The sequence below is a fragment of the Peptoclostridium sp. AF21-18 genome, assembly GCF_003478825.1.
GTDB lineage: Bacteria > Bacillota > Clostridia > Peptostreptococcales > Peptostreptococcaceae > Peptacetobacter.
On sequence record NZ_QUGE01000012.1, the window covers coordinates 11254 to 62453 of the forward strand.

At 30.3% G+C, this 51200-nt stretch carries 48 protein-coding genes and 1 pseudogene; 10 read left to right on the top strand and 39 right to left on the bottom strand.

The genetic code is table 11. From position 1 onward, the window contains the following. On the top strand, positions 1-883 hold an 883-nt coding region (locus DWX74_RS06550; RefSeq protein ID WP_286164249.1), incomplete at its 5' end, for an IS3 family transposase. 225 nt (positions 884-1108) lie between these two features. Here DWX74_RS06550 and DWX74_RS06555 read toward each other — a convergent pair. From DWX74_RS06555 to DWX74_RS06600, 10 genes are all read right to left on the bottom strand, one after another. Then, positions 1109-4357, bottom strand: a complete 3249-nt coding sequence (locus tag DWX74_RS06555) for an ABC transporter ATP-binding protein/permease (RefSeq protein WP_118549254.1) — start codon at positions 4355-4357, stop codon at positions 1109-1111. A 187-nt stretch (positions 4358-4544) separates the two neighbouring features. Continuing rightward, positions 4545-6071 (bottom strand): ribosomal protection-like ABC-F family protein, encoded by a 1527-nt coding sequence (gene abc-f, locus DWX74_RS06560; protein ID WP_118549255.1) that lies wholly within the window; start codon positions 6069-6071, stop codon positions 4545-4547. Between the two features lie 59 nt (positions 6072-6130). After that, positions 6131-6919 (bottom strand): alpha/beta fold hydrolase, encoded by a 789-nt coding sequence (locus tag DWX74_RS06565; RefSeq protein ID WP_118549256.1) that lies wholly within the window; start codon positions 6917-6919, stop codon positions 6131-6133. 265 nt (positions 6920-7184) lie between these two features. After that, positions 7185-8372: a metallophosphoesterase gene (locus DWX74_RS06570; RefSeq protein WP_118549257.1), complete on the bottom strand. Its 1188-nt coding sequence runs from the start codon at positions 8370-8372 to the stop codon at positions 7185-7187. A 291-nt stretch (positions 8373-8663) separates the two neighbouring features. Then, entirely contained in the window at positions 8664-9431 is a 768-nt protein-coding gene (locus DWX74_RS06575; RefSeq protein WP_118549258.1) for a hypothetical protein, read from the bottom strand. A 185-nt stretch (positions 9432-9616) separates the two neighbouring features. Then, positions 9617-10354, bottom strand: a complete 738-nt coding sequence (locus DWX74_RS06580) for an HD domain-containing protein (protein WP_118549259.1) — start codon at positions 10352-10354, stop codon at positions 9617-9619. Positions 10355-10627: 273 nt separating this feature from the next. Further along, positions 10628-11602, bottom strand: coding sequence for a choloylglycine hydrolase (gene bsh, locus DWX74_RS06585; protein ID WP_118549260.1), 975 nt, complete (start codon positions 11600-11602; stop codon positions 10628-10630). Between the two features lie 162 nt (positions 11603-11764). Then, positions 11765-12328 carry a tyrosine-type recombinase/integrase gene (locus tag DWX74_RS06590; RefSeq protein ID WP_006439502.1) on the bottom strand — a complete coding sequence of 188 codons (564 nt, stop codon included), beginning with the start codon at positions 12326-12328 and terminating at the stop codon, positions 11765-11767. Between the two features lie 622 nt (positions 12329-12950). Then, positions 12951-14717, bottom strand: a complete 1767-nt coding sequence (locus tag DWX74_RS06595; RefSeq protein ID WP_118549262.1) for an ABC transporter ATP-binding protein — start codon at positions 14715-14717, stop codon at positions 12951-12953. Next, a complete protein-coding gene (locus DWX74_RS06600) occupies positions 14701-16437 on the bottom strand; it encodes an ABC transporter ATP-binding protein (RefSeq protein WP_118549263.1) in 1737 nt (578 codons plus the stop codon). Before DWX74_RS06600 ends, DWX74_RS06595 begins: the two co-directional genes overlap by 17 nt. Before the next feature lie 291 nt (positions 16438-16728). On the opposite strand from DWX74_RS06600, the gene DWX74_RS06605 reads away from it, so the two are divergent. Continuing rightward, positions 16729-17568, top strand: coding sequence for a MerR family transcriptional regulator (locus tag DWX74_RS06605; RefSeq protein WP_118549264.1), 840 nt, complete (start codon positions 16729-16731; stop codon positions 17566-17568). 39 nt (positions 17569-17607) lie between these two features. Here the strand turns inward: DWX74_RS06605 and DWX74_RS06610 are convergent, their stop codons facing one another. The 6 genes from DWX74_RS06610 to DWX74_RS06635 all read right to left on the bottom strand — a co-directional run bounded on the left by DWX74_RS06610 (position 17608) and on the right by DWX74_RS06635 (position 22891). Continuing rightward, complete coding sequence (locus DWX74_RS06610; protein ID WP_118549265.1) at positions 17608-18825, bottom strand: hypothetical protein; 1218 nt, start codon at positions 18823-18825, stop codon at positions 17608-17610. Between the two features lie 12 nt (positions 18826-18837). Then, positions 18838-19617 carry a hypothetical protein gene (locus DWX74_RS06615; protein ID WP_118549266.1) on the bottom strand — a complete coding sequence of 260 codons (780 nt, stop codon included), beginning with the start codon at positions 19615-19617 and terminating at the stop codon, positions 18838-18840. After that, a complete protein-coding gene (locus tag DWX74_RS06620) occupies positions 19610-20899 on the bottom strand; it encodes a hypothetical protein (protein WP_118549267.1) in 1290 nt (429 codons plus the stop codon). The genes DWX74_RS06615 and DWX74_RS06620 overlap by 8 nt, the downstream gene beginning before the upstream one ends. A gap of 12 nt (positions 20900-20911) precedes the next feature. Then, positions 20912-21745, bottom strand: a complete 834-nt coding sequence (locus tag DWX74_RS06625) for a hypothetical protein (protein ID WP_118549268.1) — start codon at positions 21743-21745, stop codon at positions 20912-20914. Continuing rightward, positions 21738-22454 (bottom strand): ABC transporter ATP-binding protein, encoded by a 717-nt coding sequence (locus DWX74_RS06630; protein ID WP_199647592.1) that lies wholly within the window; start codon positions 22452-22454, stop codon positions 21738-21740. The genes DWX74_RS06625 and DWX74_RS06630 overlap by 8 nt, the downstream gene beginning before the upstream one ends. A gap of 77 nt (positions 22455-22531) precedes the next feature. Beyond that, the gene (locus DWX74_RS06635; RefSeq protein ID WP_006439511.1) at positions 22532-22891 is read right to left on the bottom strand and encodes a GntR family transcriptional regulator; all 360 of its coding nucleotides are present in this window, start codon (positions 22889-22891) and stop codon (positions 22532-22534) included. Positions 22892-23288: 397 nt separating this feature from the next. On the opposite strand from DWX74_RS06635, the gene DWX74_RS11260 reads away from it, so the two are divergent. Continuing rightward, positions 23289-23420, top strand: a complete 132-nt coding sequence (locus DWX74_RS11260; RefSeq protein ID WP_286164250.1) for a hypothetical protein — start codon at positions 23289-23291, stop codon at positions 23418-23420. A 523-nt stretch (positions 23421-23943) separates the two neighbouring features. Here DWX74_RS11260 and DWX74_RS06640 read toward each other — a convergent pair. The 7 genes from DWX74_RS06640 to DWX74_RS06670 all read right to left on the bottom strand — a co-directional run bounded on the left by DWX74_RS06640 (position 23944) and on the right by DWX74_RS06670 (position 28825). After that, positions 23944-24450 carry a hypothetical protein gene (locus DWX74_RS06640; protein ID WP_118549270.1) on the bottom strand — a complete coding sequence of 169 codons (507 nt, stop codon included), beginning with the start codon at positions 24448-24450 and terminating at the stop codon, positions 23944-23946. A gap of 179 nt (positions 24451-24629) precedes the next feature. Next, the gene (locus DWX74_RS06645) at positions 24630-25076 is read right to left on the bottom strand and encodes a Fur family transcriptional regulator (protein WP_158573243.1); all 447 of its coding nucleotides are present in this window, start codon (positions 25074-25076) and stop codon (positions 24630-24632) included. A 219-nt stretch (positions 25077-25295) separates the two neighbouring features. Further along, positions 25296-26372: an endonuclease/exonuclease/phosphatase family protein gene (locus DWX74_RS06650; RefSeq protein ID WP_118549272.1), complete on the bottom strand. Its 1077-nt coding sequence runs from the start codon at positions 26370-26372 to the stop codon at positions 25296-25298. A gap of 17 nt (positions 26373-26389) precedes the next feature. Continuing rightward, positions 26390-26698, bottom strand: a complete 309-nt coding sequence (locus tag DWX74_RS06655) for a PTS sugar transporter subunit IIB (protein ID WP_118549273.1) — start codon at positions 26696-26698, stop codon at positions 26390-26392. 222 nt (positions 26699-26920) lie between these two features. After that, the gene (locus DWX74_RS06660) at positions 26921-27280 is read right to left on the bottom strand and encodes a GIY-YIG nuclease family protein (protein WP_286164251.1); all 360 of its coding nucleotides are present in this window, start codon (positions 27278-27280) and stop codon (positions 26921-26923) included. A 12-nt stretch (positions 27281-27292) separates the two neighbouring features. Then, the gene (locus DWX74_RS06665; RefSeq protein ID WP_118549274.1) at positions 27293-27901 is read right to left on the bottom strand and encodes an NUDIX hydrolase; all 609 of its coding nucleotides are present in this window, start codon (positions 27899-27901) and stop codon (positions 27293-27295) included. 162 nt (positions 27902-28063) lie between these two features. After that, positions 28064-28825 carry an acyl-CoA dehydratase activase gene (locus DWX74_RS06670; RefSeq protein ID WP_118549275.1) on the bottom strand — a complete coding sequence of 254 codons (762 nt, stop codon included), beginning with the start codon at positions 28823-28825 and terminating at the stop codon, positions 28064-28066. A gap of 363 nt (positions 28826-29188) precedes the next feature. On the opposite strand from DWX74_RS06670, the gene DWX74_RS06675 reads away from it, so the two are divergent. The 4 genes from DWX74_RS06675 (at position 29189) to DWX74_RS06690 (ending at position 34616) form a co-directional block, all read left to right on the top strand. Continuing rightward, the gene (locus tag DWX74_RS06675; RefSeq protein WP_118549276.1) at positions 29189-30976 is read left to right on the top strand and encodes an aminopeptidase P family protein; all 1788 of its coding nucleotides are present in this window, start codon (positions 29189-29191) and stop codon (positions 30974-30976) included. A gap of 484 nt (positions 30977-31460) precedes the next feature. Next, a complete protein-coding gene (locus DWX74_RS06680) occupies positions 31461-32333 on the top strand; it encodes a YitT family protein (RefSeq protein ID WP_118549277.1) in 873 nt (290 codons plus the stop codon). A gap of 274 nt (positions 32334-32607) precedes the next feature. After that, the gene (locus tag DWX74_RS06685) at positions 32608-34041 is read left to right on the top strand and encodes an MATE family efflux transporter (RefSeq protein ID WP_118549278.1); all 1434 of its coding nucleotides are present in this window, start codon (positions 32608-32610) and stop codon (positions 34039-34041) included. Between the two features lie 62 nt (positions 34042-34103). Beyond that, positions 34104-34616, top strand: a complete 513-nt coding sequence (locus DWX74_RS06690) for a GNAT family N-acetyltransferase (protein WP_118549279.1) — start codon at positions 34104-34106, stop codon at positions 34614-34616. A gap of 194 nt (positions 34617-34810) precedes the next feature. Here DWX74_RS06690 and DWX74_RS06695 read toward each other — a convergent pair whose 3' ends face one another. The 5 genes from DWX74_RS06695 to DWX74_RS06715 all read right to left on the bottom strand — a co-directional run bounded on the left by DWX74_RS06695 (position 34811) and on the right by DWX74_RS06715 (position 39053). After that, entirely contained in the window at positions 34811-35587 is a 777-nt protein-coding gene (locus tag DWX74_RS06695; RefSeq protein WP_118549280.1) for an ABC transporter permease, read from the bottom strand. A gap of 1 nt (position 35588) precedes the next feature. Then, entirely contained in the window at positions 35589-36389 is an 801-nt protein-coding gene (locus tag DWX74_RS06700; protein WP_286164252.1) for an ABC transporter permease, read from the bottom strand. After that, entirely contained in the window at positions 36373-37296 is a 924-nt protein-coding gene (locus tag DWX74_RS06705) for an ABC transporter ATP-binding protein (RefSeq protein ID WP_118549282.1), read from the bottom strand. Before DWX74_RS06705 ends, DWX74_RS06700 begins: the two co-directional genes overlap by 17 nt. A gap of 78 nt (positions 37297-37374) precedes the next feature. Next, on the bottom strand, positions 37375-38346 hold the full coding sequence (locus DWX74_RS06710) for a sensor histidine kinase (protein ID WP_118549283.1): 972 nt from the start codon (positions 38344-38346) through the stop codon (positions 37375-37377). Between the two features lie 2 nt (positions 38347-38348). Further along, positions 38349-39053, bottom strand: coding sequence for a response regulator transcription factor (locus tag DWX74_RS06715; protein ID WP_118549284.1), 705 nt, complete (start codon positions 39051-39053; stop codon positions 38349-38351). A 323-nt stretch (positions 39054-39376) separates the two neighbouring features. Between DWX74_RS06715 and DWX74_RS11430 the strand changes: the two are divergent. Continuing rightward, a pseudogene (locus DWX74_RS11430) lies at positions 39377-39778 on the top strand (M23 family metallopeptidase); the annotation flags it as partial. Between the two features lie 66 nt (positions 39779-39844). Here DWX74_RS11430 and DWX74_RS06725 read toward each other — a convergent pair. The 10 genes from DWX74_RS06725 to DWX74_RS06770 form a co-directional block, all read right to left on the bottom strand. Further along, a complete protein-coding gene (locus DWX74_RS06725; protein ID WP_040410260.1) occupies positions 39845-40267 on the bottom strand; it encodes a YjdF family protein in 423 nt (140 codons plus the stop codon). Positions 40268-40490: 223 nt separating this feature from the next. Then, positions 40491-41000, bottom strand: a complete 510-nt coding sequence (locus tag DWX74_RS06730) for a VanZ family protein (protein WP_286164253.1) — start codon at positions 40998-41000, stop codon at positions 40491-40493. A 161-nt stretch (positions 41001-41161) separates the two neighbouring features. Continuing rightward, positions 41162-41800: a VanZ family protein gene (locus tag DWX74_RS06735; RefSeq protein WP_118549285.1), complete on the bottom strand. Its 639-nt coding sequence runs from the start codon at positions 41798-41800 to the stop codon at positions 41162-41164. Continuing rightward, complete coding sequence (locus DWX74_RS06740; protein WP_118549286.1) at positions 41801-42592, bottom strand: hypothetical protein; 792 nt, start codon at positions 42590-42592, stop codon at positions 41801-41803. Beyond that, positions 42579-43160 (bottom strand): RNA polymerase sigma factor, encoded by a 582-nt coding sequence (locus tag DWX74_RS06745; RefSeq protein WP_286164254.1) that lies wholly within the window; start codon positions 43158-43160, stop codon positions 42579-42581. The genes DWX74_RS06740 and DWX74_RS06745 overlap by 14 nt, the downstream gene beginning before the upstream one ends. Positions 43161-43390: 230 nt before the next feature. After that, positions 43391-45043, bottom strand: coding sequence for a SulP family inorganic anion transporter (locus DWX74_RS06750; RefSeq protein ID WP_118549288.1), 1653 nt, complete (start codon positions 45041-45043; stop codon positions 43391-43393). A gap of 365 nt (positions 45044-45408) precedes the next feature. Then, a complete protein-coding gene (locus DWX74_RS06755; RefSeq protein ID WP_118549289.1) occupies positions 45409-46242 on the bottom strand; it encodes an aldo/keto reductase in 834 nt (277 codons plus the stop codon). A gap of 31 nt (positions 46243-46273) precedes the next feature. Then, positions 46274-46501 (bottom strand): DUF4318 domain-containing protein, encoded by a 228-nt coding sequence (locus DWX74_RS06760; RefSeq protein WP_118549290.1) that lies wholly within the window; start codon positions 46499-46501, stop codon positions 46274-46276. Between the two features lie 207 nt (positions 46502-46708). Further along, on the bottom strand, positions 46709-47173 hold the full coding sequence (locus DWX74_RS06765) for a hypothetical protein (RefSeq protein ID WP_118549291.1): 465 nt from the start codon (positions 47171-47173) through the stop codon (positions 46709-46711). 221 nt (positions 47174-47394) lie between these two features. Beyond that, positions 47395-47688, bottom strand: a complete 294-nt coding sequence (locus tag DWX74_RS06770; protein WP_118549292.1) for a DUF2325 domain-containing protein — start codon at positions 47686-47688, stop codon at positions 47395-47397. 467 nt (positions 47689-48155) lie between these two features. On the opposite strand from DWX74_RS06770, the gene DWX74_RS06775 reads away from it, so the two are divergent. Both DWX74_RS06775 and DWX74_RS06780 read left to right on the top strand, forming a co-directional pair. Further along, positions 48156-49523 (top strand): Na+/H+ antiporter NhaC family protein, encoded by a 1368-nt coding sequence (locus DWX74_RS06775; protein WP_118549293.1) that lies wholly within the window; start codon positions 48156-48158, stop codon positions 49521-49523. 146 nt (positions 49524-49669) lie between these two features. Then, on the top strand, positions 49670-50641 hold the full coding sequence (locus tag DWX74_RS06780) for an Abi family protein (RefSeq protein ID WP_118549294.1): 972 nt from the start codon (positions 49670-49672) through the stop codon (positions 50639-50641). A gap of 206 nt (positions 50642-50847) precedes the next feature. Here the strand turns inward: DWX74_RS06780 and DWX74_RS06785 are convergent, their stop codons facing one another. Then, positions 50848-51027 carry a hypothetical protein gene (locus DWX74_RS06785; protein WP_199647593.1) on the bottom strand — a complete coding sequence of 60 codons (180 nt, stop codon included), beginning with the start codon at positions 51025-51027 and terminating at the stop codon, positions 50848-50850. Positions 51028-51200: the final 173 nt, after the last annotated feature.

Sequence of the window (51200 nt, forward strand, 5' to 3'; positions counted from 1 at the left end):
TTATATATACACAGCTATAAAAGAAGTGCATGAAAAACATCATTATCCAATAAATTCTCTATGCAAAATAAGCAATGTAAGTAAAAGTGGTTACTTTAAATGGTTGAAACATCAAAAAACTTTTAACGATATAAAAAACGAAAAAATTGCTAATATTGTAGAAAAAATACATGATGACTATCCTGATAAAGGCTATCGCCGCATTAGAGATGATTTATACAGATATTATAGTATAAATGTAAATGATAAGAGAATATTACGTATTTGTCGTGTACTTCAAATTAAATCAACTATAAAATATAAAAATAATGGATGTACAATTCAAAATCAACATCCTACATATACAACAGAAAACATTCTTAATAGAAATTTTAAAGCTGATGCACCTGATGAAAAATGGCTAACAGATGTATCAGAATTTCACTACTATGTAAATGGAAAAAAACATAAACTTTATCTAAGTGCGATTCTAGATCTTTATGATAGAAGAATTGTTGCTTATACAATCGGAGATTCAAATAATACAGAACTAGTATATAGCATGTTTGATTTTGCCGTAAAAAATAACCCAAAAGCACACCCAATTTTTCATTCAGATAGAGGGTATCAATATACTAATAGAACATTTCATTCTAAATTGGTAGCCGCAGGCATGACACAAAGTATGTTTAGAATAGCTAGATGTATTGATAATGGTCCGATGGAAGGTTTTTGGGGGATTATAAAAAGAGAGAGATATTATGGAAAAAAATTTAATAGCAGAAAAGAATTGGTTGATATGATAGAAAATTATATGGATTATTATAACAATTCAAGATTACAAAGAAAGTTAGGTGTATTAACACCTTTTGAAAAGCATGAAGAATTTTTAAAAGTAGCATAAAAATATCCAGCAAGGAAAATACCTTGCTGGATGATAAATTTAACTTTTATTTATTTTGACAGTCCACTCTACGGGTAGCAGTTCACGCAGCTTATTTGCGTATGCTTGAAAAGCTACGCTTAAATAGGGCGAAGTTCGAAGCCTGGAGAGATTAATTATATACTTACTTAGAAAATCTAAAAGGAGATGCCGAAGAAAAAATTTTCGACATCTCCCATTATATATTTATTCATTTCTTAATGCTTTAACTGGATCCTCTTTTGCTGCCTTTCTCGATGGAATTATTCCACCTAAAAGTGTAAGCACAATACTTATCATTATAAGTACTATCCCTGCCCAAAGAGGAAGAGCCGCATTCATATTAGTCTTTCCAGTAACATTGTGTATCACCTGATTTATCGGCACAATCAAAATCAAGCTCACAACAATACCTATAATTCCCGCAAGTGCCCCAATGATAAACGTTTCAGCATTGAACACCTGAGAGATATTTCTCTTAGAAGCACCTATCGCTCTAAGTACACCAATCTCTTTTTTACGCTCAAGCACACTTATATAAGTGATAACGCCTATCATAATTGACGAAACAACAAGCGAAATTGCTACGAACGCAACTAAAATATAACTTATAGAATTTATAATACTTGTAACAGAAGACATCAAACTTCCCACCATATCAGTGTAAGAAATCACCTTGTCCTCATCTACTTTTTCCATATCCTCGTTGTATTTATCTAAAATATCTATAACTTTTTCCTTTTCTTCAAAGTCCTTAGGATATATAGAAATCATAGAAGGATCGTCCATTTCAGCATAACCTAATTTCTTAATATTATTGTCAAAAGTATCCTGTTCTTGATACATACTAGCAGTCATAACTTCCATCATTTCTTCCTCAGACATATCGACATTCATCGCATCTGCAAACACACTCGCATCAAAACTAAACGCATTTGCCATACTCTGGCTAAGTTTTCTCATAGATGCGGTGATTTCTCTTTCAATAGTTGCTGAGATAGAACCTGTTGCAGAGCCCATGTATTTCTGAAGAACTGCATATATCTGCTGCTCAAGATTATTTTCCTTTGAAATAGCATCTAAATGACTTCCTGTAATATTCTTACAATCGGCTGTATTCAAATACTCAAGGAAATATCTTCCTATTTTCATAACATCTGCTACATTATTGTCAGTTATAAATTTCTTATATTTTTCAATAGCAGCCTGTAAAATCTTGTTCATCTGTTCCTGAGTTAGCTTGATTTCTCCGTTTGTTTTGATAGCTTCTTCAACCATCTCAGTTACCATTTTTTCAAGCTCAGGATCTTTAAAATAAGATTCTATAATTCCCTGATACTTAGTAAAGTCCATATCCTTGTTTTCCTTTAGATAAATCAAATATCCATTTCCAACATCTTTTATTAGACTATTTATCTGCTCAGGAGTTATTTTTATATTAATCTGATTTATAATATCAGAAGGTTTTATACTAGGCATAGAAATCTGGCTAAATAAGTTATTTAAATTGCTAAAATCTGCATTAATCCGATTTGGATTTATGCTAAAAGCAGATGCAAATTTTGAAGTATCTACATTAAACATAGACTTCATATCAAAAGCAGATTTTGAAGTATCTTCAAATCCCTTGCCAGTAAATACGTTTGTATCCTTGTCAGCTAGCTGTTTTTTAACAATCTGACTTTCAGAAGCTTGTTTTATAACGTGGTCTTCAAGTTCTGGAGTGTAGTATATCGCTGGCATAAGCATTCCCATGCCAGATGAACCTTTCTTAGGCTGAACAATTCCAGTTATTTTAAGAGTTTCCCCTTCTTTAACTAGTTTTTTCATATACGCATCGTTGTTTCTCTTGTCTTTCCAAACATTGTAGTTTGAATCGTATTCGTAGTAATCTGTTGCATTCACTAATTTAAACTCTTTTCCAAGAACATCTTTGTAAGAGTATCCGCTCTCACCTTCAGGAACGATTACTTCCTCTTCTTTAGCAAATTTATCAACCATTTCATCGAGTTCTTTAGGATCTCTCAGATTAAGTGCATATAAATAATAGTCGCTAATTCCACCATCTGCAGTAAGTACTAGCACACATTCGTTGTATTTTGTAGGCCATTTTCCAGCTTTTACTTCATACTGGTTTCTGTAAAGACTCTTGTTTCTAGGCATTTGATAGAATATGTCAGTACTCATCATACTAGAAACTATACTGTTTGAAGATGCTTCAGATCCAAGCCCCATAGAATTAAATGACTTATCTGGATGCACCTGTCTAACTTTTTCTGTGTTAGTGCTGTAAATCTGAGGCACGACATCATAAGAATACTCTACAGCATTTGTATGCTTTGCTATTTTTGATTTATCTGAGTCCAAGAATTTCTTTAGAGATTTTAAATCATTTGAGCCTACAGTAGAGAACATTCCACTTACCATATTTTCAACCTTCATATCTTTTTTATCATCGCTGCCTTTAGACTCAGAAGAAGCCCCAGACATTCCAGTGAGCATCGACGTGAAATCATACCCCGCCTTTTGAATTTGCAGTGGGTATTCTGATAAAGTCTTTTCCTCGATATCTGCAATGTAGTTGTTTACACCGTTTGATAGTGATAAAATCAGTGCAATCCCAATTATACCAATGGATCCAGCAAATGCAGTTAAGAATGTTCTTCCTTTTTTAGTTTTTAAGTTGTTAAAACTAAGTGAAAGAGAAGTAAGTAATGACATAGAAGTTTTTCCCATATTTTCGTGTACTGCTTCATCTAAATTTCCATTATCTTCTATTATAAATGGATTTGTATCTCCACATATTTTTCCGTCTTTTAATGTGACGATTCTTGTAGAATATTCGTAGGCAAGCTCTGGATTGTGCGTTACCATTACGACCAATCTGTCTTTGGCAACTTCTTTAAGTAAATCCATAACCTGAACACTTGTGTCTGAATCAAGTGCCCCAGTTGGTTCATCCGCAAGAAGTATATCAGGGTCATTTACAAGTGCTCTAGCAATTGCAACCCTCTGCATCTGACCACCTGAAAGCTGATTTGGCTTTTTATGAATATGGTCTATAAGTCCAACTTTTTCCAAAGCCCGTATAGATTTTTCACGTCTTTCAGATTTTGTTATCCCAGATATTGTAAGTGCTAATTCGACATTAGATAAAATTGTCTGATGCGGAATTAGATTGTAACTCTGGAATACAAATCCTATCGTGTGGTTTCTGTAGGAATCCCAATCTCTGTCCTTGTACTTCCTCGTCGAAATTCCGTTTATAATTAAATCTCCATCGTCGTATCTATCCAAACCACCAATAATATTTAGAAGTGTTGTTTTTCCAGATCCGCTTGGTCCTAAAATAGAAACAAACTCGTTATCTCTAAGATTTAGGCTGACATCATCAAGTGCCTTCTGAACTAGAGGCCCTGTTCTGTATTCTTTGTGTATGTTTTTAACTTGCAGCAAGGTTAATCACTCTCTTTTCTGTAAATTAATGTGAATTAAAATATTGTATATTTAATCGTTTTAAAAATAATATTCATTTTAATATAACACGATTATTTATAATATTATTATATATCCTAAACTAAAAAAAATATATAAAAAAAGCACTTAATTAACAAAATTAAATGCTTTTTTATTACCAATCTATTTATAAATTTACAAATTTTGTCGCAATCTTCTCAGCAAATGTAGAATCGTGTTCGACAAATATTATCGTCGGCTCGTATCTAAGTAGCAGCTCCTCAATCTGAATTCTAGAATATATGTCTATATAATTTAGTGGCTCATCCCAAACATATAGATGTGCTCTCTCAGATAAGCTCTTTGCTATTAGTACTTTCTTTTTCTGCCCTTCACTAAAACTAGACATATCATTTTCAAATAACTCCCTAGAAAAATCTAATTTTCTTAGTAGTGATTTAAACAGCGACTCATCTAATCCATTCTCTCTAGCAAATTCAGATAAGCTTCCTTTTAAGAATGATGTATCCTGAGATACATAAGAAATCTTAAGTCCACTTCCTATAGATAAAAATCCTTCTATGCTATATCCTTCTTTTTTATCAGAACTTTCAATTCCTATTTTATAATCTATTTCTCCGATTAAGATTTTTAAAAGAGTAGATTTTCCACATCCATTTTTTCCAAACACACAAACTCTATCTCCCTTTCTTATATCGAATGTCAAATTCTCAAACACATTTTTATCTGAGTTAGGGTATTTAAAAGATAGCTTATCTGCAGTTAACAGAACATTTGTTCTATATCCGTCAAATATGAGCTTAATGTCGTCATACTTTTCTATATTGTGTAGCAGCTTATTTTTTTCTTCAATTGCTTTAAGCTGTCTATTTTCAATGCTTTTAGACCTTTTCATCATCTTTTCAGCCTTGTGTCCAACATATCCTCTATCTGGTTTTGAGTCCATATCGGCAGTCATTTTCTTACCTTTCTCTGCTCTAGATGACCAAACATTTGTTCTATATGCGGATTTTTCGAGCCTTTTTATCTCAGATTTTAGCTTTTCGTTCTGTGCTAACTCGAAATTATCCTGCATAATTTTATTATTCCACCAAGAAGTGAAGTTCCCTGCTTGAATTTCTATGTTCGTTTTGTTTATAGAAATGATATGATCACAGCAATTATCCAAAAGTTCTCTATCGTGTGACACCAAAATAAAGCCTTTTTTAGATTTTAAATACTCTGAAATAATCTTCCTAGCACCTACATCTAAGTGGTTTGTAGGCTCATCCAATAATAGGAACTTATTTTCAGAGATAAACATTGCTGCTAATAGAACTTTTGTTCGCTCGCCGTTCGATAAACTTTCAAAAGGTCTGTACAGAACATAATCATCTATCCTAAGCAGAGAAAATTCTCTGTAAATATCCCAGATTTCATCTGTTTTGCATATTTCTTCTACTATTTCTATCGTATCTTTTGAAATATCTTCTACTTGATATGGAAAATATCCAAACTCCATATCGCATGAAATACTTCCTTTATACTCTAATTTGTTTAATAAGATATTCAAAAATGTAGTCTTTCCTCTACCATTTCTTCCAACAAATCCCAATTTCCAATCGGAATCTATTGTAAAACTTACATCCTCAAATATATTTTGATAACTTCCTGGATATGAGAAAGTTAAATTATTTACTTTTATCATTGTCATAAAATCGCCTCCTTTATTTTGTTGAGGCAATATTGGATTTATATAATTTTTTTGATTTATTATATGATTTTTTTAATGAAGTTATTTATTATTTCATTAAAATAACTATAATTATCGTAGTTGGAATTATGTCCTGCATTTGGAATTATTTCAATAGGATAGTTTTTACTTTTATTCCATAATTCATTATATTTTTTAACATATCCTACTTTATCACAATCACCATAAACTAAAAGAACTGGACATTTTAATTCAACATTATCATGAGTAGCAAAAGAATTGTATATTTTATCTGATGTAACAAGCATATTTTTCTTACCAAGTTTTATCAAGGAATTATACATATTTTTTCTGCCGTTATCAGTAATAGATGCTTGCTTTGAAGATATTTTACAATAATAGTTATAAGGATAAAAACTTGCAAAAGAGCTAAAATGCTTAACCCAAAATAGATCTAAACTTTTATAATTATCCTTTCCAAGTGGAGATGTATCAACACCTATAAAACAAGCAGCTTTTGAGTCTATATTAGCTAGTTGTTGTGCAAAATATCCTCCAGCAGATTGACCTACTACTGCATATCTTGAAATATCTTCATTTTCAATTAATTTTGCTAAATCACTAGCTGCATTATCTATTGAAAAATCATTATATCCAATTGATTTACCATGAAGTGGTAAATCTATAGTTATTACTTTATAATCTTTAGAAAAAAATTCAACTTGCATATTAAAAAGGGTATGGTCAACTGTAAGACCATGTAAAAATACAATTGCATTAGAAGAATTATTTTCGTTAATCCAATAATATATATTGCCTCTATCTGTTTTTATACTTTTTTCAATCATCTTACATCTTGAACCTCCTTGTTATATAAAAAAATAACGTATTTCACAACACTATTTGATAATAACATAAAAAAACAAACTTGTCTACTTAGAGAAATTTTTGTAGGCCAACACAAATTAATTTGCATCGACAATTCTGCAAGCGACACGCAACTTATAAATGTGTTACATAAAAGTGCGTGTCGCTGAAGCCTGGAGAGCAAATAATTGTGTTGAATGCAAAATTTGTTGTTGAAAAGAATTGCGACACTCCTCTTCTTTCTTATTATAATCTATATCCTTTTTTGTATACCTCGCTCATAGGAGTTTTTTCATAGTCCACCTTACTTCCATCAAATATATCCAATTCTTTAACCTTACTCTTTGCAGAAACAACAGTCCACTTTCCATTTTTCTTTTTAAGATTTAAATCTATATCAGAAATTCCTCCACCTCTAGCAGAAGGCTGAGTAACTAGAACTTTTTTACCAGTTTTTTCGTTCTTAAACTCATGCTGCTGAATAGTTATATGTGTATGTCCAGCAACTATTGCATCAATTCCTTCAACAGTTCTCGCAATTTCCTTCACTTTATTTCCAGGATGTCTAGGCTTTTTAGGCTCCTCCCCAGAATGGACTGTAAGTATTACGACGTCTGGATTCTCATTTTCTTTTATGTATTTTGTCCATTTATTTGCTTCCTTCACTAAATCATCAAGTCTATACTGGTTATTGTACTGCTCTAAAGAAGCTAAACTATAATCACCTGTGTAAGTTGGTCTTTCTTTACCTTCTTCCCATTTATATGGCTCGGCAACCTCAGGAAGTGTAAGTCCAAGAACAGCTGCTTTTATAGTATTTGGACCTTCTTTAATTTCCTTAACTATATAAGGTTTTACAACGTTTTTATTTGTTTTATTATTGTATAGATTTGCTGAAAGTACTGAAATATTAGCCTTATTAAGTTCATTTACTAAATAATCAAATTCTTCTTGGCTATTTTCTACAAATTCGTGATTACCTAAAGTAACTGAGTCAAATTTCATTTTTTCTAAATCCCTTATTAAAGGAGCTTGACCTTGACGAGGCTCTCCAATCTTTTCAACTATCATATCTGGTATATCATCACCGTTTATATCGCTGTCTGTTTCATTGAATCCATCCCCATCTAGATCCTTTCCATAGAATCTTACTCGTCCATTTTCATCAAATGTAGGTCTAGTTCCATCAAACCATTCCTGCATTTCATAAGTTTCTGATCCCCAAAAATCTCCAGAGTCGACAACTAAATCAGCTCCACCATTTTTTCTTTTATCCTCTACGTATTTTATCATTGCCCTTGAAGTTGCACCATGTATGTCTGTAGTCCCAAGTACATTTATAGATGCCTCATGTGTTTTTTTATAGTATGCAGCACCACCAGCACTAGCCAGAAGAACTGCAACCAATCCTATTGCTACGTATTTTTTGTTCATTATATACCTCTTTCTAATTATATTCTTGATTTTAATTTACTTTTTTAATTATATACTAGTTATATTTATATTAGAAGTAATTCAAATCTTTCTTTAAGTAATCTTTAGATTAATTAAAATTTCTTTATATTTATTTTATCAGTTTAGAATTAAAATTTGTTGATTATTGTATGAACGGTAGTTTTTTATGTATATAATGCAAAAAAACTCATATAATTTTAGATAATAATTTCTAAAATTATATGAGTTTTACCAAAATATCAGATTTTATATTATAATAATTTTTATTTTTTATAAACTAGATAATGTTAAAATGAACTGAGTTATCGCAATTATAAAAGCAAAGATTGTCAACTGATATCTAAATTTAGACATTTTATAAGTTTTATCTTCTATATCTTCTTCTGCTTTTACAGTTTTGATATATTGTAGTAATTCATCTATATCTTTTTTACTTTCTATATCTTCATTAGCTTTTAAAAAAGCAGTAAAACATACTATTTCATCGTCTTTTAAATTTCCTATATTTTCCATAAGTTCTACTTTTGCTGATGAAACACTACTGTAGTAAAGAAGAAGTATGACTATATAATTTGAAATGTTTTTAAACATATCATATCCCATAGAATAATCTATGCTTTCTATTGAAGATAATTTATCATATAGGAATAATAATATTAATAAAGTAAGTATTTTTATTAAATTTTTTATACTTTCTCTAGAACTTTTTAAATCTAAAAAAGAATTTACAATATCTCCATAACAGTCATCTTCTATATCCATTTTTTTATATATACGATTTTTAAAAATATTTAAGCCCTCTTTAATTATTATTATGCAAGCTAAAAGTAATATTAACAGATTTAAAATTTTATCTGCAATTAGTATAGTCTTTTGGCCTGTTCCATCAACAATTATGCTGAATTCTGCTAGTCCAGTTAATATACCTTTTTGTGTGAAACCGTATTTTATCCCAAGAATCACAAAAAATATAGCGACAATTCCAAAAGCTAGATAGGTGATTTTATATTTTTTAAAATTATTTTTTATCCTCTGCAAAATAAATCCCCCTTTTTGTAAGTTCTTATATTAATACAAATAGGATAACATATTTTGATAAATTTGTAAATAAACACTTTTAACAAATTAATTTTATAAAATAGTAAAATAAAAAAAGAGCAAAGAAATTATTAATTATTATAATAACCTTGCTCTTTTTTACGTTTCTATGTTATTTTAAATTTTTATTTTTTTAACTTCTCAATCTCTGATTTTAATTCTTCAATTTCATTTTTCAATACACTTATCTGATACTCAGATTTTTCAAGCATTATACGCATACTTCTATTCAAAGAGAATATATTGCTCTTCAATAAGTTGATTGCATTTGTGTATTCTGGATAATAATCATTACCATAATCTGCAATAGGTATGATAAATCTATCTGTTTCATCAATATATTTAACTAATTTTTCATAAGGGAATGAGTATAATGTTGAGCTATTATGAAGTCTATCGCTCAATTTTATTAAAAGAGCTTTTCCATTGTTCTTTATTCCATCAAAATATACCTGGAGTTCGTCATCTGATATTCCAGATTCTTTGGTAAGTATTGTGATTATTTCTAAAACCTCACGAGATAATCCGTACTCAGTTACAAATTCCTCTCCGTTATCTTTTAGCTTATCCTGGCAATCTTCTAAAACATCGTGAAGAAGTGCAGCTGCTAAAATAGTATCGTCTTCTATTCCACAAGAAATCAAAGTATTACATACTTTCAAAGGATGCGTTATGTATGGATCTCCACCTCGTCTGTATTGTCCCTCATGCAATCTTTTTGCCAAAGATAGAGCAATTATAGTCTGCTGAAAATTCTTTGCAACAGCGTATCCTTTTATAAATAAATATGTTTTTATGTATTTGCTTTCTTCATTTATTTCAAAGTCGCTTTTTGTATTTTCGATATTTTTTATTTCTGACATAGTTAACTCCCTTTCCTCAATATAAATACTGGGTTGGAAATAAAAATACCCAAATTGAATTAATTTTAAACATATTTGTAAAATTTATAATTTTATAGTTAACATAATAATATTATGTCGCTTAATTTTAAAATAATAAAAAAACACCTCAAAAAACGACCTTTTAAAATCGTTTTTAAGGTGCTTGTAAAATCTTTCTCTTGTGTTTGATTGTCGAAAAAATAAATTCTTTTAAAATCTAAAATAAGAGCTTATATTAGGGGTAAGCTATTTTTAGTTCACAAGATTGATATTTTGCTCGTTTATTAGAGGATATGCGCATAAATTTGAGCTATCAAGATTTTCTTTATTCATATCAACTGCATTTATTTGACTATTGTTGTATGTTTTATAGTAATAGATACCTTCATCTATATTGCAGCATGATGAATATATTGTTTTTTCGTATTTTCCATTGCCTAAATCACAAAGACCGTTCTGCTGCTCAACAGATCCTAAAATATGGAAAAATTGGGAAACACTTTCATCTTCAGAATGCCCTGCTACAGAATTTAGTTTTGTAAATGCAGCTTTTACAAAACGTGACATAGATGATAAGTCACCAGGCATTCCAATACCTCCCATCCCACGACTATAGATATCCATATCAACTTTTTCTGAAAATAGATTTTTTGGATCTTTTGTTGATATGTTATGATAATTGTTTAAGTTGAACATTTGATAGTCAAAAGTAGGGCTATTTGTCATAACTCCTATTGGATTGTCGTATATTTTTAATCCATCTTTTACGCTTTCAACTACTATACATTCATTTTTGTCTGATATCATCCAGTGAAGTGGAGATAGTGGGAGCTGATTGTTGAAGTTTATATTCACAAGATTTAGATTTTCTAGTGATTCTCTAGCTTCCTTTATTGTAGCAAAACTACCTAAAATCCATGGAATAAGTTCAAATGGAGATATGTTTATTTTTCCCTCTATAAAATCTCCATAAAAAGCATTTTGAGGGAAGTTCAACCCTGCTATACTAAGCCCTTTTTCATTAGTTGCATCGTAATATAGAGGATAATCGTCTATTACCGCAGCTACTCCTATAAAGGCATAGTGAGTTTTAAGAATACCTTCTTTTCTAAATTTAAACTGGAAATTTCTAGGTGTTACCACCACTTTTTCCCCATAAGATATATCATAATCGAAATTTCTACCAAAATAATGTGCTTTTGTTTTATAAGTTATTGCTGTACACATATTGACCCCCTTGAAATAATAGAGTTTAGTCTATATTATTTTTCATCTCGCAAAATCATTACCTTTAATTACAGTTTCAAATATATCACTGTTGTGTAACGAATCTATGAATTCAAAGAGTGTTATATATGTATTTAATCTTAGTATGTGTAATTAATGTGTTTATTTAAGTAAGAATTCTCTACTTGCTTTGTCTATTTCTTGCTGACTAACTCTTATGTACTTCTGAGTAGTTGCAATACTTGTATGGTTCAACAGCTCTTTTATAAGCTCAATATTTCCATTGCTTTTCTCGTATTGAAGTGTAGCATACAACTTTCTGAAACTGTGTGTACTGATATTTTCTAGTCCAAGATAATTTGTAATAATCTTTAACTGCTGCTGAACATTTCTTATCCCAATATCAAGTAAATTATCATTTAACCTAAGTCCATTCTCTATAGCGTAATCCTTTACAATATCAACAATCTCAGGATTAATCTCTCTGTACTGAAGCTTACCGGTTTTCTTCTCTGTAATCTCAAGCCTACTTCCTTTGAAGTTTTTTATCTTCAATCTCTTTATATCAGAAATTCTAAGCCCTAAATTTGTTTCTAAAAAAAGAGCCATCTTCACCTTTGGATTTGGCCTAAAAGTCCTCTTCCTATTCTCATGATCCCTATACTGAAAACCACTATCCAACAAATCCATAATCTGACTATACTCATAAATCTCTAACGGTCTCATACTATCCTCCTTATACATATAGTTAACATAATATTGTTATGTTAACTATATGTTTGTATCCTTAATAATCTAGTATAAATTTATTTCATTTTTATAAACTACTAAAAAATATGCTTTGAATTTAGTAACTTCTCAAATGGTGGTTTGAATCAAATTTTCTAATCAATACAATCAACTTATAGTATTGAATCTTATAGACAAAACGCACTCGACAATCTGCAGACGTGGGTTTTAATTGCAACAAGATAATTTACATACACGCACGTCGAAGCCTGGAGAGAAGTTTGTCTATAAGTTCAATACGCAAATGAGTATAAAAATTAGAAAATTTGATTCAACCACCATTAACTATATAGTAACATAAAATGCGCTTTTTATCAAAATAAACTGCGTGTTATTTTTACGTTCAAAAATCTTCATTCCTGAAACCCAGTGTTTCCAACGGTTACAATATAAACTGCGCATTTTATAGATTATACGCAGTTTTTATACTTTCTCAAATTTCGATTTTAAGGACACAAAAACAATTAAAGGATAGTTTATATTAACACATAAAAATAACCTCTTAGAATCGAATCTAAGAGGTCATAATTTTTCTGCTATTTTTTACATTTTATAGTCACTAATTATTAAATTGTGAGTTGTATAAGTTTGCGTAGAATCCATTTTCTTTCATAAGTTCGTTATGGTTTCCACATTCTATTATATTTCCGTCTTTTAACACAAGAATTTTATCTGCATTTTTAATTGTAGATAATCTATGTGCGATTATAAAGCTTGTTCTTCCTTCCATTAGGTAGTCCATAGCATCCTGTATATTTTTTTCAGTTTTTGTATCTATTGAGCTAGTAGCTTCGTCAAGTATAAGAACTTTTGGACCTTTTAAGATTGCTCTAGCAATTGTTAGAAGCTGCTTTTCACCCTGAGATATATTGTCGGCTTCTTCATCTATCACAGTATCGTATCCATTTGGAAGTGTAGAGATGAATTCATCTGCATTTGCGTATTTACAAGCCTGTTCAATTTCTTCATCAGTTGCATCAGGTTTTGAAAATCTGATATTTTCTCTTATACTTCCTGTGAATAACCAAGTATCCTGAAGTACCATTCCTATATTATCTCTTAAAGTACGTCTATTGATGTTTATTGAATCAATTCCGTCTATTACAATACTTCCGCTGTTAGGATCGTAGAATCTCATAAGTAGGTTGACTATTGTAGTCTTACCAGAACCTGTAGGCCCGACAATCGCAACAGTCTCACCTTTTTTAGCATATAGAGAAACTCCATGAAGTACTTCTTTTTTACCATATCCAAATCTTATATCTTTGAATTCAACATTTCCATCAAATATCATTTCTTTTACTTCGACATCTGTTTCTTCTTCATATTCTATAAATTCATGAATTCTGTCCATTGCAGATAATGCCGACTGAATCTGAGATGATAACTGAGACACCTGTGTTAGCGGTTCATTTACCTGCCAGATAAATCTAACAAATGCTTGAAGCTGACCAACAGTTATCACACCACCTATTGCGTATATTGTTCCTATTACAGAAACAACACCTATTGCAAGATAAGTAAGTAAAGATAAAAGAGGCGACATTAAATATGATAAGAACTGTGCTTTATAAGCAGTTTCTCTTATATTTTCGTTGATTTTCTCAAATTTCTTTACTGATTCTTCCTGTTTACCAAAAAGAATTATTTCATTATATCCAGAAAAACTTTCTGTTACATTTGCACTAAGATCACCAAGTGCACGCTGATGAACATCGAAACTTTCCTGAGAAACTTTTGCTATCTTTTTGATGATAATATAAGAAATTGGAATTATAACTAGTACGCACAATGTCATAACTAAATTTACTCTAAACATCATAAATATAGCAAAACAAACCATAAGTACACCACTTATTACATTCATAAATGTCTGCTGCATTGCATTTGAAATCGCATCTATATCGTTTGTTATTCTACTCAGTATATCTCCCTTTGGATGAGAGTCAAGAGTTTTAACAGGAAGTGCGTTGATTTTTTCTATACATGCATTTCTTAAATCTCTCATTGTGTCCTGGATAGAATTTGTTATACAAATCATACTTATCATCTGAGCAGCTGTTTTAACAGCATATATAAATAGAAGTAAAATGATAATTTTTACGACATTTTCCATGTGGAAACGAGCTCCTGGAACGCCTTTAGCTATATCCGTTACATCTTTTAATATACTGTTTGTAATCATCCCTTCAACGTTTGGAGAAGTTACCATTGCAGCACAAGTTACAACAAGCATAACTATCGAAATTATAAACCCACGTCTGTAAGGTTTTAAATATTTCAATAGAGTATTTATAGACTCGAATCTTTTAAACTTCTTCGCCATAATCTATCGCCTCCTCTCCAATCTGTGACTCAGCAATATTTTTATAAAGAGGGCAGTTTTTCATAAGATCCTCGTGAGTCCCTACTGCTTCTAATTTACCATGATTTAAAACTAAAATCTTATCTGCATCCATTATAGTAGAAATTCTCTGAGCTACTATAAACATAATTGCATTTTTAGTTACAGGTTTTAATGCCTTTCTTAAAGCTGCATCTGTTTTGAAGTCTAGTGCTGAGAATGCATCATCGAAAATGTATATATCTGGTTTTCTTATAACCGCTCTAGCTATAGAAAGTCTCTGTTTCTGACCTCCAGATAAATTAGCAGCATTTTCTTCTATTACAGAGTCAATACCATCTTCTTTACTTGCTACGAATTCTGTAGCCTGAGCTAAATCAAGAGCTTCCATTATTTCGTCGTCTGTGGCATCAGCTTTACCAAAACATACATTGCTTCTTATAGTTCCCTTGAATAAGAACGCCTTCTGAGCGACAAAACCAATTTTTTCTCTCCATCTTTCAACATCGAAGTCTTTTATATTTGTGTTGTTGTACATAATTTCTCCACTAGTACAATCAAAAAGACGTGGAATTAGTTTAGAAAGAGTACTCTTACCAGAACCTGTGCTTCCTACAATTGCTATTGTCTGACCTGTTTTTGCATCAAAAGATATGTTATCTAATATCTTTTTACCTTCTTTTTCATATCCTATATTATTGAAAGAAATAGTATTTATATCTTTGTCAACTATTTCAGCTTTAGAATCGTTTACTAAAGAAAGCTCTTTATTAAGAACAGAATTAATTCTCTTTGCACTTACATTTGCTCTTGGGTACATCATAAATACTGTACAGAAGAACATCATAGACATCATAGCGTGGAATAAATAGTCTAGGAAAGCGACCATTCTACCTACTTCTAGTGCGTTCTGACTTACAAGATTTGCTCCAAAGTAGAATATCCGGCATACAGCAATATTCATAACTAAGAAGAATATTGGCTGAGTAAGCTGCATTATCATAAATAGGCTCTTAGAGTTTTTAGTGAAGAATTCATTAGTTTCTAAGAATTTTTCCTGTTCAGTGTGTTGTCTATTGAAAGCTCTGACAACTCTAACACCAGTAAGACTTTCTCTAGATATTCTGTTCATGTCGTCAAGTCCTGCCTGCTGTCTTTCAGATATAGGTCCTGTAACCTTTGCAACAAAGATAACACCGATAATTATTAGAGGTATAGTCGCAAATATTACAGAAAATAGCTGAACACTAGATCTGTAAGTAAGGAAAAGACTTGTAACTAGCATAACAGGGGTCATAAGTGCTGTTCTTAAAAGCACGTTTACGAATAACTGAATTTGGAATGCATCGTTGTTTACTCTAGTTATAAGGCTCGCTATCTTAAATTTGTTGTATTCTTCATGTGAAAAGTGTTGTATCTTTTCATACATATCCTTTCTAATATCGTGTGTGATACTAGTTGAAATTTTGGAACAACAATAACCTAAAAGGATTGTTCCAGATACTCCAAGTATTGAAATTCCAGCCATTTTTAAACCTTCACCGTATAGATATGCTTTGTTTCCTGTAGATACACCAAAGTCTATCATATCAGCTAATATTGTTGGAATTCCAAGCTCTGTAAGGACAAACCCGAATACAGAAATTATATTGATGCAAACTAGAAGTTTGTATTTTTTCATATAATGTAAAATAAGTCTCATAGCATCATTCCTTTCTTAAAATATTAAATTGTCTAATTATTATGTTATAGTATAAGGTTACTTTATAGTCAATAGTAAATTGTGTCAATTAATAATATATTGTAAATAGATATGTGTGAATTGAAATTTCAACATTTGTAAAAATAAATTTTAAATATTGATTATAATTTTAATATGTTGTAGTATAAAAATAACGATAAAAAAAATAAATTTTCCGTATTATTTTTGATAAATTTTAGAAAATATTTTAAAGTGATTATATTAATTCTATAAATAAAAGGAGTTGATTTTGTGAGTAAGGAAAAATTTCTAACTACAGGAGAGTTTGCAGCTCTATGTGATGTTCCTAAACACGTGTTATTCTACTATGATGAGATAGATCTTTTTAAACCTACATTTTGTGATGAAAAGGGATATAGATACTACTCTTATTTCCAATATGATACATTTATGATGATAAACACACTTAAAACTCTTAAAATGAGTTTAGATGATATAAAGATTTATATGGAAAAGAGAAATCCCGATATTTTTATGGATTTATTGGATGAAAAGGAAAAAGAGATAAACAAAACTATAAAGCATTTAAAGAAATTAAAAAAACATATAGAAGTTCAAAAATTTGTAGCAGAAGCTGGAATGGAGTATTCTAGATTGGAATATAAAGAAGGAAATATTTTTATTGAGGAATTAGATGAGGTAAATCTTCTTTTGAGCGGAAATTCAAATGATGCTATTAATACCAGTTTCAGCGAATTTGTTATCGAGTATGCAAATTTTTTAAAGAGCAATAACTTATCTGCTCATCAAAAAATTGGAACAATGTTTCAAATTGATTTGCTAAAATTAATCAATACAGATACAAATTCGGAATTTACTTATTTATATACTTATACTAATAAGAAGAAAGGAAAAAATATCTATACAAGAAAAAAAGGAAAATACTTATCAGGAATACATATTGGTCCATACGAAAAATTAGATGAAACTTATAAATCTATTTTGGATTATGTAGATGAGAATAATATAAAATTAGGTAAATTTGTATATGAAGAATATCTAATTACAGATTTATCAGTTTCAGACCCAGAGCAATACGTTACTAAGATAATATTTGAAATCAAAGAATAGACTAAAAAAGCTGCTGCAAAACTTGCAACAGCTTTTTTCCTATTTATTTCCTTTTATAAATACTGGTGACTCTATATCTAATGAATCAAAATCTGCTTCATATACTACTTTATTTTTTTCTATATCAAATATTTTAAGTGTAGATGTATTCATTCCAGCTATGTTCATTTCGTCACTTCCCATTGAATCTGCATTTCTAAGAAGATTAGTCTTAACTGCTGAAATATAGTATATCTTACCATCTAAAAGCATCATTCTTGAATCATCAGCAGTACTACCTACAAATCTATTGTTGTATCTTCTTTGAGCCATGATACTATCAATTTCTAAATTAAGCTTTTCTTTATTTTCTAGCTTCAAAGTTTCTAAATCATAAGTGATTTTGTACAGATGTTTATCTTTTGCGTTTCCAGTGTATATGATAAACTTATCATTAGTATTTTCATAAAGGAACATAGTATCTATATCTTCAAATCCGTCATTAATTTCTATTCCTCTTAATGGAAGAGGTTTTAAGAATTTATTAGATTTAAAATCATATCTAAGTAGAGAGTTTGATACTATATCTCCTTCTTGCGCACTTATGTTTCTCATCAATATGTATATATATTTATCGTTTGAATTCCAGCTTTGTACAAATAGATTTGGAGATAAATCTGCAGTTTCTTTAAATGTATTTAATATTTTGTAATTTTCTTTATCAAAATCAAGAGAAAGTACAGATACAAACTCCTCACTTGATGAAACTAATGCGTAGAATTTACCATCTTTTTCTATAAAATTAGTTAAGTGTGATATATTCTGAGTATCTTTTTCCTTTATAGGAATTTTTTTGTCTACGGTAGATCCAGACTTTTTATCGTATATTTTAGCAACTAGAGAAGATTTTTCATCCTCTATTCTCTGTGATAAGAAGTAGATTTTATCTCCTACTGCTAAATCATATGTATCAAATATATTTTTCTTAGTTAAATCTATGTACTCTTTTAGCCTCATATCTGAGCTTAAAAAGTTTCTAGTTAAGAAATGTTTACCATATTCTATATTCTTGCCATCTTTGCCAAATGTAGCAAATCTTGTTCTTCCTGTTATATTTTTCTGAGATACTAGCGAAATATCTCCCATCTCTTTAATATCCCCTGTCTGAGATATAGGCTTCATAACCTGGCTCGAGCTAATCTCAAACCCAGCAGTTATTGCAACCATTGCTACGAGAACAGAAGATAGTATCATTTTCCGTCGTTTTGTAATTTTCATCGTTCTGCCCTCCTAAAACTCTAATCTTTTTAGAATATATTTAGATCCAAAATATCCTACTACTATCGAAATAACAGCCATATATATGACCTCTGTTTCATATACTAATATGAAAGACATAAACAGCATAAATACGAATATACCCACACTTACAACAACAGACATGAATTTTGCAAATCCGCTTTTATACATACAAAATCTATTTATTAAAAATGCAAGTGCTATTAAAGATGTATTTGCTGCAACAATTAGCACATCTGTAACTAAAAAGTTTCTAAATGTCATAGGCATATAGATTGCTGTTGCTAGACTTGAGTACATCATAGCAGTGAATGGGTTCATATATACTCCACCCTTCATAACAAATGGAGCTACTATACAAACTAATATTGTAATTGCTATGAATAGAATTAAGTTCATATAAAACATAGTAACTGCATTTAAGAATTTTACTATGAATATATGATGTCTTTCCTGAGGAAGCATCATTATTGTGTATATGCTCTTATGTCCTGATGTGTACTCTCTCATCCAGATAAAAGCTGCATAAATAACACCTACAGCAAGTATCGTAATTCCAAATCTTTGCATATCTAATATTGTAACCGCAGTTGTACTAGTTCCTAAGTCTAATCCTGCTGATGATGCATCAACATATAAATTATTGTATTTTACAATCGCTACTATATATGATGCTATCCAAATCAAGCTTTGTATAACAGCTACAATCATATAATCATGTTTGCTTTTTCTAAGCTCATTACCGAAAAGATACAGTATATTATTACTCATTATATCCATCTCCTTTCAGTTGAATTTCTATATTATCAGTGTAGCTTGAACCTGTATTAGTTATTCTACCTTCAAATTTTATTTTGCCAGAATTTCTATCTAATATTCTAAATAGCGATGGTGATGATACTCCTGATACAGTCATTTCATTAGGATTTGTTGTATAAATTTCCGAAATAACATAAACTAAATTATCGCCATCTACGTATATGTCTTTTACTGGATAGTCGTAATCTGTAATTTTGCTATTTGTCTTATATTCGCTGTAGCTTTTTACAGTCATACTTTCTACATCAATATCAAAAGAATTTATCATGTACTGATCTAATCTTTTCCCATCTTTGCTTGATAAGACATTCCGTAGACTAAGTACTCCGTCATTTACTGAATATCCAAAGCTATCACCTAATTTAAAATCTGTTCTTTTAATTGAAGAGTAGCTTTTCTTAGCTAAATCGTATTTAAAGAATACCACTTTTTCCTGGTTTACATTTTTTAGATTGTAATCCTCTGCAAGATATACAACCTTTCCATTATCCATAAATGTGTCGTATATTGATATTCCACTTGCTCCAAGTCCTTTATAATTGAACTTGCTTTCTGTAGTTATATCTAATGTTTCAGGATTTAGCTTTAATACTTCAAGCTGCGTACTTGAATCATCCATTGTATAGCTTATAAATAGAAGTATATTTCCATCTTTTCTACAAGCATAGTTTAAACTAGGATTGAATCCTTCTCCTACTTCTACAGAATCTTTTACTTTCCCAGATTTAGTACTTCTATTTAATTTGATCATAACCTTTTCGTATTTTGTAGAATCTATATCTGCAACAGATGTCTGATTTTCACTCTCTGCTACATCCATATCCTTTTCAGGTATATATTTTTCGTTTTTAGCTTTTAGTATTACTATTTTATTTGTAGAATTGTCTGGTGTACTCGAAACTTCTGGAAAATCTTGATAAAGTCCTACATACGCTATCATATCATGAGGATCTTTACCTACCTTTGTTATTAAGGCATCCTGCGTATCAGAAGATTGTTTTAGTAATTTAACTTTTGAAACGACCCCTTCTTTTCCGATAGAGTATTTAACTTTTGAATATTTCCCATCTGCTTTATCTAACTCAGCATATATTCCATTCATATCTTTTAAACTACCCTTTATTGCCGAAATATTTATAGTATTGTGTCCATCTTTTGCAAATATAATCATAAAAGCTGCGATAGATGCAATTATTCCGACGGGTATTATTTTTGATTTTAATTTTAATTTCATAATAGCCCTCCTTTACACGCTCATTTTCCTATTAGAAAGAAAATATGAAATCGCTGTGCATATTATCGAAACAATAACAGCTACTATAATATTTGCAACAATTATATTATCAGTTATACCCATATTCAATAACACCTGATAAATTTTAGAACTTGCACTTCCTGTATTTATTCCTAAAATAGCTGCAATAAATACAAATATTCCTAAAGCTACAAATCCTGCAGTTTTGTTTTTCATGCTCATAATTATTATCATAAGTGTAGATATTACTGTTATTCCTACAAATACAAAAAGTATATTTTCTATTAGGAAGTCTACTCTGTTTGAGCATACAAACAATGTATCAGATGCAAATGAAAGATCTGAGTTAAATGATGAATCTATGATATTGCACTTTGATGCAAATACTGCATTAAATATTAGCTTTGATATAAATAATGCTATTGTTTCACAAACCATAACCATATATACGAAAAATAATGAATTCATCATTTTTGCTACATATATTTTCATCTTGTTTCCAGGAATCATCATATAAGTGTATATATTTTTATGGCTTCCATTCCAATCTTTTAACCATATTGCAGCTGTGTATAAAATAGCTCCCATTACGCCTAAAGATAATAAAAGATGAATAATCATATTGCCTTCAAGAATCATAGCCCCATAAAATACTCCGCCGATTTGATTTCTATACATTTCTGTTAATTCGTATGTAGTAGCTGACATATATATGTAGTATCCGTTAACAGCTATGATAGATACCAATATTGTGGCACAGTATATAGCATAGAACTTTAAATTCTTTCTTAGCTCTATATTTGAAAGTGCCAGTGTTTTACTCATTTTGGTATACCTCCCTCATCTTTTCAAGAATTGATAGGTTTTCTCTTTCTCTAAGTTCTTCTGCATTTATGTTCATTACTAATTTTCCTTCATCTATGAAGATTACATCATCTACTATGTTTTCTATGTCTGATATTTCGTGAGTAGTGATTACAATAGCCTGATCTTCATTCATGTATTCCGGTATTAAACTTATAAACTCTTCTCTTTTGAAGAAATCTATTCCTGAGAATGGTTCATCTAGCAGTAGGTACTCTGGCTTCTGAGCAAATCCTATTATTAGTTTTACTCTAGCTATGTTCCCTTTTGATAGGTTGTCTATTATATCTTCTTCATTTAATCCGAATATTTTTAGCATTTCCTCTGCCATTTCAGAGTCCCAGTTTTTGTAGAATACTTCCATAAACTCGAACATTTCTGATATTTTTGTGTTTGCGAAGTGTATGTTTATATCTGGAACAAATGCAACCTTGTTGTAGCTATTCTGGTTGAATTTTTCTCCGTCGACAAGCACTTCTCCTGAGTCTGGTTTGATAAGTCCAGCCATTATTTTCATAACTGTTGTTTTACCAACACCATTTATTCCAAGTAAGGCTGTTACCTTACCTTTTTCTATATTGAAACTTACATCATCTAGAGCTTTGAATTTTTTGTATTTTATTCCACTCAGCTTTCTAAATGATCTGCTGACATTTTTTACTTCTAACATTTTGTCCTCCTCTTCTGCCATAATCAATAGCCTTTAAAAATAGATTGGCAAAATTTTTATACGAATTTTAGTTATTTTTAGTCGTAAAATCTTTCTATTAGTTTTATTATTTCTTCTTTTTCAACCTTTATTGATTTCATATCCTTGATAAATTTTTCAAGAGATTCGTTAACCATCTCAGCCTTTAGAGATGCTATTATCTCTGGGTTTGATGTTATTCTGCTCTGATGGTTTCCAAATGTTGTTATTAATTCCATATCGCCCATCTCCTTATATGCTTTCTGTACTGTGTTAAGATTTACTTTTAAACTTGATGCCATTTCCCTTCTTGATGGAATCTCATCTCCTGGCATTAATTCCCCTATTATTATTCTTCTTTTTATATTTTTTATTATCTGTAAATATATAGGAGAGCTTGAGTCTATTTCGAAATACATAAATTCTCCTTTCCGAGGTGTACTATTTATGTGGTACACTTCTTATAAAAAATTTTTTCCTCATTTGGCTAGCGTATTATCTGTGTAGTACACACTAGGTAAAAATAATTGATAGAAGTACGGCAGCTCCTATCACGATTGTGTGGTGAGATTTTAATTATTTTTATCTCGATGTACTACACAGACAGTACACTTTTTTGAAAATACTTTTGCTATTAACTGTATTATAATGGTAGTACACCTAATCTGTAAAGTAACAATTTTGTTACTTTTATTGAAAAGCTTAAAATATCATCCATTTTGTTAAAAATATATGTTATAATCACTTTTGGAATCACGTAAAGAAAAGGGTGGTTGATAGTTTAAACCTACTTTCTGATGAAAGGAGGTGATAACTATGAAAGATTTTATTATTATCTTGTTAGAGATTGCGATAATACCCGTATTAGACGGCTTATTAATAAATCTAATTTATGATAAAATAAAAAACCGCCCTTCTACTGGCAATAGAAGAGACGGTAAAAAATAAAGTTTTTTATTAAATTACCTTTTCTATATCGACCACTCTTTTGCGTGGTTCTTTTTCTATATTTATTATAACATATCTTTTTAAATTTTGGCATAAAAAAATATATCTTAATCTATGCTCTAATAAAAAAGAGCACCTGAATTAAATTAGATGCTCAGTTGATAAATCTAAAAGCAAAACTCTCTACCATTCAGTTTTTGCCAGAAAAAATCCAGCCATCGCCGTACAATTTCGTTGTTTACAATGATTGATTTACTGTTCTTTTAATTATTCGTAACTCGTAATATGTAAATTAATGAAAATTGTAAAATCGAAATTCGTTTTTCTATATAATAAGCTTTTTTCGTCTTTATACGGCTACTATATTTCAAATAACAATTAATTTATAGCAAAGTTATAAACTTTCAACCAATCACCAACTAGAAGTAATTTTATAAACTGGGATATGAGAAATAACTACTCTAAAGCGACAATGCAGCTTGACTGCCTGGAGCAAAGAGTAGTTATTATCATATCCTTTATATTACTCTTCTAGATCTACTTCTATTTCCACCTCAGTGTTTAGTTTTTCTATTAGTTGAGATAGTTCATTTAGTTTATTTTCTAAATCAAGTGACTCGATTTCTTCTTCAAACATTTCAATGTTTGGGTTTCCGTATTCTATCACACCTAAGTTTGGCTCTAGGCTGATTCTTGAATCATGAATCATTACCTCTAATAGACTTAAATACTGTCTACCCATTTTTGCTTCTATTAATAACTCATTTAATGTCTTACCTTCATAAACAACCTTATTGTTTCCAGCATGTATAGCTTTTTTAAGATTTACAATATCTTTTAATAATATTTTATATTCCTTAAATCTATCTATATTTTTCTCTACCAATTCCTGACTTACAACAGATTCACCATCTTTTTTTAGTGGTATATCTCTACAAGAGCCGTAAAACTGCTGTTTTAATTTGGCTTCCTTCTTTTGTAAGTTTGATAGCATAAATATAGCTTGTTGCATAGTTATCTTCTTTATCATATACAACACCTCCGTTTGAAAGAAATTATATCATAACAGAAAAGCTTTTACAATAAATGCTTCATAATGGATTATATTTAAACAATAAAAAACTCCTATACTTTTAGGAGTTGGCATACAATTATAGTATAAGAGTCTTAGTTTATATTTGAAATTTTAATTATTAACCTTCTAAAAAATTATTTTTTCGTTCTAGTTGTGTTAATACTGTCTATTTTTAAATCATTATTATATCCTTTATTAATTAAGATATTTTTTACAGCTGAGTATAGCTCGCAGCAGTTTATACTTACAACCTCTCCATTTTGAAGAGTTACGCTACAATCACCACACTCTACATTGTCGTCGGCATTAGCAAAAGTAAATTTTTCATTTTCATCTATTATTCCAGCTTCTTGAAGGATTTTTATAAATCTATAAACAGTTGCTAAACCGATAGATCTATCCTTTTTTCTTACGTTATAATATACCTCTTTTATCATAAGAGTTTCATTGCTTAAAATAGTATCCAGGATTAATCTTCTTTGAAAAGTTATTCTATGTCCCTTAGACTTTAGTTCCTCTACAATTTGATTTTTTAGCTCTGTTTTATTATTAAAATCTATTTTTACATTATTTTTAAGCAATTTATTCACTCCCTTTATTAATAATTTATATTTATTGAAATTTAATTGTTGTATATATTGATATTCGTTATCATATATAAATTATAATCACTTTTCTCATATTAGTCAATACTAGCTTAAAAATATTTTAAATAGTTAGATAAATATTTCTTCTGATAGAAATTTCTTCACAAAAAAAGGAGATGATTTAATATTATTCATCTCCTAATTATTTCTAATTTAATTTAATTTAAATTCTATTGTTGTTGGATTGTGGTCTGAGTATTTAAACTGTAAATCGCTTCCTTTTTTGGCTACAACGTCTATATTATCAGATACTATAAATCCGTCTATAATAGCTGTGAAATTTACATCTTCATCATAAGGAATTCCAGCAGTTCTGTTTGTAGATACGTTTTCATCTACCTCAAATCTATATCCCTTTGGACTGAAGTTTTCTGGAATATAATCATACCAATCTGGTCTTTCCTCAGTTTTTGCAAATTTATTTATGTCAGTGGTTGGAATAACGTGGTTCCAATCCCCACCAGCTATTACATAATTCCCTTTTTTGTACTCATCTTCAAGTATTTCTTCTAACATATTAAGCTGCTTTTGTCTATATTCTCCACCTTTGTCGTATGCAGACATGTGTAGATTTATAAGAACAAGCTCTTTATTGTTAGATGTTTTTATTCTATTTACTATCATACATCTATCTAGACCAAATAATCTAGCAAGCCAACTCTGGTCTGTAGGAAGAGAAATCCTCTCAGCAGTTTCGAATTTATACTTGCTGTATGTACCCTGTCCTGCAGATACTTTACCATGCATATCATCAAATGGATATATAATATATGGTACTTTGTAGTTAAATGCAAAGCAGTTTGTATATTCGTCATCTAATCCATGTGCGACAAGTGCTCTTTGGTCGGTCTTTCTACTTCTCGAGCTGTTGATATCTATCTCCTGAACAAATGCAAAGTCAGGATCTATTTTGTTTAATTCATCTACAGCTCCATTGATATTTTTCATGACAGTTTCTCTATCTTTAGCCTTAGATTCTGTTCCACCGTCCATGAAGAAATCAAAGTCTTGGCTATATGCTCCGAAGCCAATGTTATATGTTGTTATAGAGTATTTTTCATCTAGCTCAACGTTTTCCTTATCAGTCATATGCGCTATTACTAGGTTTTCTTTGTATAGTGGCTGGTAGTCAGACACCGTAAGCCAACCTAAATAAGCGCATAAAAGTATAACTACTGTACAAAATACAGCAGCTATAACCTTAACTATTTTCTTAAAGCTTTTTCTCAATTTTTACCTCTATTATATTATTCGTTTATTAAATCCATAGCAAAATTAAGTGTAGCATGCCCATCGCAAGCACCAAATTTTACCATGTCTAACATTTCTACTTTTGTTTCGCCTGGAGCAAAGGCTTTTATACGATCAAATTCTCCCATAAGCTGTGGGCTTAAAAGAAGTAAATCTATATCATTATTTGAAAGAACTTCCTCTATTTTGTTTCTGTGAATAGCTTCTATATTGCAAGCTATATCTCTGCTTTCTGCTTCTTTTTTCATTCTGTCTACTAGTATATCTGTAGACATTCCACCAGTACATGCAACTACTATTTTCATAAGTTTATTTGTATCCTTCCGTTTTTAATTCTAGTTTAGAAAAATTTAACGTCATAATTCTAATAATAATTTGAATTTATCTAGTATTTTCATAAAAATACACGAACTATTATCAGATTTAATTGTCTTATAATATATATTATAACCCCAATAAACAATCTGTCAATATTATAATCGTTCGTGTAATTCTAAATAATAATTCTTATTTATTATAGATTGTTTCTAATCTATACCTTTTTTTAATTCATATACTTCATTATTAATAATATCTACACTCATACTACCAACTCTTATCCGCTCTCCCTTGTCATTCAAAAACATTTCCACTAAAGTGTTCGGATTTTCAATTATTTTTAATTTTTTAGCCCTTGTCAACCTCTTTATGTAACACTCTAGTTTCATTGCAGTGCTTCTACTGCTGCTTTCAAAGTATGCCTCAAGCTTTTTAAATCCGTAGTTTTTAGTGTATTTGCAGTTTGTTCCGTCTGTATGTTCAATCATTCTTCTTTTTATGTCAGTTGTATATCCAGTGTATAATGTGTTATTTTTACATCCTATTATATATGTATAAAAAATCTTCAATTATTTTATCTCCTAGTTTTCGTTGTCCTTTCCAACAGCTATAAATATCTGTAATGCTAAAAATGCCTTTACGTCCATATTTGCTTTGCTTTTTAATATTTCAACAGCCTGCTGTCTGTCTACTAATAAAGTCTGGATTTCTTCTGTTGGCTCAAGATATTCATTTGATGGCTCACCTTTACAAGTGCAGTAAAGTAGTGAGAATGATTCATCTGTCATACCTGGAGATGGGTACAGACCAAATCCACTGTCCATTTTATTTATTTCAATAAGATCAAGTCCTGTTTCTTCTTTTAATTCTCTTTTTGCACATACTTCAATATCTTCACCTGGATCTATAAGTCCTGCAGGAAGTGAATATACGTAATCGTCTAAGGGAACACGATATTCTCTTATTATCACTAACTTGTCCTCATCTATATGATATGGAACCATTACAACAGCATCATCTCTGTCATTTCCATCGCCGAAATACATATCGTTAAGCTCTTCTTCTGATTTTCTTGTAGCTAACATCCAAGTTTTTTCAGATTTGTCTTTAGATTCGTATTTCATTTCGTACATACTTAAATATTTAGACTTCCGTATAGGAGTTAATTTTTTTACTTTTTTCTGTTTCATGTTAAATCCCCTTCTCATTTGTAATTTTTATTTGAAAAGATAATTATTTTATATTAATTATATAATTCGATTATATCACATATTTGAACTACAATATTGAAAATTTTTGCATATAAAAAGAGATACCCTTTTGGATATCTCTAAAAAATTTCTTTATTAAAATTATCTTCTACCAAATCCTATAACAGCAGCACCTAATGCACCTATTATCTGAGTGTCTTCAGCTAAGAATATATCTTTTCCTATTATTTCAGATACCATTCTAACAAGCTCGCTACTTTTTGCAAGACCACCTGTGAATGCTACCTTGTCTACTATTTCTCCTCTTGATAACATAGAAGTAGATTTATTAGCTATTGATTTTAATATACCAGCAGCAACTTCTCCTGTTGGAACGTTCTGTGCTAATAAACTTACTATTTCTGACTCAGCAAAAACAGTACACATACTAGATATGTTTACTGGGTTGTTTCCTCTTGCAAGTTCATCTATTTTAGTTATATCGCTTCCTAATATATTAGAAGTAACTTCTAAGAATCTTCCTGTACCTGCAGCACATTTGTCGTTCATTAGGAAGTTTACTACGTTTCCATCTTCATCAAGGTTTATAACTTTACTGTCCTGTCCGCCTATATCAAGTATAGTTCTTACATCATTATTTATAAAGTGAATTCCTTTACTATGGCAAGTTATTTCAGTAACCTTTTTATCAGCAAAGTCCATAACTCCTCTACCATATCCAGTACCTACAACTTTTTTGATTTCTTCTTCTGGTATACCTTCTTTTAATTTTTCATAAACTTCATTAGCAGTAGTCATTGGGCTCCATCCTGTTGGAACTATTATTTTTTTTACTATTTTTTCTCCATCAAATAAAACCCCTTTTGTTGCTACTGATCCTGAATCAACGCCTATACTGTACATTAACTTTACTCCTCCCTCTTTTTGTATATATATAATTTGTTTGATTATTATTTTACATTATTAGTCTACTTATCTATTTTATCATAGTTTTATCTAATAGTATAATAGAGATTTACTATAACATTATAAATTTAATATTTGAAATTGGCAGTTTTAAATTTCATATAAAAAAATTATTGATTTTTGATTATTTATATTTTTTTACTATAAATTCTAAATATGTTGAAATTCCAATATTTTTAAAATTTATCATATTTTCAGAACAGTTGTATAAATGATGATAAAGTGTTATCCTAAAATTGTGTTTGAGAAAACGTATTTCAAATAACACAGAGAATAGATATTTTTACGGAGGGTAAAAAAATGGATATAAGAGAAAGATTATCTAAATTAAGAGAAATCATGGCATCAAAAAATATAGATGCTTACATGGTACCATCAGCTGACTTCCATCAGAGTGAATATGTTGGAGAATACTTCAAATCAAGAGAATTCATAAGTGGATTCAATGGTTCAGCTGGTACTGTTATAGTAACTAAAGATTTCGCAGGACTTTGGACTGACGGAAGATACTTCATACAGGCTGAAAAACAGTTAGAAGGAACTGGAATAGAATTAATGAAAATGGGTGTAGAAGGATTCCCTACTACAACTGAATTCTTAGTTGCTAACCTTCCAGAAGGATCTGTTCTAGGATTTGATGGTAGAGTTATATCTGCTAACGAAGGAAATGAACTTACTGCTGTTTTAGCTGAAAAAAATGTAAAAATAGAATATCAGTATGATTTAATAGATGAAATATGGGCAGAAAGACCAGCTTTATCTGATGCTAAAGCTTTTGCATTAGATGTTAAATTCACTGGTGAAAGTATAGCATCTAAATTAACTAGAATAAGAGAAAAAATGGCAGAAAAAGGTGCTTCTCACCACGTAATAACTACTCTTGATGATATCGCTTGGATATTCAACATGAGAGGTGGAGACGTAGCTCACAGTCCAGTTGTTTTAGCTTACACTGTTATAACTGCTGACAAAGTTTGCTTATTCTTAGACGAAACTAAATTACCAGAAGATTTAAAAGCTATATTCGCAGCTGAAAAAATAGAAATATTACCATACAACGATGTTTACGAATTCGTTAAAGGTATACCAGCTGGAGAAAAAGTTCTTGTTGACGGAACTAAATTAAACTACGCTATATTCAACAATATAGTTGCTGAAAAAATAGTTGATTACAACCCATCTTTATTCTTCAAAGCTTGTAAAAATGAAACAGAACTTGCTTGCACAAGAAACGCTCATATAAAAGACGGTGTTGCTATAACTAAATTCATGTACTGGTTAAAAAATAACGTTGCTAAAGGTGGTATAACAGAACTTACTGCTCAGGCTAAAATAGAAGAATTAAGAGCTGAACAGAAAGACTTCTTCGATACTTCATTCGGAAGTATATCAGCTTACAAAGAACATGCTGCTATGATGCACTACTCTTCTACTCCAGAAACTGATGTAGAATTAAAACCAGAACACTTATACTTACTAGATTCAGGTGGACAGTACTTAGATGGTACAACTGATATAACTAGAACATTTGTATTAGGTGAATTAAATGATGAATTAAAACTTCACTTCACTTCTGTTGTTAGAGGTATGATAAACTTATCATTAGCTAAATTCTTATACGGATGCCACGGATACAACCTTGACATACTTTGTAGAGGGGTTATGTGGAAAATGGGAATAGATTATCAGTGCGGTACTGGACATGGTATAGGTCATGTTCTTAACGTTCACGAAGCTCCAAATGGATTCAGATGGAGATTAGTTCCTGAAAGATTTGACTCTGCTGTTCTTGAAGAAGGTATGATAACTACTAATGAACCAGGTGTTTATATAGAAGGATCTCATGGTATAAGAATAGAAAACGAAATAGTTTGTAAAAAAGCTGAAAAGAACTTATACGGACAGTTTATGAACTTCGAAGTTATAACATTTGCTCCAATAGATTTAGATGGTATAGATCCAGAGCTTATGACTAAAGAAGAAAGAGATTATCTAAACTGGTACCATGGACAGGTATTCGAAAAAATAGGACCACACTTAACTGAAGAAGAAAGAGAATGGTTAAAAGGATACACTAGAGCTATATAATTAAATAAAAATATATTGGGATGTCGCAGTATGCTGTGGCATCCCTTCTTTATTTCTTACTTTAAATGTAAATAATATGGGGAAAAGACTAGTTAAATTTTGCTCCAGGCTTCAGCGCCTCGCTCTGATTATGTAACACATTTCAGAGTTGCGAGGCGCTTGCAGAATTGTCGCTTTAATTTAAACTAGTCTTTTCCTTTGCACATTATTAAAATGATTAAAGATAAGGATCTAAAGAAGGGATTGCTACAGTAATTATCTGTGACATTCAAAATATTTTTATTCAAATTATATAGTTCATAGTGTATTTGAAGATGATATGGTTGGAAAAGTTTGTTTAATTGTCTTAGTATTTATTATTTGTGTTGAATTAAGTTGATTTTAATTATATAATTAGTAATAGTGAGCTTTTATGCTTATGTTTTAAAATTATATTGAAATATATTTTATTTTCAGAAAATACAATTTAATAAGGGGGTTTAGTATGAAAGAGAATTTTTCATGGAAGACTATTTTTAATATAGTAGCAATTCTTATAGGGAATGCTATTTACGCTTTAGCAGTTGTTCTGTTTATAGTGCCAAATAATCTTATTACAGGAGGAACTACAGGGCTTTCATTGTTATTATACAATCAGTTTGGTATACCAATGTCAGGATTTATTTTTATTTTTAATGGAGTTATGTTCCTTATAGGTTTATTTGTTTTAGGTAAGAAGTTCGCACTTTCTACTTTAATAAGTACATTCTTCTACCCTACTGCATTTGCTTTCTTTGAAAAGACAATCGGTTATGGTGGTATGACAAGTGATAATCTACTTGCTGTTTTATGCGCTGGTATTATGATAGGTGTTGCTATAGGTATAGTTATTAAATGCGGTGCATCTACTGGTGGTATGGATATACCTCCACTAGTTATAAACAAAAAGGTTGGTATTCCAGTATCTGTTAGTATGTACTTCTTCGACTTTTTAATACTTCTTTCTCAGATGTTATTTACAAACAAAGAAATGGTATTATACGGAATACTTCTAGTTATGACTTATACTTTAGTACTAGATAATGTGCTTGTTATGGGTAAATCTCAGACTCAGGTTAAGATAGTTTCTAAAGAATACGAAAAAATAAATACTATGATATCAACTGAAATAGATAGAGGTACTACTCTACTTCAGGCAGAAACAGGATATATGAAAAATGAATATCCAGTTGTTCTTACTGTTATTTCTAACAGAGAATTACCTGCTTTAAATAGCAAAGTTCTTGAAATAGATCCAAACGCATTTATGATAGTGAGCAAAGTAAATGAAGTTCATGGTAAAGGTTTTACATTCAAGAAAGAATATATAGAAAACTAAACAATTCAGGTATATAATAGATTTCATATAATGAATTTTTAATGGCATTTTATCCAATGGGTTTAATGCCATTTTTTTATTTTTGATAGAATAATATTAATTATAAATAGATGATATGCTTATTTATAAATTATTCACATCTTTCTATATAATTATTTTATAATATAATCTTTTTATATTATAATTTTTTTGAATTTATAGAAAATAGTATAATCAAGTGATATAATTTATAATATAAAGATAAAAAACTAAATATTAAGAGGGAGGGATAAAATTGAAACCTCAACAAAAATTAGCATTGGATTTATTGGAGCCTGGAGAAACCACGCAAACCTATTTAAATTCAAGTAAAACAATTCCTTCTGGCATTACATCTAAGATGCTTTACAAAGATATCGTAACAATAGCATGGCCTTCTCTTTTAGAACTTATGCTAACTCAGTTGGCATCTATGGTCGATATGATAATGGTCGGTCGTCTTGGAGCCTCAGCGCTTACCGCTGTTGGACTTACTACTCAACCTAAGTTTCTAATAATATCAATTATAACTTCCATAAATGTCGGTACAACTGCTTTAGTTGCTCGCAGCAAAGGTCAAGGAGATCAAGGAAAAGCCAATCTTGTTTTAAGACAGGCTATTTTAATAAATATCTTTATATCTGTATTAATTTCATTAATAATGTATTCCACAGCAGAGCCTATCATAAAATTTATGGGTGCTACTGATGCCCTTTCACTAAAAGAAGGAACAGAATATTTAAAAATACAAATGCTTGGAATTCTTCCACTAGCCCTTACAGGTACAATTACAGCAGCACTTAGAGGAGCTGGAAATTCTAAAACAGCTATGATTTATAATTTAATAGGAAACTTAGCAAATGTAATTTTAAACTACGCATTAATCTACGGAAACTTTGGATGCCCAAGATTAGAGGTTGCTGGTGCTTCACTTGCTACAATTTTAGGGCAGTTTGTGGCTTTTATGATGGCTTGTGTTGCAGTTACTGGACATAGAAATTATGTAATATTTAGAGTTAAAGATGGTTTAAAACCTAATTTTAAAATGATGGCTGCGATTTCAGATATAGGTGTTCCAGCACTTATTGAACAGTTAGTTATGCGTGTAGGATTTATCGCATTTGCAAAAACAGTAGCATCACTTGGAACATTAGCATTTGCAGTTCATAATGTATGTATGAATATACGGGCACTTTCATTTATGAATGGTCAGGCATTTGCAGTTTCTGCAACTTCTCTAGTTGGTCAAAGCTTAGGTAAAAAAAGAGCCGATATGGCAAATTTATACGCAACACGCTCAAGAAGAATGGGAACTGTAGTTTCTATAATACTTATGTTTTTATTCTTCGTGTTCCCAAGACAGATAATTTCACTTTATAACCCTGATCCTGAGATAGTAAATCTAGGTGCCAGACTTCTTGTCATGGTGTCTATTATACAGATTCCTCAAGGTTCTCAGTTTATTATAAGTGGTATTTTAAGAGGTGCTGGTGATACCAAAGCTACTGCGATGATAGTAACAGTTACTTCTCTATTCTTAAGACCAATACTTGCAATTGTACTAATTCATGGATTTGGTATGGGACTTGAAGGAGCTTGGATTGCTATTATGGCAGACCAGCTTTTAAGAACACTGCTTGTATTTATACGATTCAGTAGTGGTAAATGGATTACAAAATTAGATAAATAGATTATAATTAGTGTATGAAATTGTTTTCATAAATAAGTAATTTTAGAAAGGAATTATTTAAAATGTTAATAAGAAATGTAAAAGAATCAGATTTTGAAGAAATATATAATCTTGTAAAAACTGCATTTGAAACAGCTAAAGTTTCTAGTGGTACAGAGCAGGATTTTGTTTATGAATTAAGAGCGAGAGATACATATCTTCCAGAATGTGAATTTGTCGCTGAAAAAGACGGTAAAATAGTAGGACATATACTTCTTTCAAGGGTAGATGTTGAAACTGACGACGGTGGAATTTTTAAAGGAGTTATGGTTGCACCACTTTCTGTTGCTTTAGAAGAAAGAGGAAATGGCGTTGGAGGTATGTTAATTTCTAACGCATGTATGATGGCGGCAGAACTTGGATATCCAGGAGCTTTCTTAGTTGGAGATCCTGAATATTATAATAGATTCGGATTTGTTGAAACTACTGAGTACAATATAAAAAATGACTCTGAAATAGATGACAAATTCGTATTGGCTTGCCCTACTTGCACAGGGGGATTTAGAGGAATAAAAGGAAAGGTAAATTTACACTAAAATAAAGGACAAGAGAATAACTACTCTTTGCTCCAGGCTTCAGCGCCTCGCCCATTTATGTAACACATTTATAGGTTGCGAGTCGCTTGCAGTATTGTCGCTTTATAGTAGTTATTTCTCTTGTCCCATTTTTTTACTATGGATTTACCTTTTTAATATTGAAAACTAAGAATAGTATATATTGATAATAAATTCTACCATCCTTTTTTTGTTTTAACCTTTTTCTTTTTTTCTTTTGAGTTGTCTAGGTTTATGTTTGATTTTATTGTTATTAGTATGGATAGTAATATCATTAAAGCTAGTGAGATTATGTTTAGTCCAATGTTCCAATTTACACTTACGTCGTAGCTTCTATACCCTATCAATCCTAATGTTGCAGTTATTGGATAGATGTTTGCTAGAGCCATTTTTGATGATGCTAGTAACCCAGAATACCCATAGACAAATGCTGCTATTGCACCGACTAAGTATCCTTTTTGCTTTCTCCAAGATAATACTATTATCGGCATTGTTGCAATATAAAGGAATAAACTGTTTGCAGTTATGCTAAACAATGCTTCTATAGCATATCTAACTGTAAATCCTGGATAATTCATAACTTTTTCTCCTATTATCGTAAAAATAAAACAGCAGAATCCAAATAGAATTGAAACAACTCCACACACAATCAACTTACAAAATACAAGTTTCTTATATGAAATAGGAACAGTAAGTATATTTTTCATCGTATTATTGTCATATTCTCTATTCATAATATATCCTGAAATTAACGTAATACAAACTGGAAATATCAATGTCATATTGTTTTTAATCACTTGCTCGTACAAATATCTAAAATCCCAAAATGATCCATCATTTGCAGTAGAAGTAAATATAGTAAGTACTACAGATAAAAGCATCATAAAAATCCCAGATAATATAATATTGTATCTTTTTAATTTTAAAAATTCTGTTTTTATTATAGTAATCATATTACTCACTTCTCTTTCTGTATATGTAATCAATTAAGAATATCGAAATTATACCAATCACTCCTAATATGGCAAATGTTTCTAAAGTGCTTGGTAATAAATTGAGCTTTTGAAACTCTGATAATTTTAATGCCATTCCCCTTTCAAATAGCTCTTTTGACGACCAGAACATAGAAAGAGGAATTGGTAAAATCCATAATACAAACTTAGGTAAAACATCGTACATAACTGTTGCTAAAGTATTTAAGCTAGTCCAAAAGATACATAGTAAAATTGAAAAAATATATGTTTTACTAAAAAATACGACAACAACTACTAAAGGTAAAATACCTATTCCCATAAGTATGCCCATTTCAGCAGAGATTAATAACTTATATCCAAAATCATTTAATTCAAAGAAGATTAATCCGCAAATTCCTGATGCTATACATGATAGTAAACAGAATATAATCGAACAAATAAGCATTAAAATAATCTTGGAAATTACTAGTTGTGTTGATGTTATTGGTATTGACTTTAAATTTTTAAAAGTGTCGTTATCTCTTTCTTCAAAGAAAATTACAGCTGCAAGTATTCCTAACATACAAGGAAGTAAAAACTGCATTCCGTACACTATAACCATGTCAAATAATGAGTCAAATGCGTCCTTTTGGCTCAAATACTCTCCCGAAATAAACTGTCCCTTTACGATAAAAGTGAGTGCTATTGGAAAAAGTAAAGAAAATATTACTCCAATAGGGATAAATTTTTTCCTCTTTAATTTTAAAAATTCGCATTTAACTAGTTTAAGCAATTCCAGCACCCCCAGTTATTCTCTTGAAATAATCTTCAAGTGTGTCCTCTTTCATCCGTATTTCTTCTACAGCAATACCTTCTTTCACAAGCTCTCTAACCAGCTCTGGAATAACTATACCTAAATCGTATATTTTTATAGTTCCATTCTTTTCAACAGAATAATTTTTAATATTAAAACATGCTTCTAAAACTTTAACTGCCTTTGAATCATTATGTGCAACTAGTTTAATATATTTTTTATTCATATTTTTTAGTTCTTCTAAGCTTTCCTCTTCCAATAAAACTCCATTATCTATAATTCCAATATCATCCGCAATAAGCTCTATCTCAGATAAAATATGGCTAGAAATTAGAATTGTTTTGCCTTTTTCAGTACATAATTTTCTTATAAAAGTTCTAACTTCTGCTATTCCTATAGGATCAAGTCCGTTTATTGGCTCATCTAATATTAAAATCTCAGGATCGTGCATAACAGCAAGTGCTATTGCAAGTCTTTGTTTCATACCCATAGAATACTGTGAAAACAACTTTTTATCATTGTACTTTAGCCCAACTAGCTCTAGTGATTCTTTTATAGCATTTCTTTTAGGAATACCTCTAAGCTGAGCAAATATTTTTAAGTTTTCTGTACCAGTTAAGTTCGGATAAAATCCAGGAGATTCTATTAAGCAGCCTATTCTTGGTAGAATTTCCTTGTTGTATTTTTTCATACTTTTTCCAAATACGATGACTTCTCCAGCTGATGAATCTATCAGATTTAAAATCATCTTCATTGTTGTAGTCTTACCTGCTCCATTTCTGCCTAAAAGACCGTATATTCTTCCCTTTTTTATATGTAGGTTTAAATCAGAAACACTTCTTTTTCCATTGTATTCTTTAGTTAACCCTTTTGTTTCTATTACATATTCACTCATATATAATCGCCTCTCTTTCTTTAATTAAATTGTAATACTTAAACCTAACATATACATTGCACCAACCTTGTATAAACCTTATATCTCAAATATAATTTCAAATTCTGTCCCTTCGCCAACTTTGCTTTTTACGTCTATACAACCGTTCATTTTCTCTATAAGTTCCTTAGTAATGTAAAGTCCTAATCCACTTCCGACTTTATTTCTAGCCTTGTCGCACTTATAAAGTCTGTCAAAAATATGTTCCAAGTCATCAGGCTCTATCCCTACTCCAAAATCTTTTATAGTTATAAATATTTTTTTATTACTTTCTTTTATTGAAATTTGAATTTTTTTAGTCTTGCTGTGCTCAACTGCATTTTGGATTATATTATTTATAACCCTTGCATAAGCATTTTGATCCAAGTTGCATATTATCTCTTTCTCTTCTATTTCTATATCAAAATCTATATCCTTTTCTTCGAATATTACAATCCAGCTTTTTATGATATTTCTACTAAGCTCAGTAATTTCAGTATCCTTTAAATCTAAGTAGAATTCATTGGAATTTAATTTAAACCAATCAAATACATTATCCAAATATTCTTTCAGAGAGTAAGATTTTTCTCTTACAATATCTATATAATTTTCTATAACGTTATTATTTTCTAATGTATTATTATTTTCAATTACATTTTGTAAATCGTATTTGTCATTTAATCCATTCTTTAATAATTCTTTTTTTATTGCATCGGTATATCCAATTATAGATGTTAGAGGAGTTCTTATATCGTGAGAAAGGCTAGTCAATAGCTGATTATTCGCATTTTCCTTTTTTCTAAATTCTGTTAACTTTTCCTCGTATAAATATACAATCTCGTTTATTTTATATATTATTTCAGAAAAATTATCATTGTCTTTTGATAATATCTTCCTATTTCCATTGCCTTTTTTTATATCATCTAATACCTCAATAGATTCAGATATCTTTTTATTTATAGATATTACCTTGCTGCACAAAACTATATTTAAAAGTAAAGAGATTGCCAGTAAGAAATATAAAACTTGCATCCTTATACCACCTTATTAAATCTATATCCTATGCCCTTCACAGTTTGGATGTATTTAGGATTTGAAGAATCCTCTTCTATTTTCTTTCTTATCCTGCTTATTACGGACATTATATTATTGTCGTCAAATGCATAACTTTCATTCCATACAGCTTCATATATCTGTTTTTTAGTAAGTATTCTACCTTGATTAATTGCACAAAAGTACAAAACATCAAATTCCTTTGGCAATAATTCAATCATACCTTTATCAGTTTTTACAGAGTATTCATCAGGTAAAATTTCTAATCCTTCAAAATACAAACTTTCTCTATAATTTTCTGTGTTTTTGCTCTGTTTGTTATTCATATTGTATCTTCTAATCAATGAGTCAACTCTAGCTAGAAATTCCTCTGTATTAAATGGTTTTGTTATATAATCATCTGCTCCAAGTCTAAGTCCTTTGACTTTGCTTGATGTGTCATCTTTTGCAGTTAGCATAAGTACAGGAATATCACTATTTTCTCTAACTATTTCAAGTGTTCTAAACCCGTCTAATCCTGGCATCATAACATCTAGGATCAGCATAATATATTCGTCTTTTTCAAGTTCGTTGATCGCTTCTATTCCGCTAAAGCATATTTTAGAATCTATGTTTTCACTTTTTAGTGTTATTTGTAGTAGTTTGCATAATTCTTTATCGTCGTCTGCTATTAATATTTTTTTCATAATAATACCACCTTAATTTTTCTATATTTAATAATATGATAACACAGTAATCTTGCACTAACCTTATAAAATCCTTTATTGGAATACCTATTATTTACATAAAAAATTTATTCAGACTTCCTAATGTAAAATCTTATAAACCAGAGGTTTTATATAGTCTTCCTTTTGAAGGAAGATGGCTTGTTGTAAATGGTGGAATTGATAAAGCTAATTCACATTCTTGGGGTGTTTGTAATCAGAGATATGCCTATGATTTTTATATACTATAAAATGAAAAATCATTTAAAGGTGATGGTCGAAAAGTAACAGATTATAATTGTTATGGAGAACCTATTTTATCTCCAGCTGACGGAATTGTCGTTGAAATAAAAAATCTTTTTAATGATACTCCTATTCCAGAAGTTCAAGAAGCTATATGTGCCTGCTCTGATATAAGAGGTAATTATATAGTTATAAAACATTCAGAAAATGAATACAGTACAATTGCTCATATAAAGAAAGATAGCTTTTGTGTTAATGTAGGGGAAAGTGTTAAAAGAGGACAAAAAATAGCTTTATGTGGAAACAGTGGAAATACTAGTGAGCCACATATACATTTTCAGATACAACAAGGTAAAAGCTTTTTAATGTCTGCAAGCTTGCCTATTTCTTTTATAGATATAAAGAATATTCCATATCAAGAAGAAAGGCAGTTTATTAGTCGTGGACAATTTGTAGAGAATTAATTATATAAGATTTATTTATTACATATCTTAAAAGGGGCTGGTACAAATGTACCAGCCCCTTTTAAATTAATGACCTTTATGTTTTTCTTTCTTTTTCAATATGTGGATTTCTCTTTTTCTTTCCTTTTCAGCTTCTACTCTCTCCTTGCGAGCAATTTTCTTTTCCTTCTTAATCTGTTCATGCTGCAATTTAAGAGCTTGTTGAGCTTTAGTGCCGATAAAATTACCTTGCACTTCTCTTTTTATTTTTCGCTGCATTCTTTTAGGATTTATCTTCTTTTCAGAGATAACTTCTCCACAAATTGCAGGACTGAATTTTAAACTATAATAATTCTTTTGAAGATATTCATAAACTTCATAATCCTTTGGCTCAGATGTATTTAAAACTACTCTACAAACTTCATACCTATCGTCTATTGTTTGCTCAAATAACCCCACCCAAAATGGTCCTTCAAAAAATATTGTTAGTTTTTCTGATACTTTCTTCATATCCTGTTCCTCCTTATGTATTGTAAAATACATAGAATGGACAACCAAGGAGGCAGGTTACTTACGGAAATTCCGCGTCCGGACTACCAACCGAACTGTGTTTTTATCTATGTTGTTGAGTATATTGAACTCAATTTTATTATAGTATCTTTTTATAATAATTTTCAATATGTTTTAAAAGATTAAACGTATCTCTAACTTAGTTTTTTTAAAATTTTCTTTCTTAATTTAGGAATATTAAAGCTCCCATCATAATCACTATCAGCACCACACACACAATAGAGAAAATATTTACAACCTTAAAAGCCTTATCTCCAAGAACTCTTCTCCGTAACTTAAAAATCAATATCCCTAAAATCCCACCTAAAGTATTATTTATCAAATCAGTTACATCACATGCACCAACTGCAAAAATATACTGTGTTATTTCATAGAACAAGCTTATTCCAAAAGGTACCGCTGCCATTTTTATAAACTTCCAATTATCTGCAAGCATAGCCGTAAACACACCAACAGGAATAAATACTATTGCATTGTTTATAATCTCGCTAAATGAAACCTTACCATTAACAATCATAGATTCTTTAAACGGAATTAAGTTTATACTTCTTTCTGTAACTAAGCTACTTATAGAAAATTCTGTTTTGAAGACGATAATCCCTGTAAGCAGCAAGAAGTACACAATGAATAGAATGGATGTAACTTTTTTATATTTTAATAGCCTTTCATCCATAACAACAACTCCTTTTTTAGTATTTATATTCCAAAAGTGTACTAGCCGTATCATACACCTTTTTACAAGTGTATTATATAACTAGTACACTTTATTTGTCAACATAAAAAAATAATTCAAAATAGCATCCGAAAATTTTCATCAAATGCTATTTTGAACAACTAAATAAATAAAAAACAGTAATTTCTAACTAAAGATCCAATTATCGCATACGAAACAATAGTCAGCACAGTCAAGTCTACATACTCAGACCCACTATAAAATACAGATTTATAGCTACTTCCCATTCTCAACTTACTTCTAAAACTATCATTACCAGATTTATTTTTAAAAATCTTTACAAATAAAATATAATAAATTCCAAATCCAATAACTGTTCCCAATGTATTCATCATTAAATCGTCCACATCAGTCGCTCTAAAGTTAAACATCTGTGTAATTTCAATAAATAGCGAGAATAAAAATCCTGCTTCTACAGTTTTCTTAAAAGATTCAAACTCATTCCACATAATTGGAAGCATAAACCCAAATGGTATAAAGTTGAAGTTTAAATAATTTATTCCAAAGCCGAAATCTATTACTGACGGTATCCCAGCAGCTGAAACCATACCAGTTATTAAAAAAGTATATACAACGCAAGCAAGGAAATGGAGATTAGAATCCCCATTCCCTTCATAAACTCTGCCTGTCGAGTACAATTTTAAATCGTATATTTTCATTTTATATCTTGATAAAACGAATAAAACTATTGGAAATACTGGTATGTAGTGTAGTATAGCTTCTTTAAGCTCTGATAGCATTTATATTAAATCCTCTGCCATGTCTATTAAAGTCTGTTCTGGCATTCCTTCATCAGATAATGAAGATATAGAATATCTAACACCGTCTTTTTCCCAAGCTACTGTAACTGATTTTTTATCTTCAACCTTATCGCTTCCGCAAGATATAGATATCTTTCCTTCTTTTTCTAACTGTTTTTCTTCTGCTGTTTTTTCATGGTCTGCTGGAACAAATCTCATATTTAAAGTTGAAACGAATAATTTTGTTCCATTAACATCAACTGTTCTATATCCATTCTGTTCTTCTAAAGCTATTTCTGATGGCATTTTCTTATGAGCATCTACAAATATCTCTGGAGAACCGTCTTTTTTATAAACTAGGTTCATCGCTTTAGTTTTGTCTAATGTATCTCCATTTGATCCAGTTGTGTTTAAATCTTCAATAACTGCTCCGTCAAATTTATATCCATTTGTAAATTCATCTACAAAAGCTTTTCTAACTCCTGTTTCTTTTTCCATCTGTTCTATTGTAGGTACTTCTTTATATTTATATACACTAGATGAGCTTCCAAAATATCCTACTGCTTTTCCACCTGCATATACTCCTACAGTTGTTATCATTAATGCACACGCTACTGATGCGACTTTTAACATTTTTCTATTTCTCTTCATAGTAACCACCTTTTCCTTTCTACTCTGTTCAAATTCTATCTGTGATTTTATTTTTTCAAACATATCATCTGAAGGCTGAACATCTTCAGACATATCTACCATTGCTTTTCTTATTTTTAAATCTACATTATCCTTTTTCATAGTTCACACCTCCAAAATAATTAAGTGATTCAATCTTCCCCTTCAAAAGCCTTCTAGCCTTGAAAAGTCTCGATTTAACAGTTCCTTCAAATACATCCAACATATTAGCGATTTCTTTTACGCTAAATCCGTTGAAATAATATAGCACAACTACAGCTCTATACTTCTCATCGAGATTATTTACAGCACTTCTGACAATTTCAACAGTTTCTGATTCCAGACACTTTGTCATATTGTCGCTTTCGTGATTTTGTTCCCGTTCTGCTTTTGCAAATATTTCATCAATTGGAACATTCTTTTTATCTGATTTGGAAAGTTTCCATGCCATTCTTGTAAGTATTTTGTAAAACCAAGTTTTAAAATAATCCGGATTTTTAAGGCTGCTTATGTTTAGATAACATTGGACAAATGTTTCTTGAACAATGTCCTCACTTGTAGCTTTGTTGCCACATATTAGATAAGCAGTTCTCATTGCGGTACCTTTGTATTTGTTAAAGAGCTCTTCAAATGCTTCAAAATCACCATTGGCAACTTTTTCAACAAGTTCTCTATCTTCCAAACTTAACACCTCCTTTATCGATGCATCTGTATATAAGAGCATTGTCGTTTGTATTTGGTTCACAGATTTTATAAATTTTTTTAAAATTTTTGTGGTTACTACAAAGTAGTATATTATTGAATAGTTTTTTTAGCAACAAGAACCCATTTTATTTTTGAGCAAAATAAGTATAAAAAAAGTGCCACTTTTTACTAATCAAGTAAAATATGACACTTTTTATTTATATTTTTATATCTTCTTTATATACTTTCAGCTCTTTCTAATGCAGTATCTATAGAAGGACATACATTTTCTCTTCCTATATCATCTATAAATCCTGATTTTTCCATAAACTGAAGTGGCTGTTCATTTACATGAGAGAATATAAGAACAACATTGTATTTCTTACATTTTGCATAAAGTTCTCTCAATTTATTAAGTGAAGTCGTATCCATTGCAGGAACACTTCTCATTCTAAGAATTATCGCCTTCTTAGTTTTATCAAATATTACATTATTTATCTTATCCGCAGCTCCAAAGAACATTGGTCCTGTTATTTCAAATACTAGTACATCTTTTGGAACGTATCTTAGTGATATGTTTCCAGTATCTGAATCTTCATCGTAGTTTTCGTCTTCTTCTTCAATATATTTCCAACCGTAAACGTCTGTAACATCTGCCATACGTCTCATAAATAGTACAGAAGCAAGTACTAAACCAAATCCTATCGCTATAACTAGGTCAAATACAACTGTTAATGTAAATGTAGCAACAAGAACCATTATATCGCTCTTTGGAGATTCTTTTATTACATCTACAAACTCTCTCCACTCACTCATGTTGTACGCAACCATAAATAGTATCGCTGCTATACAAGGCATTGGTATTAATGCGGCATAAGGCATTAATAATAGTAGAGTTATAAGAAGTACAATTGCGTGAACCATACCAGCTATTGGAGAACGTCCTCCATTTTTGATATTTGCTGCAGTTCTTGCTATTGCTCCTGTTGCAGGTATCCCACCAAATAAAGCAGATGCTGTATTTCCGATTCCCTGTGCAACAAGTTCCATATTAGAGTTGTGTCTACTACCAATCATACCATCTGCAACAACACAAGATAAAAGTGATTCTATTGCAGCAAGTACTGCTATTGTGAACGCATCTGGTAACACATTTCTAACTGTATCGTATGTAACTGTAGGCATTGTAAAATGAGGTAGTGATGATGAAATTGTGTATAAATCACCGATTGTATTAACATTTAAGTCCATTACTTTTACTAATGCAGCACTTACTAAAACTGCTATAAGTGATCCCGGAATTTTTTTAGATATATGAGGCCATATAATAAGTATTGCTAATGAAATAACTCCTACTAAAAGAGCAGTAGTGTTTATCGTTGATATGCTTCTAAAAATTTCAGCTACTTTTTCAATTGTTTCTATTGGTGAATTTTCGAATGTAAGACCTAAAAAGTCTTTTACCTGTCCGATAAATATAGTTACAGCTATTCCTGAAGTGAATCCTGTAGTGATTGTGTAAGGTATGAATTTGATTAGATTTCCCATTTTAAATATTCCCATAAGTATAAGGAATATCCCTGCAAGTATTGTCGCTACTACTAGTCCGTCCATTCCGTCTGTGGCAACTATCCCTGCTACTATTGATGCAAATGCTGCAGTAGGTCCTGCTATCTGGACTTTACTACCACCTAGCGCAGAAATTAAAAATCCCGCTATTATCGCCGTATAAATCCCCTGTTCAGGTCTTACACCCGACGCAAGTGCAAGTGCTATCGATAAAGGAAGCGCAATTATTGCTACTATAATACCAGCGGTTAAGTCTTTAGTAAATGACTTTGCTGAGTAACCCTTCATCGAGTGGACCAATTCTGGTCTTAAAGTTCTCATAAATAGTTCCTCCCAAATATATTTTTAATTATCACATTAATAGTTTACCATTTTAACAAGTATATTCAAGGATTTTGATTTTTTTATATGTATTAAATTCATTTTATAATTTATATTCATTTTAACTTCAAACTAAATGGCTATATTTCAATATATATTTTATAAATTTTTTGAAAAATGATTGTTAAAATGCACTTTCTATTATTCATTATTCATTCTTGAATTATATGTAAACCTATTACTTTTTATCGTCAATATAAAATTTTCGATTTAGTTATAATTTCTTAGTTTTAAAAATTTATTTTCAATAGATTGCATAATAAAAAGCTACCGATTTTTATTTTCGGTAGCTTTTTAATTTCTATTTATTGAAATTTATCAGGATCTAATCCAGACCATCCCATTTCTTCCATATTAACTATTTTTTCAAAATCTTCTTTTTCAAGTTCAAAATCTATATCCATATTCTGTTTCATTCTCTCAGCAGATGAAGATTTTGGTAGAGGAACTACATCCATCTGAAGCGCAAACGCTAAACAAATCTGTGCAACAGACTTTCCATATTTTTGAGCAAGTTTGTTTAAAAGTTCATCTTTGAATACTCTTTCTCTTCCAAGTGGACTCCAAGCTTCCACAACAATTCCATGCTCTTTGTCAAAATCAACAACATCTTTTTGAATATATCCTGGGTGAAATTCTATCTGATTTACCATTGGAACAACTTCACAGTTATCTAAGATATTTTGCATATGGTGATTTAAGAAGTTGCTCACACCTATAGCTTTTGCTCTTCCTTCTTTATATATCTCCTCAAAAGCCTTCCATGTTTCAATATCTAGCTTTTTCCAATCTGATTTTTCATCTGGTCTTGGCCAATGTATAAGTAGCAAGTCAACATAGTCCATATCTAATTTTTCTAATGACTCTTCAAATGACTTCTTGGCTCCTTCATATCCCATACAAGTCTTCCAAACCTTTGTAGTTATAAAAAATTCTTCTCTAGGAATTCCAGATTTTTTAATGGCTTTTCCCAAAGCTTCTTCTGTATTGTAAAAAGCTGCAGTATCAAAATGTCTATATCCAACATTTATAGCATCTAATATTATCTGAACATCGTCGCCCTCATTAACCTTAAATGTTCCAAATGCTAGGTTTGGCATTTTTACTCCATTGCTTAAAACTGTGTACTCTTTTTTCATAATACCACTCCTTTTAGTTTGATATTTTATATTACTTTTCTTTTATTTTTACAAAGTAATTTCCTCTCATAACAACTCCATCTGGATCAACAACTTCATATAATACACCATCAATTTCAACTTCATTGTCTGATATAAATTTGCAAGTTTGATGATTTTCTTCACAGTATTTTTCGACTGCTTTTATTATTTCAACTAAGTTCCGAGGTTTAGTTGGATCTTCTATGTCTAATATTATACTTTTCTTAAAAAGTCCCATAGTATTACCTTCTTTCTTATTAATAGCTTATTATTAACAATTATTTATTTTCTTATTTTTATTATACTATCTTTTTAAGTGTAATCAATATATTTAAAGTAAGTGGTATTATTTTTATATTTAACTGGTTTTATGTTAATTCCTATAAATTATTATACATAATATTAATTATCTACACTAATTTTTTCGCTTATTCATCAGCATTTTCTAAAAATTATTTTTTATTAATTGAATATATGTATCTTTATTTTTTATAATAAAGGAATCAAACATTTCTTCAGAATTACCTTCTACCTCTATTTCCGCTATTTCATGCTCGTCAGAATAATACTCTCCTTTATCAAAATCATAGAATTTATCCATATATTTATTGTTAAATTCATCTTCAACTTCTTTCTTAATATATTCACCGAAAGTCATCCATCTAAGTCCATATCCAGACATAAATGTTGCAACAGAAACATTCGTGTATATTTCTTCTAAGGGATTTTCATAGTAAGATATTTCTATAAATTCTTCAAGTGTCATTTTTCTAACATTTCCACTTCTATCGTATGGACAACCATCATAATACCATTCATATGGTCTAAGTGTTGAACATACTTCATATGCCTTTTCTTTTAACATTTCAAATCTTTCTTTAGTTAAGCGAGCTTTTGTCATTTCATCCATTTTTAGCACCTCTTTTTATAAAAATATTGTTGTCTAAGGATTATCAGTTTATACATATCTATTTTTATAATGTCATATTTTCAATAGAATTATACAATTTCTATAACTTTTATTTTTCTAAACAATAAAATAGAGGCTAATTTGTAGCCTCCACTTTATTTACTATACTTTATTTAACAAAAAATATGTTATCGTGTTTTGTATTTTTTTACTAATATTTTTTATGCTTTAAGCTCTTTGTTTATTTCTTCAAGACATTCCGTAAATGCACTCTTGCTGCTGCTCTTTTTTCTAAAAATAGGGATACTCTGTTTTTTCGCCTTCATCTCAACTATATTGCATATCTTGTGTGATACTGTAGAAGTTAATATTACAACAGCATCAGGATTACCTATTGAATTTGCTAACTTATTTGCCTTTTTTGTACAGACTTTTGTCTTAAATCCTAATTTTTTCCCCATTTCAAGATAATCTTTCTCCATTCTCTCGTGTCCGCCTACAACTAAAATACTCATCTATTTTTCCTCCTGTTATTTTATGTTTATGTTTTTCTTATTAACTTTTTGTTTGATAATCATTATTATGTAATTTATATTATCATTCGATGAATATTCAGTCAATAAATCTCGGCGAAACGATAATTTTTTTCGATTTTTGAATAAAAAATAGAGTACTTAATCGTACCCTATTCCTTCCATTGCGTTTCCTCAGCAATTTCAAAAACAACTATTATCAAAACATAATTACTGTTAATTTTCTCCAAACGAAAATTTATTTATCAGTATAAAAATCTTGCTTAACTTTTTTATCTTTTATAGATATTTTTTTCTCAAATCTTTATTAACTTAAGATTTATATTGAAAAGATTTATAATACTAGTGTATAATTAAAATAATATATGTAGTTTTATTTTAGAAAAATCATTTTGAAACAAAATTCAAAATATGCACATATATTTTTATAAAAAATAAAGGAGGTAAAAATGGATCAAAACGAAAAAATTAAACCCAGTGGTAAAGCCCTTATTCCTTTCGCTGTATTTATATTCTTATATCTTGGCGTAGGTATCATATTAGAAACATCAGGAACAGAGATGGCATTTTACCAGCTACCAGCACCAGTTGCGATAATTGTCGGTGTTGTTGTAGCATTCATTATATTTAAAGGAAGCATAGAAGAAAAATTCTCTCAGTTTGCAAAAGGATGCGGAAACGAGAACATCCTTATAATGTGTTTTATATATTTATTCGCAGGTGCATTTGCAACAGTTGCAAAATCAATGGGAGGTGTTGACTCTACTGTCAACCTTGGACTATCATTTATCCCAGCTCAGTATATAACTGCTGGCCTATTTATTATTGCGGCATTTATATCTGTAGCAACAGGAACTTCTATGGGAACAATAAGTACAGTTGCTCCAATAGCAATTGCAACAGCAGAAAAAGCTGGATTAAATATGACGCTTATAGTTGCTGCAATCATAGGTGGTGCAATGTTTGGCGACAACTTATCTGTAATATCAGATACAACAATCGCTTCAACTAGAACTCAGAACTGCGAACTAAAGGACAAATTTAAGGTAAACTTCTACATAGCTTTACCAGCAGCAGTTCTTACATTTGTACTTTTAATATTCTTTGGTAAACCAGAAACTATAGTTCCTATACAGAAATTAGATTACAACTTAGTTAAAGTTATACCTTATATACTAGTTTTAGGACTTGCTGTATCAGGATTCAACGTATTCCTTACTCTAGGTGTTGGAACAGTTGTAGCAGGTATAGTTGGTATAGCTTACGGAGATTTAACTCCACTTACATTTGCACAGAACATATACGCTGGATTTACAGGAATGAACGAAATATTCTTACTTTCAATGTTTACTGGTGGTCTTGCCCACATGGTTACTCAGCACGGTGGACTTCAGTGGATATTAGAAAAAATTCAGTCTGTTGTTAAAAGTGAAAAATCAGCTCAGATTGGTATATCTGCAATAGCTGCAGCTGCTGACATGGCAGTTGCAAACAACACAGTTGCAATAATAATAACTGGGCCAATAGCTAAAGAACTTAGTAGAAAATACAAAGTAGACCCAAGAAAATCTGCTTCGTTACTAGATATATGGACTTGTATATTCCAGGGATTTATCCCTTATGGAGCACAGATATTACTTGCAGGAAGCTTAACAGCAGGTGCAGTTAGCCCACTTGCACTATTCCCATTCTTATGGTATCAGCAGCTTCTAGCAGTATTTACACTGATATCTATGTTTATCCCTTATGCAGATGGTTTAATAAAGAAAAGACCTTGGAACTGGGAACTAGATAAAGCAGAAGAAATAACTGAATAATGTTTACACGGATGTCACAAATTTGTGGCATCCTTTTTTATTCCTAAGGAAATTATTTGACCTTTTTTTAAAAGTATGATAATATTCAAGTATAGAGATCAAGCCCTTGTCATACGTGACGGGGCATTTTTTTTAGGAGAAAATATATGCAGAATAAACCTTTTAAAAGATATGATGAACAAGTTGAAATATTAAAATTAAGAAATTTAACTATAGCAGATGAAGAAAAAGCCATAAGCATATTATCTAAAGTGAATTATTATAATTTAATCAATGGTTATAAAAAAATATTTTTAAAAAGAGATTTAAATGGCTACTTAGTAGAGCCAGAAACATATAAGGATGGATGTACGATAGAAGAAATTTATTCGTTATATAGATTTGATTCTGAGTTGAAAAATATAATTTTCTATTATTTACTTAATTTTGAAAAAATGTTAAAAACTAGTTGTGCACATAGATTTTCAGAGGAATACCCTGATGAGTATTCATATTTAAATATTAGTAATTATTCATCAAAAGAAGTTGATTTATCTAATGTGTTGAGCAATATTGCAACATTGTCTAAAATTATAAATTCTGAAAAAAGAAAAGATAATACATCAATTTCTCATTATATTAAAAAACATGGCTCAGTACCGCTATGGGTTTTAGTCAATTTTATGACATTTGGGAACATATCTCACTTTTTCTCAGCATTAAATGAAACTATAAAAAATAGAGTATGTAAAGATATTTGTAAAAATTACAAAAAAGACTATAATTCAAAAGAGAAAATATCTGCAGGTGAAATGCAGCAATTATTGAGAATAGGAAATTATGTTAGAAATATATGTGCTCATGATGAAGTATTATTTTCATTTTTTGTTATAAAAGTTGAAAGTAATAAAACATTATCTAAATTTTTTGGTGATAACTATAAAGGGAAGACATTATTTGATTTGATATTATTATTAAAATTGGTAACACCAAAAGAAGATTATAAAGAAATGATAGAAAAAATAGAAAATCTAATTAATAAATACTCTAATAAGTTCAATTCTATTTCATTTGAAGAAATAATAAGTATATCTGGATTTGATAAAGATTGGAAAGAAAAATGCTTTAAAAATATATAATAAACAAAATACCGCAAGTACTAAAAATACTTGCGATATTTGCACACATAGAGTCTGCTTTCGCTCGAGCCCCTATATGCTATCTGATATATATTTTATGTTAAAGAATAAATCTTGTCAAAATAAAAAGTTATTTATAGTAAAAATTATATCATCTCTTTTGAAAAAAGTATGTTCTATTTATAAAATAATCTCTATTCAAATTTCTAATTTTTATTTTTCAATAAAGAAATTGATACACCTGCCAATCCTATTCCCAACATAATAAATGCAGTATTTGTTTCCAACTCTCCTAATACAGCCAAAACAGTTACTGCAATTCCCATAGCAAGCCCAATTCCTTTTGGCGCCACATCAATAACCTCTTCAAACTTACTTTCCTTCACAACTTCTCCACTTTCAAATACAAATAGAACTATATAATTTGAATAAATTTACTATAAGAAAAATACGGCTGTTCAATATTTGCAATGAGCCTGGAGAGCAAATGATCGTGATTGCGTGCTCAATCAAGTAGGGGCTAACTTGTAGCCCCTCTCACACCACGGAGCGTGCCGTT

What these genes read in the sequence shown, in the direction of transcription:
- abc-f (WP_118549255.1), bottom strand. Translation starts at nt 6,071, where the DNA reads ATGACAATGATAAAAGTAAATAATTTAACTTTCTCATATCCAGGAAGT.
- DWX74_RS06565 (WP_118549256.1), bottom strand. Translation starts at nt 6,919, where the DNA reads ATGATTGAAAAAAGTATAAAAACAGATAGAGGCAATATATATTATTGG.
- DWX74_RS06570 (WP_118549257.1), bottom strand. Translation starts at nt 8,372, where the DNA reads ATGAACAAAAAATACGTAGCAATAGGATTGGTTGCAGTTCTTCTGGCT.
- DWX74_RS06580 (WP_118549259.1), bottom strand. Translation starts at nt 10,354, where the DNA reads ATGTCAGAAATAAAAAATATCGAAAATACAAAAAGCGACTTTGAAATA.
- bsh (WP_118549260.1), bottom strand. Translation starts at nt 11,602, where the DNA reads ATGTGTACAGCAATAACTTATAAAACAAAAGCACATTATTTTGGTAGA.
- DWX74_RS06590 (WP_006439502.1), bottom strand. Translation starts at nt 12,328, where the DNA reads ATGAGACCGTTAGAGATTTATGAGTATAGTCAGATTATGGATTTGTTG.
- DWX74_RS06595 (WP_118549262.1), bottom strand. Translation starts at nt 14,717, where the DNA reads ATGGCGAAGAAGTTTAAAAGATTCGAGTCTATAAATACTCTATTGAAA.
- DWX74_RS06600 (WP_118549263.1), bottom strand. Translation starts at nt 16,437, where the DNA reads ATGAGACTTATTTTACATTATATGAAAAAATACAAACTTCTAGTTTGC.
- DWX74_RS06610 (WP_118549265.1), bottom strand. Translation starts at nt 18,825, where the DNA reads ATGAAAATTACAAAACGACGGAAAATGATACTATCTTCTGTTCTCGTA.
- DWX74_RS06615 (WP_118549266.1), bottom strand. Translation starts at nt 19,617, where the DNA reads ATGAGTAATAATATACTGTATCTTTTCGGTAATGAGCTTAGAAAAAGC.
- DWX74_RS06620 (WP_118549267.1), bottom strand. Translation starts at nt 20,899, where the DNA reads ATGAAATTAAAATTAAAATCAAAAATAATACCCGTCGGAATAATTGCA.
- DWX74_RS06625 (WP_118549268.1), bottom strand. Translation starts at nt 21,745, where the DNA reads ATGAGTAAAACACTGGCACTTTCAAATATAGAGCTAAGAAAGAATTTA.
- DWX74_RS06630 (WP_199647592.1), bottom strand. Translation starts at nt 22,454, where the DNA reads ATGTTAGAAGTAAAAAATGTCAGCAGATCATTTAGAAAGCTGAGTGGA.
- DWX74_RS06635 (WP_006439511.1), bottom strand. Translation starts at nt 22,891, where the DNA reads ATGTATTTCGAAATAGACTCAAGCTCTCCTATATATTTACAGATAATA.
- DWX74_RS11260 (WP_286164250.1), top strand. Translation starts at nt 23,289, where the DNA reads ATGAAAGATTTTATTATTATCTTGTTAGAGATTGCGATAATACCCGTA.
- DWX74_RS06640 (WP_118549270.1), bottom strand. Translation starts at nt 24,450, where the DNA reads ATGATAAAGAAGATAACTATGCAACAAGCTATATTTATGCTATCAAAC.
- DWX74_RS06655 (WP_118549273.1), bottom strand. Translation starts at nt 26,698, where the DNA reads ATGAAAATAGTAGTTGCATGTACTGGTGGAATGTCTACAGATATACTA.
- DWX74_RS06665 (WP_118549274.1), bottom strand. Translation starts at nt 27,901, where the DNA reads ATGAAACAGAAAAAAGTAAAAAAATTAACTCCTATACGGAAGTCTAAA.
- DWX74_RS06670 (WP_118549275.1), bottom strand. Translation starts at nt 28,825, where the DNA reads ATGTACAGTATAGGCGTTGATTCAGGATCAGTAGCAACAAAAGGGGTT.
- DWX74_RS06675 (WP_118549276.1), top strand. Translation starts at nt 29,189, where the DNA reads ATGGATATAAGAGAAAGATTATCTAAATTAAGAGAAATCATGGCATCA.
- DWX74_RS06680 (WP_118549277.1), top strand. Translation starts at nt 31,461, where the DNA reads ATGAAAGAGAATTTTTCATGGAAGACTATTTTTAATATAGTAGCAATT.
- DWX74_RS06690 (WP_118549279.1), top strand. Translation starts at nt 34,104, where the DNA reads ATGTTAATAAGAAATGTAAAAGAATCAGATTTTGAAGAAATATATAAT.
- DWX74_RS06695 (WP_118549280.1), bottom strand. Translation starts at nt 35,587, where the DNA reads ATGATTACTATAATAAAAACAGAATTTTTAAAATTAAAAAGATACAAT.
- DWX74_RS06705 (WP_118549282.1), bottom strand. Translation starts at nt 37,296, where the DNA reads ATGAGTGAATATGTAATAGAAACAAAAGGGTTAACTAAAGAATACAAT.
- DWX74_RS06710 (WP_118549283.1), bottom strand. Translation starts at nt 38,346, where the DNA reads ATGCAAGTTTTATATTTCTTACTGGCAATCTCTTTACTTTTAAATATA.
- DWX74_RS06715 (WP_118549284.1), bottom strand. Translation starts at nt 39,053, where the DNA reads ATGAAAAAAATATTAATAGCAGACGACGATAAAGAATTATGCAAACTA.
- DWX74_RS06725 (WP_040410260.1), bottom strand. Translation starts at nt 40,267, where the DNA reads ATGAAGAAAGTATCAGAAAAACTAACAATATTTTTTGAAGGACCATTT.
- DWX74_RS06730 (WP_286164253.1), bottom strand. Translation starts at nt 41,000, where the DNA reads ATGGATGAAAGGCTATTAAAATATAAAAAAGTTACATCCATTCTATTC.
- DWX74_RS06735 (WP_118549285.1), bottom strand. Translation starts at nt 41,800, where the DNA reads ATGCTATCAGAGCTTAAAGAAGCTATACTACACTACATACCAGTATTT.
- DWX74_RS06740 (WP_118549286.1), bottom strand. Translation starts at nt 42,592, where the DNA reads ATGAAAAAGGATAATGTAGATTTAAAAATAAGAAAAGCAATGGTAGAT.
- DWX74_RS06750 (WP_118549288.1), bottom strand. Translation starts at nt 45,043, where the DNA reads ATGAGAACTTTAAGACCAGAATTGGTCCACTCGATGAAGGGTTACTCA.
- DWX74_RS06755 (WP_118549289.1), bottom strand. Translation starts at nt 46,242, where the DNA reads ATGAAAAAAGAGTACACAGTTTTAAGCAATGGAGTAAAAATGCCAAAC.
- DWX74_RS06760 (WP_118549290.1), bottom strand. Translation starts at nt 46,501, where the DNA reads ATGGGACTTTTTAAGAAAAGTATAATATTAGACATAGAAGATCCAACT.
- DWX74_RS06765 (WP_118549291.1), bottom strand. Translation starts at nt 47,173, where the DNA reads ATGGATGAAATGACAAAAGCTCGCTTAACTAAAGAAAGATTTGAAATG.
- DWX74_RS06770 (WP_118549292.1), bottom strand. Translation starts at nt 47,688, where the DNA reads ATGAGTATTTTAGTTGTAGGCGGACACGAGAGAATGGAGAAAGATTAT.
- DWX74_RS06775 (WP_118549293.1), top strand. Translation starts at nt 48,156, where the DNA reads ATGGATCAAAACGAAAAAATTAAACCCAGTGGTAAAGCCCTTATTCCT.
- DWX74_RS06780 (WP_118549294.1), top strand. Translation starts at nt 49,670, where the DNA reads ATGCAGAATAAACCTTTTAAAAGATATGATGAACAAGTTGAAATATTA.